Below are 57,671 nucleotides of genomic sequence, written 5' to 3'. Positions count from 1 at the left end.
GTCGATCTGCGCCAGAAAGTTGACAGCTTTTCGTAAGTCTTCTAAATGAGGACGAATCTGATCCGTTAGCGCCAGTAGAATCCGGTAGATTTCACGCCGTTCGGCATATTCCAGTTCGCGGATTTCGTTATTTGCATCGAATACTTCGGCCGGTTCCAGATATACCGTTTGGCCCGTTTGCGACTCATCATGCACGAAGCCTTTGATCTTACGTTTATGTTCTGCCGCAATTGGGATAACCAGTCGGCCACCGCGTACAGTCAGAGACAAGTCGTCGGGAATCCAGCCATTCTGGCGAGCTTGCCGGATAATGCTATCAAGGCGTTTGCGAAGGTTTGCCTGTTCGCCAATAATGCGTCGGCGAATCGCGGCTAACTCGGGTGAGGCCGAATCGCGTACATTGCCTCGATCGTCGATAACCCGCTCCAGAGCGTCCGTAAGTTTTTTATCTATACCTACCGGGCCTGCCAGTTCGCGAAGAAACGGAAAGGTACCACCTTCGTCGCGCCCTTGTCGGGATAAAAAGCGCAGACAATCCTGTACAGTTCGCAGCGCCAACTTAAGGTCAAAGAATTCCGCTTCGGTTAATGCTAGTCCTTCTATACGTGCCCGGCTCAAATGCGGACGAACATCGATATAGTTACTGTTCGGAAAGTCGGGTTCGTACTGAACAATTTGTTTAAATTCAGTAGTTTGTTGAAGCAGTTTGTCAATTAGTTGTACGTTATCCGTAAAGCGAATCTTTTCAACATAATCCTGTCCTAGTGGACTGACGCAGGCTTCTTTGAGTCGTTCACGGATGGTATCGAAACCTAATTTTTGTTCTAAGGTATTGGGGTAAAGCATTTAATTTAGTAGCCGTAGTATCTTGAAGCAGGTTTATATAGCTGCCCTATAAAGATAACATAACGAAGAGGAAGAGGGTTCGTGATTCGCTATTGGTGTTCTAACTGGTAGAATCTTCTTCGTTTAGCTCGAGATTCATAAAAAGAAAATTCCCACTGTTCCATTTCAATAGAAAGAACAGTGGGAATATATAAAACTACTCATAGTCATTTCTATTTCCGACTACCATTTCGGCGTCCACTGTGGCCTAAATGCTCGTGATCTCCACGTGCTTCAGTCAGTTCAACTGCGTTATCGTTAGCAAAAAAGTGTTCGTCTTCAGCGCCTTGCCTGGTTTTATTGGCATTCGTCATTGTTTTCTCTCCATTGGGCCGTTGTCCACCGCTATTCTGGGCATTTTGGTTCCGGCTCCGTTCGCGTCCGGGTTGCAGATCATTGGAACCCGGCTGGTCTGTGGTTTTGTGATTAGCCATAACGTTTGTCTAGTTGTTTTATAGGCTAATAACTACTAAAAAAGGTGATTGTTTTTAAACAGAAGCCCTATCCTGCTCGGCAGGATAGGGCTTCTGTTTAGTAGAATTTTAAACCGGTTGACTAGTAACCAGGATTTTGAGCGAGTACGCTCTTGCCCTGCGAGTCAATCTGAGTCTGCGGAATCGGCATGTACTCATCTTTACCGGCCGTGAATTTACCGCCTGTGTAACCTACTGGCAAAAATTTGCTTTCATAGGCAATGAAGGCGTTCAACACGGTTGAAGCCGTGCCCCAACGGACTAGATCGTAGAACCGGTGGCCTTCGCCCGACAGCTCCAACTTGCGCTCAAACTGAACCGCTGTCCGAGCCGTTGTCTTATCCGCAAAAGCCGTGTACAAACCAATCTGATAGTTAGCGGCATTAGCACCAGCGGCCGTTTTTACATAAGTCGTGCCTTTGGCCCGGCTGCGAATCTGGTTCACATACGACAGAGCCGTTGCCAAGCTACCCACTTCCACTTCACACTCAGCCGCCATCAGCAGTACATCCGAATACCGGATGATGTTGTAGTTAATAGCTGAATAGCCATCTGTCCACGAGCTACCATCGGTCAGGGATTTATCCTGCGATTTGTAGAAGACAAACTTGATGGGCGAGTAAGGGCCAGCAAACGTCTGGTCACGAATCCAGTCCAGACCTGGGTGAACCTGCCAATCCAGGTAAGGAATACCCCGACGACCCAATGACCAGTCCAGACGAGGATCGACAGGACCGGCATCCGGTGTAAAGGCTGCACTTGACGCAATACCCATATCCGTTTTCAACTGATTGGCACCCGTGTTGTACGAACCATCCAATAAGGGCAAGCCATTAGCATCTACCCGGAAGGAGTTGGCTAACTCGAAGCTAGGGGCAAAGAAACCGCAGCAACCAGCAGGACCATTCGACCCCGTGTTATAGGGGAAGTTCAGCACCAGATCAGGGTTGGCATTATCCGAGCTACCGGTGTTGGCAGCTGCCTGGATCGCGAAAACGGACTCTGAGCTGTTGTCTTTAGCGGCATTGAAGTTATCCTGGAAGTTAGCTACCAAAGCATATTTCTTCCCATCGGAGGTCATACCGCTGGCAATCACCTGATCGAACAGGGTTTTGGCGTCAGCATATTTCTTCTGGTAGAGATAAGTCTTGGCCAGATAAGCGGTAGCGGCCCATTTGTTAGCCCGACCCACAGCACCCTGACTTACCGGCAGGTTGTCCACTGCGTATTTGAAATCAGCCTCGATATTAGGCCAGATGTCAGCGCTGTTTGTTACTGCTTCGATACCTGTACCATAATCCTTGGTTTCGTCAACATAAGGCACTTTGTTGAACGCACGCTTCAACTCGAAGTAGTAGTGAGCGCGTAGGAAGCGAGCTTCCCCCGAGATACGAGCTTTGTCGGCTGCTGTCACATCGGCTCCTGCACTCGCCAGCGAGCGCAGGGTAGAGTTACAACGAGCAATACCTTCGTACATGGCATTCCACTTGGCATTCACCTCACCGCTGGAAGGCAGCAACTGGTAGGTTTGGAAAGGAGTCAGGGCGTTAAAGTCCCCTGAGTTGGAGCCTTTGTTGGCATCTCCACCGGAGACACTACCGCGTACCCAGTTGAAAGAACTGGCCGATTGGGAGAAGCCACGGGCGTTCAACTGAGCGTAAGCGCCAATCAGGAGTCCGTCGAGTCCAGCTTTAGAGGTCAGCTGGGCTCCCGAGAGCTGTCCGGTGGCGGGCACGTCAAGGAATTTGTCCTGGCAAGCGAAGGTAACCATGACCATCATGGCAGTGGCTACGGTTCCCTTGGTTATAAATTGTTTCATAGTGCGAGTTGACTAAGAAATGAAATGAGTTTGAATGTTATTAGAATCCGAAGCTTAAGCCTACGTTATAGCCGCGTTGAACAGGGTAGTTACCTACGTCGATCCCAAAGTTCTGGTCAGCTGATCCACCTACGCCTGGGTCAAGACCCGAGTATTTGGTGATGGTAAACAGGTTGGTCGCTGATACTGACACCCGTAAACGGCTCAGGTTCACTTTGTTCAACACAACCGCTGGGAAGGTATAGCCCAGGTTCAGATACTGCATCCGGGCGTACGAACCGTTTTCTACGTAGTACGAGTTCGCCTGGGTGTTGGTGCTGAAGTTCGAAGCACTTTCGAAAATGGGCACCGTCGTGTTGGTGTGCGTTGGTAACCACGAATCCCGTACACGGCCACCCATTGCAGCACCCGTAAAGGATGGGTAGAAGTCGGTAAACCAACGTTGGTTGTTGAAGATTTTGTTACCTAAAGATGCATACACGTTCGTGTTCAGATCGAATCCTTTATACTTCAGCGTCAGGGTAATACTACCCGTGAACTTCGGAATTGGGCTACCCAGGAACTGGCGGTCATCATCATTGATTTTGCCATCACCGTTGGTGTCCTGGAAACGGAAGCGACCTGGAGCCGCACCATCCTGCGTTGGCGCAGCGGCTACTTCTTCTTTGCTGTTAAACAGGCCGATCACGTTATAACCAAAGAACGACGATAGATCATGACCGGGTTGGTTACGAACAACGGGCGTACCTAAACGAGTACCACCGGCGGTGAAGTAAGGAACCGATGGGTCAATTGCAGTGATCTTGTTGTTCAGGAAGCTAGCGATACCCGTTACTTCATAGGTCAGATCACCCGATAGGGTACCCCGGTTGGTTACCAAGATGTCGATTCCTTTGTTGGTCATGCTCGCTACGTTTTTGTACGGAGCACTCGAGCGAACACCAACTACGCCAGGCAGCGACAATGGGTACAGCAAGTCTTTGGTATCTTTCTGCCAGAAATCAACCACAACTTCCAATTTGTTATTGAAGAAATTTCCGTCGATACCAATGTTGGACGTAACGCTAGACTCCCACTTAGCCGCTGCGTTACCAATCTGGCTCCGATAGAAGCCCGCTGAAATCGATCCGTTAGAACCTGTGATGTCATAACCCTGGCCAGCACCACCACCATACAAGTTGTACTGGTTAGTAGCACTCAGGTAGTTGGAGTTACCCATGATACCATAACCACCGCGTACTTTTAGGTCCGATACCCAGGGGAGGTTCTTCATGAATTCTTCCGACGATAAGCGCCATGCTGCCGAGAACGCTGGGAATACCCCGTAACGGTCGGTAGCCGCAAATTGCGATGAACCATCGCGACGAACTACTGCAGTCAGGATGTACTTGTCATTGTAGGTATAACGAGCCTGTGCAAACAATGAGTAAAACTTGTTACCCAGGTTGTAACCACTGTTCACATTACGAGTAGCACCAGGCGTTGTCGTGCTGATGGTTACGTAGTTCGGATCGGTCGAGAAAGGGTTCTGGCCTGAACCATTGATGTTACGTCCAGCTCCTGTGTTTAGGGCTTCCATACCACCCAAAGCGAAGATGTCATGGCGACCGAATTTCTGTTTGAAGGTAGCCGTGTTGGTGAACGTCCAGGCTAAGCCATAGCCTGACCCTTCGCTGTAAGTGTAGGTCGTGTTGTTTTCCGAGTTTTCGTACTGTACCCGACCATAGCTGTTAAAGTAGTTATTGAAATAGTTACCACCAAGGCTACTGCGTAAGGTCAGAGAAGGAAGGACATCATACTCTAAGTAGGCATTACCAAAAGCGTAGATGTTGAAGTTACCGTTGTTAGCGTTAGCAGTCCGGTCAGCAACGGGGTTACGTGGGTTGTTAAAACCAGGAGCAGCGGTACCTGCGTAGCCACCGAACGAGTTATAAATCGGAATGATCGGAGGCATCCGGAAAGCCGATAATACTTCGTTTTCATCCGAGGCAGCACTGGAGTTGTTGTTGGTTGCGTTACCAAACTGGTTACCTACACCACCCAAAATACCTTTGGTAGCAATGTATGAAACCTGGAAGTTTTCGCCGAAACGGAGTTTCTTCGTAACGTCGAACTCTGTGTTAGCGCGCAGATTGTATTTCTTGAAATCGTTGAAAATAACGATACCGGCTTGTTGCTGCATGCCTAAGCTAACATAGAAACGGCTGGATTCGGTGCCGCCCGAGAAGCCAATCTGATGGCGTTGCATAGGGGCAACCCGTGTGATAGCCGCATACCAGTCGGTACCCGCTTTGTTCGATGGAATCACGTTATAGATAGCACCGTTAGCTGGGTTAACGTTGTACTTAGCGGCTTCAGCTGTTAAATCTACAGCAGAGGCAGCTAAACCTGAACGGCTACCTACCAATAGATAATCAGGAAGAACTGGGGTTAAGCCCGTACCGTACTGACCACCCGCGATACCCGCGAAGCTCGTTGCGTCAGGAGTTTTGCCTGCCTGATACAAATCGTTTTTACGTGCCTGCCAGCTCCAGTCAGCTTGTTCCTGCGGAGTCAAGATCGGCAGGCTTTTACCTGGATCGGTAGCACCATACAAACCATCATAGCTAACACTTAACTTCTGGGCCCGGCGCTGACCTTTCTTGGTAGTCAACACGATTACACCCGAAGCAGCCCGCGCTCCATAAATAGAGGCCGAAGCGGCATCTTTCAGAACGGTGGTGCTTTCGATGTCATCAGGAGCGATGTACTGGATGTTCTGAGTAGGTACACCATCAACCACGTACAGCGGCTGGTTACCTCCAAACGAACCGAAACCACGAACCCGCACCTGGCTGGATGTACCTGGTTGCCCGTTGGTGATAACGGTTACCCCGGCTACACGACCTTGGAGCTGTTGCTCAACGTTAGCGGAAGGGACTACTTTTAATTGTGCTGGTTTTACGGTTGATACGGCACCGGTCACATCCCGGCGGTTTTCGGTGGAGTACCCGGTTACAACTACTTCGGATAGGGCCGTTGCATCATCTTCGAGAGAGATATCGATCGATGTGCGATTTCCTATCTGGACTTCCTGCGTCTTAAATCCGATGGCCGAAATAACGAGCACTGGGCTAGCTCCCCGGATGTTCAAAGCGAAACTACCATTTGCATCGGAACTGGTACCAGTTTGGGTACCTTTCAGTACGATGTTGGCACCTGGTACGGGACCATCAGTACCCGTAATTTTACCCGTCAAACGACGGTCCTGGGCGGAAGCTGTTAGGCCCCAGAGCAGTAGAACTGCGCCCAAAAAAGCGGTCTGCAGAAACCTGTAGAGCGTTGCTTTCATGAAGATTAGGTTGGTTTAAAATTGAGTTAAACGCATCAATATTAGGTTAGTTTAGTTATACTTCAAAGTGAAATCGTAATAAATATCTCTTTTATGAATTGATAAAGAAATGTTAACTATTAAAAAAGTTATATTTTAGTTTTATTAAATAATTGATTGTCAGTTTATTGCATGTTTGTAAAATTATATTATGTTAAAAAAGTTATATAAAATTTTAATTTCATTCTATTTTTCTAGCAATTCAAGTAAATGCGACTCTGAGTAATTCTAGCCGTATTTTTGTACTTGTATGCATATAAACTATTACTTTCTGCGGCAACTCGCTCCGTCGTTAGAGCCACATTTACTGGGTAATTTTACTCTACCCAAAGAGGTGTCTGAACCACCATTGAGCGGGTTACGATTTATGGAATGTTTTAGCCAGGATCGTGATGAGGTAGTGCTCGTTTTTGCGCAGGCTAGAGGGAAGATTAATTACTACAAACCCTTTTATATAAAGGTTACTTTACGGCCCGATTTTTCTGGATTGGTGTTCCCTGATACAGTACAGCGGGCTCGTACAAACAGCGTAGACTTGTTCGATACTGTAGTGGGTACGCCCGGCGAAGAACGGGCCGTTATAGGGGTTCGGTCATTCCTGAACGAACGTTGTCTGGCTATTCAGTTAGAAGGAGGCTTCTCGTTGGTATTTAAGTTCTTCGGCAATCGACCTAATTTGCTGGCTTTTCAGGAGGATAAAGTGATCGATTTGTTTAATCGCCAATTAGTGAGTGATGAACAAATTCTGTTTTCTAACATTGATAGGCCTATCGATCAATCGTATGAAGCGTTTGAACGAGCCGATTTTGACTACAGGAAACTATTCCCAACGTTCGGGAAAGTAGTAAATGAGTGGATTCAGGACCAAACAGCAAAGCCTATAGACGATGGTGAGCAACCTGAAAAACGGCAATGGGCTATTGTCCAGGATGCCTTAAGAATGCTTGAGCACCCGCATTATTACTTAACCCGACTTCATCATAAACCTACGCTTAGTCTGCTGCCTGTGGGCGAAATTCAGCGTGAGTTTACCGATCCCATGGAGGCCGCAACTCGTTTTTTTATTGCTTATAACGGACTTAGCACCTTTGAGCATGAGAAAGCAGACCTGGCACGCCTTCTCGAAAAGCGTCAGAAACGGGCCGAAGGTCAAATGGAAGGAGCCATGCAGCGCCTTATCTCGCGTGAAGAGGGCGCTAGCCATGAAGAAATGGGACACATTTTAATGGCAAATCTTCATGACATTGCTCAGGTTCCGGGTGCTAAATCACCGGAACGGTTAACCCTATACGATTTCTATCGGGATCAGCCAATTACCCTTAAGCTCAAACCTGATCTAAGCCCGCAGAAAAACGCGGAAAACTTTTACCGCAAAGCAAAGAATGAAAAAATAGAGGAGCAACATCTGAATGATTTGATCGCTGATCGGGAAGTAGAGTTGGCTAAAATTCGCCAGCAACGAATTGACTTGATTGACATTCAAACCCTAAAAGAACTTAGGCGCTATGTGAAACAACAGAATTTACATACTGACTCGATGGGAGGGAACAGCACTGATACAGGACCCTTATTTAAAGAGGTGACGATGGACTCGTTTCGTATTCTGATTGGTCGGAATGCTAAAAACAACGATTTGCTGACTCTCAAATACGCTTATAAGGACGATCTCTGGCTCCATGCCCGTGATGTATCGGGCTCGCATGTAATCGTGAAATACCAGGCCGGTAAAACCTTCCCACGCCATATTATCGAACGCGCTGCCGAGTTGGCCGCCTGGTACTCAAAACGCCGAACAGACAGTTTATGCCCAGTTATTGTTACGCCGAAGAAGTTTGTTCGTAAACCTAAAGGCCTTGCGCCGGGCCAAGTGCTCGTTGAAAAAGAGAGTGTTGTACTCGTTGTCCCGAAAGGAGAATGATAGGATGTATGATGTAGGATATATGATGTATTTGACTGGTGCAATCAATTCTATACATCATACATCCTACATCATATATCATATATCCTACATCTATCCCTATTTCGCTCGGATAGCAATAACGGGGTCGAGACGGGAGGCTGAAAAGGCGGGTATAATTCCTGACAAAACACCAATAACACTTGATACGCCCAATCCCAAGGCAATGTTTGAGGCTGTTAATACTAAATCAAGACTGCCTAGGCTCATGAATGACAGCAGGTAAACCAGGAAAATACCCGCAAGCCCGCCAACCAAACTTAATAGCACAGCCTCAAACAGAAATTGAAATAGAATAAAATAATTCTTGGCCCCCAGCGATTTCTGAATACCGATAATATTAGTGCGTTCTTTTACGCTGACGAACATAATATTGGCGATGCCGAAGCCGCCAATCAGAATCGAAAAACCGCCAATGACCCAGCCAGCTATTGTTAACACGACGAAAATGCCGCTAATCGCCTGCGCAATAGCTTCTGGTCGATTAATTGCAAAATTGTCATCCTGCAGAGGGCGCAATCCGCGCCGAGTGCGTAACAATCCCCGAATTTCGCTTTCTAGTTCTTGTAGTCCTTCATCACTTTCATACCCTTTAATTGAAATCGTGATATTCGGATTGATAGAGTGAAACATTTTGGCAAAAGCGCCGTAAGGAATAAGGCATTTTGTATCGGGGTTGCCGCCTACGTTCAGAATGCTTTCGCCCTTTTTGCGCTGGACACCAATAACTGTAAAATTCAGACCATTGATTTTGAAGGTTTTGCCAACCGGATCTTGACCTGGGAATAGATTCTCCGCTATGTCGGAACCAATAATGGTTACGTTTCGGGAGATATTAACTTCCTGCTGGGTAAAATAGCGACCTTGTTCGATCGGTACCTCCGAAATCTTGTTATAGTCCAGCGTGGTCCCCTGAATGAGTGCCGACATGCTGTTGTTATTATTTTTAATCGTAACACGGCCTTTAAAAGCCATAGCGACTACTGCCTGCGCATTTTCAAGTTTCTCGCTGAGGAAACGATACTCATTGTAAGTTGGCACGGGGCGTTGGAAGTATTTCCACCATTGATAGTCCTCCCCGAAAGACCAGGGCCATTTCTCCACGTACACCACTTTGTCGCCAATAAACGAAAGACTCTCTTTAATGTTTCTCTCCAGCGAATCGACTAGCGTAAACACGGCAATGATGGCGAAGATACCAATCGTTACGCCCAACAAGGAGAGCATCGTGCGAAGAAGATTCGAGCGCAAAGCCTGCCACGCGAATCGAAAACTTTCAAAAGTCTGACGAATAAATCGCATCGATATAGCTAAAGAGTAACGTGCAAAACCGAACTAGCGAAGTGCCTTGCGTAACAGCTGGCTCTCCAATTTATGAAAGTACAACACTGGCTCATCTTTCCCAAAGCATTTAGGACAAGTGTAAACTTCAGAAGGATAAGTGGTTGATTTGGCTATCAGCAGGATACCGTTATTTTTGTAATTTACGGGATATTACAACCTAGCTTGAGCGTCACCTATGAATCAACGAACTACCTATTATTTACCAGTCCTGCTGTTTACGTTAGGCGTTACAGCCTGCAAGACGCAGTCGTCTACCACAACCTCCGCTACGGCAAAAGTTTCCCAGGGGCAGGGTGTTTACCAATACCGTGATGAAGACCCAACAATAAAGCCGTTTTTCTCCGACCGGGTTGGTGTTATCGGACGAAATGGTATGGTGGCTTCCGCTCACCCCGACGCTTCGCAGGTTGGTCTGAATATCCTGAAAGCGGGCGGAAATGCTGTCGATGCGGCTGTTGCGGTACAATTTGCCCTGGCAGTGGTGTATCCAGGTGCTGGTAACATTGGTGGGGGAGGCTTTATGGTTTACCGGGATAACGCTGGTAAAGCTTATACGCTCGATTATCGGGAGAAAGCGCCCGGTGGTGCCACCCAAAATATGTACCTCGATGAGCAGGGCAATGTTCGGGCTGGTTTAAGCATTAGTGGACATTTGGCGAGTGGCGTACCGGGTTCAGTTGACGGAATGGTCGAAGCCCACAAACGATTTGGGAAGCTAACCTGGGCGCAGGTGTTGCAACCCGCTGTTGACTTGGCTTCAAAAGGGTTTGCGCTCACCGAACGTGATGCGCTGGGTCTAAATCGTATCAAAACAGATCTGAACACGATCAATCCGGGCAAAACCTATTTTTTGAAAAGTTCGGTTCCGACAGATACGATTACCTGGCACAAGGGCGATTTGCTAGTACAAGCCGATCTGGCCAAAACGCTACAACGGATTCAGGCACAAGGCCGGGCGGGGTTTTACGAAGGTGAGACGGCGCGACTTTTGGCTGAAGAAATGGTTCGGGGGAAGGGCTTAATTACCGAAGAAGATCTAAAGAACTACCACTCTGCCTGGCGCGAACCAATTCAGGCGAAGTATAAAGAATACAATGTCATTACGATGCCACCGACCTCGAGTGGGGGCGTTGCGTTACTGCAAATGATGCGCTTAACAGAGCCGTATCCACTTCGGAAATGGGGCTGGAATCGCGATAGCACTGTTCAGGTAATGATTGAAGCTGAACGACGGGTGTATGCCGACCGGGCTAAGTTTTTGGGTGATCCTGATTTTGTAAAAGTGCCCGTGAGCCAACTTATCAGCCCCGACTACCTGCGTACCCGCTGGACCGATTTCTCGTGGGCCAAAGCCACCGACAGCAAGGCGGTTAAGGGCGGAACGATTCCCGGCTACGAAAGCCTGGAAACAACTCACTTTTCGGTCGTTGACAAAGATGGCAATGCGGTAAGTATTACAACCACCCTGAATGGTGGCTATGGCAGCCGGGTTGTGATTGGTGGAGCAGGCTTCTTCATGAACAACGAAATGGATGATTTCAGTGTAAAACCTGGCGTTCCCAACATGTTTGGTTTGATTGGCAACCAGGCCAATGCCATTGCCCCCCATAAGCGGATGTTATCATCTATGACGCCAACGATTCTGGAAAAAGATGGCAAACTCTTTATGGTGGTCGGTACGCCCGGCGGCTCAACCATTATTACATCGGTTTATCAAACCATTCTTAATGTTATTGAGCATGGCATGACGATGCAGCAGGCCGTCAATGCGCTTAAATTTCACCACCAGTGGCTACCCGACAAAACCATTTTTGAAAATGGTGCTTTTTCTGAGCCTACTATTCAGGCCTTACAAGGGCGGGGCTACATTCTGGAAAAACTTACGAACACATTAGGCCGAATGGACTGTGTTTTGATTCGCCCAGATGGATCATACGAAGGCGCGTCTGACCCCAGAGCTGATAATACAGCAAGGGGTTATTAATTGACTCTTGTGGCCTCTAAATCTGGCTATTGTCTTCAGGAATTAGCGTTCAGCTAACTATATAACCATCGGTGTAAAATAGGGATACCCTTCTTACGCCGGTGGTTATATTTCATTGCTCGATACTCATTCTTAGATTCAATCCCGTCAGGTTATGCGCCATGCGAAAACAACGAGTGCTACGAAGGCACTCAAACCAAAAAAATCCCCCATTCGGGAATGGTTCGATTCGGTATTATTTGCCGTCATAGCCGCTACACTCATTCGATTTCTGACGTTTGAAGCGTATGCCATTCCGACTCCTTCTATGGAGAATAGCCTGATGGTGGGCGATTTTTTGTTTGTCAGTAAGCTCCATTACGGTATTCGGACTCCTAAAACTCCACTGCAAGTACCGCTAACTCACCAGAAAATTTGGGGAACTGAGCTGCCATCGTATAGCACCGCCATTCAACTGCCGATTTACCGACTTCCTGGGTTCACGCATGTGAAAAATGGCGATGTGGTTGTCTTTAACTACCCACCTCCTAAAGCGGGCGAACCAGCTTACCCCACCGATCTGAAAACCAATTTTATAAAGCGGTGCATCGGTATTCCGGGCGATGTCATCGAAATTCGTCAGGAGCAGGTGTACATCAATGGAAAAGCCCAGGCTATACCCCGTCGATCTGAAACGACTTATTTTTAGGACTTACGCAAAGGCAACTGAAGGATTCGCCAACTCTTGACGAAGGTAAGCATCTAATAAGCCTTGTTTGAGTTGGTAAACCGTTTTCTTAGTCTGATAAGCCAACTGTTTAAAACGTAACCAAGTCAGAGCCGCTAAGCCAATGTGATTGCGTTGACTACGAGCTAATCGACATTGACAACATTCCAGACCCGTGATCTGCTTATCTTCTCGATGAAACTGCTCAATTGTCCAACGAATACCACTTTTTTCTTCAGCGGCACTCGTCTCATTTTGAGCTAAATCGTTGGTGACGATATAGTCCGTCCGGTGGGTAGACACCAGTACGCGGAACAGTTTAAGATAGGTGTTTTGAGGCATCTTGTGTACTTTAACCAGCTTACCCTGCTGCACCTGTTGAGCTGACCAGCTCAGATAGCTGACAGGTTGATACGATTCTTTGCCACCTGAATCATCGACCTTACGGTTGCTCTTGATAGGACAGTAAAACAGTTTTTCATTGGTAATGAGCCACTTGAAGAGGTCGGTCACAGCATACCAACTGTCCATTAAGACGATTCGATAACTGATCTGGCGGGGTGCTAGTTGGTTAAGCATGTCCAACACATGATCCAACTTGCTTTTTCCATCCTCATCGGGATTAAAAATACGGTAGTCAATGAGCCAGAACTGATTAATTTTAGGATTGAAGTAGACACAATTAACCACACCGATGCCTTTGATGATTCCATGAGCATTTCCACTGTATTGCCGACGAACCAGTTCAATTTTATGACTATGTTCTTTATTGAGCACGGTATCATCAAAGAGGATATAGCCATCGGTATCCAGTTGAATTTGGTGGCGGACATGTTGCCAGACCTGGCGAGGTGCCACTCGGCTAGCTTTGAGAAAGTACTGCACATTGTCATGGGTGATCCCTTCCAGGTGATCAGCCAAGTAGGTAGCCGTATAGTTGATCTGGCTACTCAGTAGAAACTGTCCGTAAAGTTGTGCGGTGACCTTCAAGCTATTTTTTATTTCAATTTACCACTTTTGCGTAAGTCCTAATTTTGTAAAAACAACCGAGGTGCTGGATGAGAAATTTTTCCGAAAGTACGCTATCGTTAATGACTTTAAATCGGCGGAAGGCCCATTCATTAACTGGCAACCGCTTGAATCCTATAACGACTCGACAAAAGCATCAACATTGGTTGGCTATCGGGTTAATATGACACGGGAAGTCAAGGATAAGTTTGCTGGATTTGACTGGGTAAAAGGCATTGAGCCCATGCGAGAGCAGGCTGGGCAGCTAGCGCAAGGCATTTATGGTGGTTCGGCCTATGCCTGGAATCAGGATAATTTTGGCCCCCTCACCGTACCGAAAAAGGGTGTTACGATTCCGGTAAATGAGAAAACGATTGCGTTGTATGGTCCTGTTATTCAGCGGTATGAAGAAAATAACAAAGTAGAGCTAGCGCCAACTTCTATTCAGATTAATGGTCAGCCAATAACGACTTATACCTTCAAGCAGGATTATTACTTCATGATGGGCGATAATCGCCAGAATTCGGAAGATTCCCGTTATTGGGGCTTTGTACCTGAAGATCACATTGTTGGTAAAGCCGTATTTGTCTGGATGTCGATAGACCCGGTTCCAGCAGACATCTGGCACAAAATCCGTTGGGATCGCTTGTTCCGGGTGATTAACTAGAGCGAGGCTGTTCGAAATTTTTAGTTGCCTCTAAAGTCAATCAGAAATAAGCGAATTTTTGTCATCCCGACGCAGGAGGGATCTCTAATTTTCTTTGTAATTGAGATCCCTCCTGCGTCGGGATGACAAAAATTCGCTGTTCTACTAACTCCTAAACAGAGCTACTTAGGTATAGTGCTAAGTGAGCGGCAACTTACTTCTTACTCACAAAACGATTGTCTTTGATGTAATAGCGGTACGGCAAATCGGCTCCTCGTGTCAGGCCGATGCGAGTCGTTGTGACCATATCGAAGTCATGTAGTACGGGACCTCGGATATAAATCGACCCTGTTACCAATGAAGAAGCATTGTCATGCGTGCGGCTGATTCCCATGGCAATTGTGAGCTTGCCCGGACCATTAGCCAGATTACGCTGACCGTCTGCCGTTGTAGCATCAATCGTATTGTTTCGGTATCGTTCGAAGCCAGTTTTAAAGGCGTCGTTTCTGCGAAGTCCCATTAGCTCAATGCCTTCTGTTGGTTCAAGCGCACGAATCAGTATGGCCTCGCCCACACCTTCTGGCCCTGTTACGACATTAATGCAGTTGTAATGGTTATAAATCTGGTAAATATATAAGGTTCCGGCAGGGCCAAACATAGCGGCATTGCGCGGAGTCTTGCTTCGGTAGGCGTGGCAGGCTGGATCGTCATTCAAATAACCTTCCGTTTCAACAATAATGCCCGCTGTTACGCCTTCCTCGTTTTTATGTACAAGCTCACACCCAAGCAGGAGTTGCGCCAGCGTGAGCGTATCATGTTGTTGATAAAAGTCAAATGCGAGCTTAGGCATGGGGCATTAAATCACATTCATCGTCTGTTCTTTAATCTTTTCCAGTTCGTCTTTCATCTGCACAACTAGCCGCTGAATGGCTGCGTCGTTCGCTTTTGAGCCAATCGTGTTGATTTCACGCCCAATTTCCTGCGAAATGAAATTTAGTTTTTTGCCATTGGCCTCTTCTGTTGCGAGTACCTCCAGAAAATAACTAAGGTGATTTTTGAGCCGGACTTTCTCCTCCGAAATGTCAAACTTCTCGACATAATAGACCAGCTCCTGTTCAAAGCGGTTTTGGTCGAAGGTTTCGCTGTCTAGCAATTCTTTTACCGAGTTGCGCATCCGATCCCGAACCGCCGGAATTCGTCGAACGTCCTGTTCCTCAACGGCGGCCAACCGATCCGAGATAATCTGGATATATTCTTGAAATTTACCTTCTAAAACAGCCCCATCCTGTTTGCGAAAGGCGTCGCACCGGCGTATGGCTTCGTGAACGGCGGCCTGTACGGTTGCCCAGTCTGCCGCATCATCGGTTGGATCGGCGGATTCAGTTAAGTAAGCATTTGGTTGTTGCAGAGCCAATTGCAGCACATCGCTGTCAGGAATGCTCATGAGCATCGTATTGGCCGTTTCTTTTAAATCACTTACATATGCCTGAACGAGTGGCCGATTGATTGTAACGCCCGGACGTACCCCACTTGTTCGGCTGAGATTTAATGAGAGTTCAACTTTACCGCGCTCTAGTTGCTGAGTCAGCAAAGCACGCAATTCAATTTCTTTATCTGAGAACTGCCGGGGCATACGGCAATAGATATCTAAAAATTTCGAATTCAGCGTTTTAATTTCCGCTGTTACAGACAAGCCGCCAGCTTCCACTGTTGCATTGCCGAAGCCGGTCATTGATTTTAGCATTAGTCGTAAAGTTGTATGGTTATAAAGTTATAAAGTTGTAGAGTTATAAAGTTGTAGGGTTATATAGTTTGTTATCGCGTCAGCTAACTATATAACCCTACAACTTTACAACTTTATAACTCATTTCAATGCGCCTGCTTCCAGTTCTAAGAACTCCTTTCGGTTGCGGGCAACATCAATGGCAGTGTAAATAGCCTGGAGCATCGAAGTTTCATCGGCAAGATCTTTACCGGCAATATCATAGGCCGTGCCGTGATCGGGCGATGTTCGAACGGCAGGCATGCCCGCTGTAAAATTGACACCTTCCTCAAAAGCAATTGCCTTAAACGGAATTAAGCCCTGATCGTGGTACATGGCCAGTACTGCGTCGAATTTCTTGTACGCCCTTGTGCCGAAGAAACCATCGGCAGGGTAGGGGCCAAATACCAGCTCACCTTTGTTAACGAATTCGGCCACTAGTGGCTTGACAATATCCTGTTCTTCGTTGCCTAAAAGACCCTCTTCGCCTGCGTGCGGATTCAACCCAAGTACGGCAATTTTTGGTCTATCGATCCCGAAATCCTGCTTAAGCGACTGCATCATCATGTGCAGTTTCTGGGCAATTCGCTCGCGGGTTACATTCTGCCGGACACGGCCCAGCGGGATGTGTCCCGTTACAACGCCAATGCGCAAGGTTTCACTCACCATAAACATCAGGTTGTCCTGAACGTCGAATTGCTGAGCCAGGTATTCGGTGTGGCCTGGAAATTTGAACTCTTCCGACTGGATATTGTATTTGTTGATCGGGGCCGTAACAAGGGCGTCTAATTTGCCATTTTTCAGGTCATCGACAGCCCTTTGCAAACAGGCCAGAGCCGCCTGACCGGCTTCGGGCGTTACGTGACCAGGCTGAATCTCATGATTCTGGTCGGGCCAGCAGGTAATGACGTTGGTTAATTTATGGCTAATCTGACCAATTGTCTGGGCACCATTCAGATTCCAGTCTTTCAGGTTCAATAGATTGCGATAGCGGTTTAGAATCCGCATCGAGCCATAAATGACCGGCGTACAAATTTTCTGCAACCGATTGTATTGGAGCGCTTTAAGAATTACTTCAGGGCCAATGCCATTGTAATCGCCCAGCGAAATGCCGATCACCAGTCGATCTTCCCGGCCTACATGCTCGGTTGGCTGAACAGCCGAATTGCCAAAATCGCGTCCGAATGCGTCATTTTGCATCGTTTCGCGAGCTGAAGGGCGGTTATTAGTCGAATTGCGGTCACGATCGGGACGAGGTTCCCGAGGTTCCTCCCGTTGGCGTGCTTCGTTCGGACGTTGCCCGTTTTGTTGCTGCCGATTATCGCGTTGATTCTTTTGCCGTTGATCGTCTTCTCGCTGACGTGCTTCATTAGGGCGCTGGCCATTATTTTGCTGACGGTTGTCTCGCTGATTTTGGTTCGGCATCGCTTTGAATGACCGCTCAGGACGATTGGGCGAAGTATTTCCACCAGCATTCCCTCCGTTTCGATTGTTCTGATAAGGAACATCTTGACGATTCTGACGAGACTGATTACTGGACCGCTGTTCTGTCGCTGGCTGCGCTTGAGCATCGGCTGGTTTAGTATCAGGTTTAGGCCCACCTGCTGGGTTGGTGCGGGGTTGATTCGGTTCGGTAGGTTGGCGTTGTTCCATGTACTTTTCGTAGTTTCGCCAAGAGTTAATGAAAAATGGAGAATGACTAATGGATAATGAGGAAGGGATTTGAGCAAGCCGAAAAGGCATTATTCATTGGCCATTATACATTATTCATTACTTAAGATTGTTGCAAGTTACGAAAACCCCTCGGATGTCCCAGAACCAACCCTCTATTCTCATTGCCGACGAAATGCACCCGTCGCTTTTTGCCATGCTTGATGAGGCTGGCTTTGCCTATGACTATCAGCCAAAAATTAGTCGGGCTGAATTGATACCAGCACTTACGCCCTTTGAGGGGCTTATTATTCGGAGTAAAACCACCGTCGACGATGAATTGTTGAGCCAGGCACCTAATCTTCGGTTTATTGGCCGGGCAGGTGCCGGTTTGGATTTGATTGATCTGGCAACTGTTGAACAACGCGGTATTGCTGTTTTTCACGCGGGCGAGGGCAATCGAGATGCCGTTGCTGAGCACACCGTGGGCATGTTATTAGCCTTGTTGGCCAATATTCTGAAGGCAGATCGGGAAGTACGCCAGGGAATTTGGGATCGGGAAGGTAACCGAGGTTATGAACTTGGCAGCATGACGGTCGGCCTGATCGGTTATGGTAACAACGGTCGGGCTACGGCCCAGCGACTCAGTGGATTTGGTTGTCGGGTACTGGCCTATGACAAATTCCTGACGAACTATGGTGATCAATTTGCCCAGGAAGCTACGCAGGCTCAGATCATGGCCGAAGCGGATATTATTAGCCTACACATTCCGCTGACAGATAAGACGCGCAAGATGGTTAACGATACGTTTATCGATCAGGTGGCCAAACCATTCTACCTGAATAACATTGCACGGGGCGAAATCGTATCACTGGCAGCCGTTGTACGCGGTCTGGAAAATGGCAAACTGCGTGGCGCAACGCTGGATGTGCTGGAGAATGAGAAATTAGCCAAACTCACTCCGGATCAGCAAGCTGCGTTTGATTACCTACGCCAGTCCAATCGGGTTGTATTAACGCCACACGTCGGCGGATGGACGCATGAGAGTTATGTCCGAATTAATGAAGTATTAGTGAGACAGATTAAGGAGATGTAGAGCCGCATCTTTGCGGCTCCTACGCATCGGCAATTTTTTGTCTGATAAAACCATCTAGGGAGGAGGAGCCGCAAAGATGCAACAACGATCAACCAGAATCTATTTTGTTATCGTGATCGTGCCAGTACTACAGATTGTTCCAGCTTCATTTATAAGGCAAATCTGACCGGTAACAGCATCCGCAGGAACGATCGCGATTAGCGAACTGCCCGAAATCCGGAACGTTGCTGGTGTAGAGGTACCTCCATTAAATCGCACAGCTGTTACGCTGGCTAAGTTTTGCCCTGTAATGGTAACCTCGTAGGCGACTTTAGCCGTCTTGGGCACAAAATCAGTAATAGTTGCCAGCCGGACAGGGGCAAAAAACATGGATGTCAGAAGTTCGCCCACTACGTTTACGACGCGTAAGGGACCCGCTTGTGCATCGGATGGCACCAGAATCCATCGTTCAGTGTCCTCATTTTTACCGCCATCAACTGCTGGAGTTGTGGAGCCACTAAAGTAAATCTGTGCGTTTAACAGAAAGTCACCCGTCACAACGATTCGGTCTCCGGTTCGAGCTTTGGCAGGCAGAATACTGGTAACTACAGGAGCCTGAATAACAACTAAAGGTGCTGAAGCTGTACCGGCTCGGCTCGTAACGATAACAGAACCACTGACTGCATTATCAGGCACGCCGATCAGCAAATCAGTACCTTCATTTCGGCTGGTGATCGGTACCGTAATGCCACTAACGCTAACGGTTGTAATCCGATAAAGATTTTTACCCGAAACGGTAAGCGTTCGGCCGCGAAGCTGACGTGCTGGCGTAACTACGAGGTTGGTAGGGGGCAAATAGAAAAAGAACGAATCTGTTCCCGTTGCGGTGCCGCCGATGCTGCTGGCCGAGATCTGTACAGCACCCGAGGCCGTCAGCGCTGGTATAGTCACTTCGACCTGCGTATCGCTGATGATGCGAAATGAAGCCGCAACGTTGCCAACCGTCATGCTGGTGACATCGCGGAGATTGCGACCGTTTACCAACAGTTTATCACCTGCAATACCATCCTGGGCGAGCAAATTGGTAATGAAAGGGGGTTGAATGATCTTCAGCGTATCAGTGCTGGTGGCCACTAGTGTTTCAAAAACTTTAACAGTTACCAAACCCGATGTCGCGGTAGCTGGAATCGAGGTTCGAATCTCTGTGTCTTTAACTGTTGTTAAGGCTTTTTCGGTAGTAAGCCCATTGATGCTGACAATACCATCAGTCAAATTCTGGCCTTGTATAACTAGCTCAGTGCCTGGTTTGGCGCGTAGTGGGCTAATACTGGTAATCTGAGGTGTGCCCGATACAATAAATGAATTTGATGTATTACCTCCCTTTGTTTCAATAGCAAGGGCAAATACTCCCCGAGGCATAGTAGGCGGTACAACAACAGTAAGTTTCTGTGCCGAACTATCTTTAATAATTGCATTTAACGTATCGAAACGAACTCGGGTAATTTGATTCAGGTAATTACCTGTGATAACGACGGTTGTGCCGGGTAACCCATTACTGGGCGTAACTGTAGCTACAGCCGGTGCTGGTTGCTGAACTATAAAAGGGAGCGGATCTGATGTGCCCTGATCGTTACGAACACGAATCTGAGTAGAACCGGGAGCTACTAAGGGAACCATCAGCTGAATCGTATTGTCGTCGTGACTACTGATTGGAGCCGTAACCGCCGATGTGGCAACACCGAATGTAACAGCAGGATCGGAGCCAAATTGATAGCCACTTAGCGTAAGAGGATCGCCAATGTAAGCTTTCTGGGCTGATAACCGGAGCAGTTCTGGTGGGTTATTCTGAACACGGCAGCCCGCTAAGCCGATTAATACAAGAAAGAAAAAAAAGAAAGGTACAGTATATTTCATAACTGGCAACGGGAGACTATACCCGACGCTTACGTGGTAAAATTAGTCAATTTGAGCGTCAAAAAACCATTTCTTCCGAAAGCCTGTTAGACCTAATGATGAATGATGAATTATGAATGATAAACGATGAAGGGTACTTACATCAGTACACTCGTCTTTGTAATTCATTATTTATCATTCATAATTCATCATTACAAAGCAAATGAACTACCGCAGCCTGAAAGCATCAAAATTACTAATGATCTCTACACTTGGCGAACTCAAAGCCGCCGGGTATCAATCTCGCTCCATTAAACAGGAACTACGAGATAATTTGATTGAGCGAATCAAAAACAAAGAAGTTGTTTTTCCGGGTATATGGGGTTACGAAGATACCGTCATTCCTGATGTAGAACGGGCTATTTTATCCATGCACCACATCAACTTGTTGGGATTGCGTGGGCAAGCCAAAACCCGTATTGCACGCCTGATGGTTAATTTGCTGGATGAGTACATTCCAGTAGTGGCCGGGTCTGAACTGAACGATGATCCGATGCTGCCGCTCTCTCGGTTTGCCATCGATTTGATTGCCGAAAAAGGGGATCAAACGCCTATCGCCTGGATGCATCGTAACGACCGTTATACCGAGAAACTCGCTACGCCCGATGTATCGGTGGCCGACCTGATTGGGGATGTAGACCCCATTAAAGCGGCTACGCTAAAGCTGCCTTATTCGGATGAGCGTACGATTCACTTTGGTCTGATTCCCCGATCGCACCGTTGCATTTTTGTGATCAATGAATTGCCTGATTTACAGGCTCGTATTCAGGTGTCCCTGTTTAACATTTTGCAGGAAGGGGACATTCAGATTCGGGGCTTTAAACTTCGACTGCCGCTCGATATTCAGTTTGTCTTTACGGCTAACCCCGAAGATTACACCAACCGGGGCAGCATTGTAACGCCCTTGAAGGACCGGATTGATTCGCAGATTGTGACTCACTATCCGAAATCTATTGAAATCGGTAAAAAGATTACCATGCAGGAAGCGATCGTTAAAACGGAGCAGGCCAGTATGGTGAAAGCCAACGATCTGATTGCGGATTTGATTGAGCAAATAGCTCTGGAAGCCCGTGAAAGCGAGTATGTCGACTCGAAGAGTGGGGTTTCTGCCCGGATGACGATTTCGGCCTACGAGAACCTGCTTTCCTCGGCTGAGCGTCGGGCGTTGCTCAATGGCGAAAAAGAAACGCACGTTCGCATTGCTGATCTATATGGTGTTGTTCCGGCCATTTGTGGTAAGGTTGAGTTGGTGTACGAAGGTGAGGTAGAAGGTCCTGTTATTGTGGCGCAGAACCTGATTGGAAAAGCCATTCGGAATCAATTTTTAGAATACTTCCCGAATCCGGAGAAGGCTAAAAAAGATAAGCGCGGCAATCCTTACAAGAAAATTACAGACTGGTTTGGTGATGGAAATACGATGGATATCCTCAACGACCTTACCAACCGCGACTATGAAGCCCGGCTTCGTACGATTGATGGGTTAGATGATGTGGTCGATCAGTTTCATGCCCGTTTGAGCAAAGCCGAAAAATTGTTCATGATGGAATTTGCCCTGCACGGTCTGGCTGAGCATTCACTTGTCGGTAAAAAAGCTATGGATACGGGCCTATCGTTCAAAGACTTACTCGGCTCTATGTTCAACCCCGGCACTAACTTCGGAGAGGAGGATGAAGAGGAGGACGACGATCGGTATTGATAATTGATACTGTAAAATGGATAATGCCTCATTTGAGCTATATGCCCGAATGAGGCATTATCCATTTTACAGTATCCATGTAGAATTAACGACGCCTTAATGTTATCTCTACTTACAAATTCGTTCTTTGGTTTGCAGAAGTCACTACGTAAGGTGATTGCCTTTATCCATGATTCACTTTAGTCGTCGATTATTTTTACAGGGAACATTAGGCACTATTTCAGCGGCCTTGCTGGCCAGTTGTAAACATACAGATACCGTTACTCCTGCTGCCGGTTTACGTTTTGCGGTAGCCTCTGATGGGCATCTGGGCGAGCCGTCCACAACCTCGGATCAGTTTTATACCGACTTGTTAGCCGCTCTTAAGCAAGAACACAAGACGAAGCCGCTCCAATTTATTGTCATCAATGGCGACTTGGTGCATGAGGGAAATAATGGTTTGCTCCCTAAAGCGAAGGCGTATCTGGACACCCTACCAGTTCCCTATTATGTAACGCGCGGCAATCATGATCGCGTTAGTTTGGATACCTGGCAACAACTTTGGGGGTATGCGACCAACCACGTTGTTGAACTGGATAATGCCACGCTCATTCTTCTGGATACCTCAAATGAAGCGGGCGATACCCTTTGTGGCGATGATGTGTGGCTTCGGCAGGCTGTAACATCGGCTCGTTCTACAGTTCCCATATTTTTATTCATGCACATCCCCTTTATTCACAACATTCAGGCAACCGATGTTTGTACGGGTATTGTGTCGGTCCTGACCGATTTTTCAACGGTGAGGGCCGTTTTTCATGGGCATGACCATACAAAAGATCAGAGTATCTTCTACCTGAAGTCGGCGTTGTTGTTCGATGCCCATTTTGGGAGTAGCTGGGGAACGCCCTACCGAGGGTATCGGATTGTAGAACAGGACGATCAGGCGTTCAATACATACCAGTACGATTTTGTTAATCAGAAACAGATTAACAGCCTGACTTTTTAAGTAATTGTTTATGAATTAGTTTCTGGTCAGGGAAAGAAAAATCGTCTTTGGTTTATGGTATAACACGTAAATCAATAGAAATAGTATCGTCCTCTCCATCGTCGGTACCAGAATTAGGGTGGCTATCAGGATCGGGTTGATTACTGGTCAGGATTTCAGCAGTTAGGTAAGCTGGATTACCTGAATTGACACGTACTTGGGCTGTTAATGGAGTCGATGTATCGGCACTAATTGACCCAACGCTCCCTATAGCTGTCTGCCCATTCACACTAAATCCACTTCCCGATTCGAAAGATGTGCCGACCGGGAGATTGAGTTTTACCGTTACACCTGTTACCGCTAGCCCTCCTGCATTACTAACCTGAAGTGTAATTGTTGTTATATCCCCTGCTTTTAGGGTTCGCTTAGACGCTGACATGCTTAAACTTAAGTCAGCTTTAGTAGGGTCGGCTGGAGGTTGATTTGATATAATAACTGGCAAAGGCACCTGATTAGGATTTGGCGATACGTACACAGTCCCGTTATCAACTATAGTTCGCAGATCTGCCTGAGCGGTATCATCCTGTCCATCGCCTGTACCCGAACCGGGTTGACTGTCAGGGTCAGGCTGATCGCTGGACGTAATCTGAGCCGCATTAACGTATCGACCTGGCTCTTTCGCTTGCACCTGATAACTGAACTGAGTGCTTGCACCTGGTGCCAGTGATGGAATTGTTCCAGAAACCAGATTAGATGAATTGGCGACGTTGGCCCCACTCACAAAGGCCAGATTCGGGGGGAGTTGGTTTTGCCAGCCAACGGCAGTCGCTGGTTCCGGGCCATCGTTAGTTATAGTTAAATTATAGGAAACAGGCTCATTAATGGCAGGTGTTCGTGTGTTAAGTGCTAACGCCATTCGTAGGTCGGCATAAGGAATAAACTCATATGCCCCCATATCAATTCGACCACCAAAAATGCGCGAGCTACCAACCAAATCGGTCGATGATACATTAGCAGTTGTGCTGGCTGGATCGCCTGTATTAATGCATGGGCTGTTTCGGAGCAGTCGATAATTGCCATTTGTTGCGTCTACAAACAACGGATCAGCATTGATGTTGCCTGTTCCGGAAAAGCCTCCCTGAATGTCGGAGTAGGATATGTTATATACTGGAGCTTTGTTGCCGGAACTGTTATTGTAAGCAAAGCTATTGTTCCAGATAATGTTATTAGTCAAGCGAATTCGTATATCCGAATCCGTATAACAACTACCATAAATACCTGCTCCTGTTGTTCCTGCTGAATTATCAGTAATGATGCAGTTAGTGAGTACAGGATCGGCAGAGCAGCCAATTACTGCTGTCATCAAAATTGCCCCGCCGTTTTCACTGGCTTGGTTATGGTCTAGTAAGCAATTTTTTAAAGATGGATTAAGAAAGGCGTAAAATGAACTTCCAAAGTGAATTGCCCCTCCTGAAACAGCAGAATTGTTTCTGAAGAGACAATTTATAAAGGTCGGATTATTATAACCTGCATTAAAGATTGCCGCACTACCCAAACCACCCCCTGAGTTAGCAGTATTACTAGTAAATATGCAGTCAGTAAGTTTTGGACTGCAGAGTCCCCTATAAGCATAATTATAAACTCCTCCTCCCACAACAGAAGCCTTATTTGATTTGAAAAGGCAGTTTTGAAAAGTTGGGGAGCTTTCTCCTCCGTATTGCGCTTCATTGTAAAGGCCTCCTCCAGAATAAGTTGCCGTATTATCAATAACTTGGCAGTTGGATATTGTAGGGTTGCTTTTGATACTATTACCGTTGCTATTATTGTAAATTCCACCACCACAGTTATCTGGGGATGTACTGGCATTTGCATTACCGCGTGTAACGACCACACCATTTAATTGAGTATTGATTGAGACATTTGTAAATGTGATAACGTGGTAAACGTTATCCCCAATTGTGTTTGGGTCACCAATTTCGCCAGTAAGGGTTGTGCTGGAGGGCGTGCTTAGTGCACGGTTGTTTAGGAAAATTTCGGTTCCATTGAAACCACCATATACCTGCACACCTGATGGAATCTGAAATGTATTGGTTCGTGTTGTTCCAGGATTGTATGAACCCCCTGCTAACCAGAATTGCATTCCTGATGTAGCTAACGCTAACTGATTTCGAAGCTGATTGCCTGACAGAGCATTGGTCCAGGATGAACCCGATAAATTACCTGAACCAGTTGGAGTTACATAAACAATGGGTTGGCTATGAAGCGAGAAATATAGACCAAACAGAAGAATGGTAAGAACGAATTTCATTAAGGTGAGGATCAATAGAAAGAACCATAAACGCAGCTTAATGAAAAATAAGAACCAGAGCGTCTACAATTATTTCCTTACTGGAAACGAATCAAATGTGGGTCAAAAATTAAGCGTAAGGTTTAATCGACAATGACGGCTGTACCATTGGCACTGACCATGAGCATGGCGCCATTACTGCCGATCGTTTGGTAATCTAAATCAATGCCAATAATTGCATTTGCACCCAGGCGAGTGGCCTGATCAATCATTTCCTTGAGCGCAATACTTTTAGCTTCGCGAAGTGCCTGCACATAAGCACCTGAGTGCCCTCCAACTACATCGCGAATAGTAGTAAAGAAATCTTTTACGAGGTTGGCCCCAATAATGGCCTCTCCATTCACCAGACCTACGTATTTTATGATATGCTTGCCTTCAATATTAGGAGTAGTTGTTATGAGCATGAAGCGAATATATAAGGTTGTAAAAGTAATAGCGACGTAAAGTTATAACGTTGGTTGGCTCCAAAAGCAGTTCGCTGCTTTACTTTATAATTTCCATTTCTATAATTGTGTCAACGGTATTGCTTGGAGAGTGGGATAAATATCGGAATCAGAAAGAAAACCCTCGAAAATAAGTGTGTGAGTGAAAAAATAGCGTTTTTCTGAAAAATAGACCTGTTTTTCCTTTTACTTCGTTGTGTAATTCATTTGCTGGTAGTCAACAGGCTTGCATCGCAGCTGCACAATTTCATATTTAGTTACCTATGTTTGACATTAAACCTAATTAATCACCTCTTACAGCCAAAAGTCAATGCGAAAACTCAACACATCTAAGTTATTAATCTGGGCATTACTGCTAACAATGTTCCTCGGGTTCGACAGTTGCAAGAAAGACGATGATAACCCAACTGTTGCTACGACAACCATAGAAGGAAGTTATAAAGTCACTTCACTTACTATAGACCCGAAGGCATTAGGCTTGTATAGTGATCTGATTGCAGCCTCGAAACTGCTTTTTAATAATACGACCTGCCTGACTGATATTACACTAACTTTCAAAACCGGTGGAGATGCCACAACGGATAGTCCAACGACCTGCGAAGCGATTGGGGTGCCCATTAGCACGTTTACCGGCGTCGATGCGACGAGCAAATGGACATTGGTCGATAAAAAGCTGACAGTTACGAAAGGAGACGGCACCAAAACAGAGTATACAGTTGTGTCAAATACGGGAGGTATTCTCAAATTGCAATGGCAGGGAACCTTAAACTACCCTGCGCCAAGTACGACTGTGTACACCTATACAATGGAGTTAAAGAAGCAGTAAGCGCTTTAGTGATTAAGAAAAACGGGCCCTGATGAGGGCCCGTTTTTTTTTGCCTTTTTCGCAATGTTACCGTTCGCTAAGCATTGTTTACCGTTGGCTCAACACTTTTTAAGGCGCGTTAAGAGAGATAATAGTTTCGAATCGGTAAATAAGTCTTAACGTTTTTAACAGAGTATGAAAAAAGCCAATGCATGTCGTTTGATGGCCTGGGCACTTGTTGTTGCCATGCCACTATGGTTCGGTAGTTGTAAAAAAGGCGGTGATGATACTGTAACACCGACAACATCGTCCGTTGAAGGAAGCTGGAAAATATCAGGTTATAAAATCGATCCCGGCGTCGACTTTTTAGGAACGGGCCAAAAAAGTACAGACCTTCTGGCCTATTTCAAATCGTTGCCTAATGGTGCTGGTAATGATTTAGTTGATTGTTTGACTGGCACAACCATCATATTTAACTCGGGCGGAAAGGTAACCGGAACACCGGGAGCTAAATGTTCGGCCTCAACGGATATTAACCCCGTTGAAGATAACTCGACCTGGAAACTGGATGGAACTAAGCTGACCCTGACGAGTGGTGCCGATGTAACGACCTACGATACTGCTATCAGCGGTAATGTCCTGAAGCTATCAGGGAAAGAGCAAGAAGATTTTGATGGTGATGGCAAAGATGAGACCTACACAGTCACTTTAGAGTTGACGAAAATATAACGCTCACTTCTCCAATCTAGAATTCACCGATTCTAGTGAAGAAAAGCACTGGCAAAACCAACCCATTGTAGAATGAGCTAATCCCTTACAATTCGGGATAGCTCATATTTCTAAAAAATAAAGTCCACCAGCCTATCTGGTGGACTTTATTTTTAGAACGAAGCAATTAACTATCTGGAATCGCCAATTCGTTTTGGCCGTTTGGATTGCTTAATGACTAGCGGTACGCACACGTCTGGCGGACAGCCGCAGATTGTTGGGGGGAGCAGTACAGTCATCTCTGTATAGCAACCTGCTGCATTGTAAACACGCACGCTGTAGGCTTGGGTTATCGTGGGATTCACCAGATTATTGACAATTATGCCATTGGCAGGAATTACTTTCGCTGGACCCGACAAAGGAGCTGTTTCGTTGAAGTCGGTACCTAATGAATATTGATAGGTGTAGCCAGAAGTAAACCGGCTTAGCGTGATTTTGCCATTGGCTTGAGTTTGATTACTTACGCAAGTGGCAGGTGTGGCTGTGACCCGGAAAGTCGGGAGGGTGTCTTCTTCAATTACGAAGGGGCAACAGCTAAAGTCGGGACATTTGCCAGAAACATTATCTGTTGCTAAGCTATAGGTTCCAGGGGCAGTTACAGTTAATGTATTCGTAGTCTGGCCAGTAATAGCCACATTATTTTTGAACCACTGGTACGATGAACGACCGGGGGCGGCCGTCAGCTGGAACGCATACTTATCTCCCGTGCAGACGATGATCGGGACAGAAGTGCAGGCCGTAGCGGTATTGCCGAGTAGAGTTGCCTGCGTATACAATATGCCGGAGCTGTCGACAACGGCTTGAAAAGTCATACTTAAACTCTGACCTGCCGATAAAGAAGCCGCAGTCCAGGTGCTAATCGGACTGCCTTGGGTAAAGGTAGTTCCCGCTGGTGCGGTAGATGAACCGGTTACATAGCGCAAACCAGTGCTACTGGAGTCCCGAACAATTACATTGGTGGCGTTGGTGGTACCCGTATTGCTCACCACAACAGTATAAGTCAGCACATCACCAAGTTTGGCGTTTGACTTATTGACGGACTTATTCAGTGAAAGGCTGGCGGATAATGAAACAACGTTTGCCTCTACAATCAGATTTTGCTGATCTGCATTAGCCACCTTATTCATCGTAAATTCTGGCAAGACATTATCGCTTAATTGGGCGTAGCTGGCAGAGCCATAAAACAGTAAAATCAGGGAGAGCAGTAACGTTGATAATAATCTGTAGCTGGTTGTATATCGCCATGATTCCTCTCTAAAAGATAACGTTGGTTTAGGAGGGAAAAAGAGCGAGAATATGGGCTTCATGAATACTAGAGTGATAATTGTACCAGTTGGATATAAGCTGAAATCGTATAACGTATTAGGAAAAATATAGGAACGGATAGGTAAGGATATGCTTGTTTATCGGTATAGTTCTTTATTTATAATTCTTTGACGACTAAAGTGTTGGGAGAGTCACACGATTTTTTGATTATAGTTTTAGAAGGCTGGGTAGCTGGTCGTAAATGAGCGATTTAGCTGTTGCTGGATAGATAGGTGAGTGCTGATTGCAAACTCCTTAAAATGACAAGAGCCCGGCACATGCCGGGCTCTTGTCATTTTAAGCGCTCTATCTCCGTTTATCTAGGATCTCCAATTCGTTTAGCTCTCTTGGATTGGGTGATCACATAGGGCACACACACATCGGCCGGACAACCACAAACCGTTGGCATCAACATCACCGTTACATCCGTGTAACAGCCCGATGCGTTGTAGACCCGAACCGTGTAGGCCTGGGCCACCGCTGGATTCACCAGATTGCTCACAATCACCCCACCTGCTGGAATCGCTTTGGCTGCACCCGATAAGGAAGCTGCCTGATTGAAGGTGCGGCCCAGCGAGTATTGATAGGTGTAAGCGGCCTTGAAACCCGACAGGGTGATCTGACCATTGGCCTGTGGGGTGTTGGCCACACAGGTGACAGGCGTAGCCAGTGCCTGGAAGGTAGGCAGGGAGTCCTCCTCGACAATGAAGGGACAACAACTGAAGTCAGGACATTTTCCGGTCACATTGTCAACGGCCAGGCTATAGGTACCGGGGGCGGTTACTTCGAGCACATTGGTGGTCTGGCCCACGATCTCCACATTATCCTTGTACCACTTATACGATGAGCGTCCTGCTGGCGCTGTGAGGGTGAAGGCATAAGAATCACCAGCGCACATCACATAGGGAATGGAGCTACAAACGGTGGCGGTATCGCCTGGGATATAGGCCTTGTTGTAGAGGATACCGGCGCTATCGACTCTAGCTTGAATGATTAAGGAGAGGCTCTGTCCTGGGCTGAGGCTGGGAATGGTCCAGGTGCTGTTGGGTGTTCCCAGGGAGAAGGTAGTGCCGGTAGGTGCGGAGACCGAGGTTGGGTTGTAGGTCAATCCCGTGGTTGAGGAATCGGTGACAACCACATTGGTCGCGGTCGTGCTACCAGTGTTGGTGATGACCACTGAGTAGGTGAGAATATCACCGAGTTTGGCTTTGGACTTATCGACGAATTTATCGAGTTCGAGGGTGGTTGGTGGGAGGATGAAGCCCGCGTCCAACGTTGGATTGTACTCGTTTGGAGCCAGTGTTACTGACTGAGTACGGCCTGTTATCGGATCAGCATCGGAATCTTTAGTATCGTCAGTTCCCTGGTTGGCCAGCGTAGCGGTGTAGCTAGCCGGAGCCGTGAAGCCGACGGAGTACGATAAACTGCTCCCAGAGGTTAGTCCGGTGAAAGAGTAGAACCCAGATGCATTGGTCACGGTCGTAGCCGAAGCGACCCCATTGGTGTACAGGACTACGGTCACGCCCTGGATTGGGGTGTCGCCTGTATTCTGAATACCGTCTTTGTTGGCATCTAGGAACACGTAATCACCCAGGCCAGCCGAAGGGATGTAGTAGCCTGCATCGAGGGTTGGGTTAAACTCGCCCGGAGCTAGCGTTACTGAGGCTGTTCGACTCGTAATGAGATCGGCATCAGAATCTTTGGTGTCATCGGTTCCCTGATTAGCTAACGTAGCAGTATAGCCAGCTGGTGCGGTGAAGCCAACCGAGTACGATAAGCTACTACCTGGTGTTAATCCGGTGAAAGAGTAGAATCCGCTGGCGTTAGTAACGGTGGTTGCCGAGGCTACTCCGTTGGTGTACAAGATTACCGTCACACCCTGGAGTGGTGTATCGCCTGTGTTCTGGATGCCGTCCTTGTTGACATCTAAGAATACATAGTCACCTAATCCAGCCGAAGGAATGTAATAACCTGCATCGAGCGTTGGGTTAAACTCAGCTGGAGCCAGTGTTACCGACTGAGTTTTGCCGGTAATGGGGTCCGCATCCGAATCTTTGGTATCATCACTTCCCTGGTTGGCTAGCGTAGCGGTATAGCCTGCGGGAGTAGTGAAACCTACTGAATAGGACAAGCTGCTACCAGGAGTTAGCCCAGTAAAGGAATAGAACCCACTCGCATTGGTGACCGCGGTAGTCGAGCCAACACCATTAGTATAGAGTGTAACAGTTACGCCCTGGAGTGGAGTGTCTCCCGTATTCTGAATACCATCTTTATTGGCATCAAGGAACACATAGTCGCCCAATCCGGCTGTTGGGATATAATAACCCGCATCGAGGGTTGGGTTAAACTCACCCGGAGCTAGCGTTACTGACTGAGTTCTTCCTGTGATGGGGTCCGCATCCGAATCTTTAGTATCATCGGTCCCCTGATTAGCCAACGTAGCGGTGTAGCCTGCCGGAGCCGTGAAGCCAACGGAATACGATAAGCTGCTACCGGGAGTCAGCCCCGTGAAGGAATAGAGCCCGCTGGCATTGGTCACGGTAGTTGCTGAGGCTACTCCGTTGGTATAGAGAACTACCGTTACTCCGGCAATTGGGGTATCCCCCGTGTTCTGGATACCATCTTTGTTTGCATCTAAGAAGACATAATCACCTAGTCCAGCCGAAGGGATGTAGTAACCCGCATCCAGCGTTGGGTTGAATTCACCCGGAGCTAGCGTTACTGAGGCTGTTCGACCCGTAATGAGATCGGCATCAGAATCTTTAGTCCTATCGGTACCGCTGAGTGGGGTAGTAGCGGTATAACCTGTTGGGGTAGTGAAGCCCACCGAGTACGATAAGCTACTGCCAGGAGTTAGTCCGGTAAAGGAATAGAGCCCAGATGCATTGGTCACTGTAGTTGCCGAGGCCACTCCGTTCGTGTACAAGACTACCGTCACACCCTGGAGTGGAGTGTCTCCTGTATTCTGAATGCCATCTTTATTGGCGTCTAAGAAGACGTAATCACCTAAACCAGCAGGTATTAGATAATAACCAGCATCGAGATTTGGGTTGTACTCGCCTGGAGCTAGGGTTACCGATGCCGTTCTTCCTGTGATTAGATCAGCATCGGAGTCTTTAGTCCTATCGGTACCGCTGAGTGGGGTAGTAGCGGTATAACCTGTTGGCGTGGTAAAGCCAACCGAGTAGGATAGGCTGCTTCCTGGTGTTAGTCCAGTGAAGGAGTAGAGCCCACTGGCGTTCGTAACGGTGGTTGCCGAGGCAACACCATTCGTGTACAGGATAACGGTTACGCCCTGAATTGGCGTATCACCTGTGTTCTGAATACCATCTTTATTGGCATCGAGGAATACATAGTCGCCCAGGCTAGCAGGGGGAATAACATAACCGGCATCATACGAATAATTGTTTTGACCAGATTGACCTAGTGTGAAGATAATTAGGCCAGCTGCATTAGGGTCCGTATCAATATTGCTGGCGTTGGCTCCAGTTGCCGTGTTTGGCTTGGTACTGAGCACCACTGTACTGAAGGTAGTTGGAAAGCTAAGCGAATAAGAGCTGCCGCTGGTCAAACCTGTTAAGCTATATGCGAAACCAGTTGCAGCGGTCCCCGTTGTATTCGAGAAATAATATTCACCTGCCGAGTTGGTTGTTACACTGATACCAGCTGTAACACCCGGTCCTGTTAAAGTGACCTTTACGCCAGCCAGAGGAGCTTCGCCCGGATCTTGAATACCATTGTTATTATTATCGATCCAGACACGGTTACCAATTTGAATAGGAGCCGGATTACAGAGTGCTTTGATAACCCCTAATCCGTTAGCCTTACCAAATGTGATACCATCGGAAGTAGAATTGAAGATTTGGGCACGTCTGTCATCACTACCTGTTATATTATTGAACCAGCTAAATCCACCAGAAAAGACACTAAGGGGGTCCATAACAGTAGTAACTGTCTGGTTTAACCCAGGAATAGATAGCGCACTGCCTGTTATGGTTTCCTGATGAATTTCTTCGGGAGGCTGACCCGTGGTAAGAATTCCGATGAAGTTTTCTGTATAGTAAAATTCGCCCGAGGTTGTAGTACTACTCGTGTAGCCCGTGGAAGTCGGTGTACTTGGTCCCTGACCGTTACCAGCGCCTGCACTAGTTAATGAGCCCACAGTAGCGTTGTTTTCTAATACCCAGGCTGTACCGTTGTAATGGGCCCGTAACAGATCGCCACCGATGTACCCATTTAATAAGTTAGGGGAAGCGCTTACATCAGTGGTACTACGTTGTTTGTAACCCAATTGGTGGCCACCACGGTCCATAAAGGCGAGCAGCATATCCCCGTTATCGGTGAAGCTAATGTCTGATAGCATAGGTTGAGCTCGAGCTGCTCGCACCCCCACTGTAGATGAACTACCCTGATGTATTTGGTTAAATGTCGATGCCCAGGGCTCCCAAGCTGATCCTAACGCTGCGTCACCTTTGTGGATTCGTCCTTTGTTGTAGTTTAGGCGGAAGGTGAATATCTCCGTTGTTGGTATCGACGTTGCTCCTTCTGGCATAGCATACACATAGGCAGATAAGTCAGTGCCAGCCGTAACCCCTGATGCCGAGGTTTCGCCTGTACATACAACACCTATATAGACTTTACCGTTATTGATTGCCACCGCAAATGGTCGGCCAACACCATTGGTACAACCTGGATCGGGAATGGCAATTTTCGTCAGATCAGATGCCACAAAACTCGATTTGGCAGGATTGCCAATAGCCAGCGCCAGCAGTTGTCGATTTTTAAGATCAATGGCATATAAGGTTTTTCCATCAGAAGACATAGCCAGACCACCCAACCCAATTTTACCAACTGCATCAAAGGCTAATGGGTCAGTACTCGACGTAATAGCGTTACCTGGTAGTACACGTCCTGCTATGGTCGATTGGCCCAGATCAAGACTAAAGGGGGCGTTTTCTAAATCGACATAGAGCGCATTTGTAGCTGTGCTTGATGTGATGTTGCTCGTTACATAGATACCACCCAAACCGCCAGATCCGAGACCTACGTGCCGTTTTAAAAAGGCGGCTGTAAATAGTTTTTTAGTTTCTCGTTGGTAGGCAGCTCCAAACACGCTACCTAGTTCAACGGCAGTAGCTAAGTGGGTAATAGCCGCTGATGCCCCTGACGAATTATAGGGTACATTGACTAAAACATCTGCGCTTTTGAGAGCATTATTTGCTGTAGTTGATTGAGGATCACCACTTACATAGCAAGGGACAGCTAGCGGAGGTGTGTCCTGGCAATAGTCAGTAGGGGTGCTTACGCCAAAATTAATGCTTGTAGCACCACCATTAACAAACTGAACGGATGTGCCTGATCCACTGGCTGTATGAAAGCCATCATTAAAATAGTTTAAGGCCGTGGGTGTGCTGAATTCCACACGATAAGCATTGGTGTTGCCCACCGTCAGCGTATACGTACCCAGGGAGGTCGCCACCGTGCTACTTGTTGTTGTGGCAACTGCCGTTCCTGCAGCATTATACGCAGTAACAGTTATTCCTCCAACACCAGGTTCGCCATAAGCATAGGTTCCGGAGGCTGGGATGCTCATATAAACACCATCACTATTGAAGTCCCGGAAAACAGTACCTGTAATCGTCTGTCCATAGCTTGTTAGCGTTCCTAAGACTGTTACGAAAGGTATGAAGAAGAGGACTTGTAAAAACTTCTTTGTAGATGTTAACATAGTCAAACAATCTATCGGATATCATGAATAGAATTTCGCTATGTAAACAGTCAAAGGAAATGCCGAATTGATGTGTCATTAATAAAATAGTATCTATTATTGGATATGTGCAGGTTTATTCTGCTTATAGTTTCTTACAATTTAATTGTGGTTACTTATGGGCCGGATATCAAAAGATATGCCAACAGATTGGTTAGTGAGTATACTATTTTGTGTCTTTAGAGATGTAAATATGATATTTCGTGTTTAACTGTTTCTTGATTTAGTATATTAGACTTCTTTTTCCCCTACATAATAAAGACTCCTGAAGTACTACCTCAGGAGTCTTTATTATGTAGGGGAAAGCTATTTATCTAGGATCGCCAATACGTTTGGCTCTCTTGGATTGAGTGATCACATAGGGCACACACACATCGGCCGGACAACCACAAACCGTCGGCATCAACATCACCGTTACATCCGTGTAACAGCCCGATGCGTTGTAGACCCGAACCGTGTAAGCCTGGGCCACCGCGGGATTCACCAGATTGCTCACAATCACCCCACCCGCTGGAATCGCTTTAGCTGCACCCGATAAGGAGGCTGCCTGATTGAAGGTGCTGCCCAGCGAGTATTGATAGGTGTAAGCGGCCTTGAAACCCGACAGGGTGATCTGGCCATTGGCCTGTGGGGTGTTGGCCACACAGGTGACAGGCGTAGCCAGTGCCTGGAAGGTAGGCAGGGAGTCCTCCTCGACAATGAAGGGACAGCAGCTGAAGTCAGGACATTTTCCGGTCACATTGTCAACGGCCAGGCTATAGGTACCGGGGGCGGTTACTTCGAGCACATTGGTGGTCTGTCCCACAATCTCCACATTATCCTTGTACCACTTGTAGGAAGACCGTCCGGTTGGAGCCGTCAGGGTGAAGGCATAGGAATCGCCAGCGCACATCACAAAGGGAATGGAGCTGCAAACGGTAGCGGTGTCGCCTGGGATATAGGCCTTGTTGTAGAGGATACCGGCGCTATCGACTCTAGCTTGAATGATTAAAGATAGGCTCTGTCCTGGGCTGAGGCTGGGAATGGTCCAGGTGCTGTTGGGTGTTCCCAGGGAGAAGGTAGTGCCGGTAGGTGCGGTGACCGAGGTTGGGTTGTAAGTCAATCCCGTGGTTGAGGAATCGGTGACAACCACATTGGTCGCGGTCGTGCTACCAGTGTTGGTGATGACCACAGCATAGGTGAGGATATCACCGAGTTTGGCTTTGGACTTATCGACGAATTTATCGAGCTCGAGGGTAGTCTGCAGGATATAATAACCCGCATCTAGTGTTGGGTTAAACTCACCCGGAGCCAGCGTTACCGAAGCCGTTCTTCCCGTGACGAGATCAGCATCTGAGTCGGTCGCTTTGTTTGTGCCACTCAACGGTGTAGTGGCCGTGTAGCCTGCTGGCGTCGTGAAACCGACTGAATAGGATAAACTGCTACCAGGCGTCAGCCCCGTAAAGGAATAGAGTCCGCTGGCGTTGGTTACCGTAGTGGCCGAAGCGACTCCATTTGTGTACAGAATTACCGTCACGCCCTGGATTGGCGTATCGCCTGTATTCTGAATACCATCTTTATTGGCATCGAGGAACACGTAGTCACCCAGACCTGCTGTTGGGATATAGTAGCCTGCATCGAGTGTTGGGTTAAACTCACCGGGAGCCAGTGTTACCGATTGAGTTCTGCCAGTGATTGGGTCCGCATCCGAATCCAGTTCATCATCGGTTCCAGCGTTAGCCAGCGTAGCGGTGTAGCCTGCTGGAGCCGTGAAGCCTACCGAGTAGGAGAAACTGTTACCGGGTGTTAGGCCCGTGAACGAATAGAGCCCGTCAACATTGGTCACGGTAGTTGCCGAGGCTACTCCGTTGATATAGAGTGTTACCGTTACGCCCTGAATTGGGGAGTCGTCTGCGTCCTGGATACCATCCTTGTTGACATCTAAGAAGACATAATCGCCTAGCTCCGCCGATGGTATGGCGAAACCCGCATCGAGCGTTGGGTTAAACTCACTAGGTGCCAGGGTTACTGACTGAGTACGACCTGTAATTGGGTCAGCATCAGAGTCAAGAGTGTCATCATTACCCGCATTGGCCAGCGTTGGTGTGTAACCACTTGGGGTGGTAAAACCGACCGAATAGGATAAGCTGCTGCCTGGCGTTAATCCGGTGAAAGAGTAGAATCCGCTGGCGTTAGTGACGGTGGTTGCCGAGGCTACCCCATTGGTATAGAGTGTAACGGTGACACCCTGGATTGGTGTATCGCCCGTATTCTGAATACCATCATTGTTGGCATCTAAGAATACATAATCGCCTAATCCCGCTGTTGGGATATAATAGCCTGCATCCAGCGTTGGGTTAAACTCAGCTGGGGATAGTGTTACCGACTGAGTTATTCCAGTGATTGGGTCCGCATCCGAATCTTTAGTATCGTCAGTTCCCTGATTAGCTAGTGTAGCCGTGTAGCCTGCCGGAGCCGTGAAGCCAACGGAGTACGATAAGCTGCTACCAGGAGTCAGCCCCGTGAAGGAGTAGAAGCCAGATGCATTGGTCACCGTAGTTGCCGAAGCAACCCCGTTAATATAAAGGATAGCAGTCACCCCTTGAATTGGGGTATCGCCTGTATTCTGGATACCGTCTTTGTTGGCATCTAGGAACACATAATCGCCCAGTCTGGCAGGAATCAGATAGAAGCCTGCATCCAGTGTGATATTGTTTTCACCAGCAGTCAGGTTAACAGGAGCCGTAATACCGTTTACTGGGTCGGAATCCTTCGATTTATCTGTACCCGATAAAGGCGTCGTTGCGGTATAGCCAGTTGGCGTATCGAAACCTACAGCATAACTTATGCTGGTAGAAGGCGTCAGGCCCGTGAAGCTATAGAGCCCACTCGCATTGGTAACAGTCGTGGCAGAGGCTACCCCATTCGTGTACAATGTTACTTTCACGCCCTGAATTGGGGTATCGCCTGTATCCTGAATACCATTCTTATTGGCATCAACAAAAACGTAATCGCCAAGGCTGGCAGGAGGAACGTAGCCCGCATCGTAAGAGAAGTTATTTTGACCGGCTTGTCCCAGCGTGAAACTGACTACGCCTGCCGTATTGGGGTCGGTGTCAATATGGTCAGAATTAGTGCCTGTTGCAGAATCTGGCTTGCCGCTCAAGGTCAATGCGCCTGCACTAGCACTTGTTGGGAATGTCAGAGAGTAAGAACTACCTGCCGTCAAACCCGTCAGGTTATAGGCGAAACCCGTTGCTGCGGTGCTGCTAATAGCACTCGAAAAGTAGTATTCACCAGCTGCGTTCGTTGTTACACTAACACTTCCTGTTATGCCTGGTCCGGTTAAGGTAACTTGTATGCCCGCTAAAGGAGCTTCACCCGGATCTTGTATCCCATTGTTATTACTATCGATCCAGACACGGTTACCGATTTGAATAGGGGGCTCATCGCAGTTTAGTTCAACATCACCCAGACCATTTGCTTTTCCGTACGTGGCTACATCACCACTATAATAGATTTGTACACTGGTAGAAGGGCTACCCGAACCATCCGAGTTTTTGAACCGCCGGATGCCCCCTGAATCAACATTGCTGGTTGGGTCGAGAACAATAGACGCAACTTCATCGCGACCTGGAAATAACGCCAAGCCACCCTCACTCATTTCAGCGTGATATGGGTTTGCAATAGATGGTATCGCAATACCATCACTGTAATAATATTCACCTCCACCAGGTCCTTGGTTTGTATTTGCACCAAGGGTTGCTGTACCCGAACAAATACGGGCATTATTCTCTATTGTCCATTGATTCACGCCTGGTGTACATTGTCCAGCCCGTAAAATATCACCTGGTGAAATAGCTCTGAACAACGAGCTATTATCTGAAACATTGGTACCCAGGTTATTATTTCCATACTGATCACCAAAACGGTCGCGGATGCTGAGAATCATTGATCCATCTACATCAAACTCAATTCCAGTTAGCATAGGTTGCGGGTAACTAAAGCTGCCTGAATTTCGTGCGTAGCGATTAGGAATCAGTCCGGTAGCCGCCTGAACATCCGTCCAGGGATACCAGCGATCTGCACGACTCACTCCCGTTTGGTCATTATCCGAAGCTCCTTTGGTATAGCTAAGTGGAAATGAGAGTACGGTTGTAAAGCTGGAATTGACCGGATTAAACTCAAAGACATAGGCTACCATACTCGATGGGTCTCGGGTAATCATCGGCGTAGAGCCCCCAGTTGACCCTGTGCCTGCGCTTACAGTTGTTGATACAGCTTCATTAGTCGTAACAGCCCCTACGTAAACACGCCCTCTGTATACTTTCAACGCGAATGGACGCAACACACTACCAGTGGCCTGTGTGACGGCGGGTAAGGAAAAGCTCGTTGGGGTGCCAGCCGATGGGCTAAGGCTGGTTGGATTAATAATCGGGATTTGGTATAAGCGACGATCACCTAAATTAACGGCATATAACTGCGTACCATCCTCCGAAATTTCAATATCGCCCAAACCTGCTTTCCCCACCTGATCAAATGCAGATGGATCATGGTTTAGTGTCGTTGTGGCAGCAGGCAATCCTCTGGCTACATTAGAGCCAACGGTGGTAGAAACAGTAACGGTGCTTCCCCCTGTTGTCGCGCTGAGAGCAACAGCCGTTGTGGCGGTTGGCAGGGTTGTAAACAGAGCACTGCTATAGGTAGTGCCTGAACCCGGCTTTGTGATATAAATAGCGCCAGCACCGCCCGTTCCAAGACCAGAGTGTCGTTTAACAAAGGCTGACGTAAATAGTACTTTGGATGTTCGCTGGTAGGCAACGCCAAATACGGTGCCTATCTGGGCATTGGTTGCAATGGCAAATTCTGCCGGAGAGTCGCCTGTACTGTTATAGGGTAAGGTAACGAGTACCCCTTGCGTCCCTGAACTTCCGCCACCTAATGGATCTCCATTTACATAGCAGGGTACAAGAAAGTTTGGAGCCGCCTGACAGTAATCGGTTGGGTAATTGATCCCTAAATTGACATTGCTAGCGGGTGAGCTTGCCACAAACTGAACCGAAGTCCCGCTTCCTGTGCCACGTGGACCATCGAAATAGCCCGTTGGGAGGTTGACAAACTCAACCCGATACGGGCCTGTATTACCCACTGTAAGTGTATAAGTTCCCAACGATGCAGCAACCGTACTACTGGTGGTGGTAGCTATAGCTGCCCCAGCTGCATTATAGGCGGTAATAGTTACTCCACCTACACCGGGTTCGCCGTAGGAATAAGTACCTGAGGCTGGTATGCTGGCGTAAACACCATCACTATTAAAGTCCCTATAGACTGTTCCTGTAATTGTCTGTCCCAAGCCTGGTAACGAACTTGTTAGCAAGCCTATAAATAGCAGTAACAGCCAATGAATCCTTTTGGCAGTAAAAGTGGGCATATGCATTTGATTTCTAGATACAACAACATGTATCAATAGGCAAAAAATATGCCGATAGGCAAGTGGAGATAATAATAGTGATATTAAATCGTGATTTCGTAAATTAAAGGTAATTATGTTCTATGTTTTATATTAAAAGTTCAATTTTAGTTTTTGTCGCAATTTGTATACCATGAATTACTAATGACCTAAATAAAGCTGAATTTGACTTTTATATGTATGCGAAAAATAGATCTGAGGGCGTATTTACTGTAATGATTTCTGAAAAATGGCTGTTTTCCTGGCTGATTTATTTCATAAACTAGGGATAAACTGGTTTCATTTTTTTTCCACGCTCAATCCTTTACCTTGCACTTCCCGAACTTATTTTCGGACTTACCTATGAGAAGCGAACAGAAATCGACTGATTCAGGACAAGCTGCAACGGCTACCGTTACCAATTCAGCTATACATTATATTAATGTTTCTTCTGAAATAGGCACACTAAAGCGTTTGCTGATTCATAGCCCAGATCGGGGTTTGGGTAAGGTTGTGCCTTCAAAAGCGCAGGACTGGCTTTTCGAAGACATTGTACATCTGGACATGATGCGTCGGGATGAGTATGATTATTATGTCAAGATTCTGCTCTATTTTCTGGACCCAGAGAAAGTGCGGGGTAAAATAGCTACCATTGGTCCTGATTCTGATCGCTCATTTTTTAAACCCGATCACGCCGATTATTTTAAATCCGATAAAGTAATTGATATTCAGCTGCTACTGGCCGATATTCTGGCTGATGAAACCATTCGTATTCGCCTGATTGCAGCCATTTGTGGAATTGAACGGACATCATTTTATACCCAGCAACAATTGGGTCAGTATGAGCCTGCCGAACTGGCGAAAATTATGATTTCAGGCTCGTTACCCGATCTGACAATGCTCTTTGCGCCCTTACCAAATTTTATTTTTACGCGCGACATTGGCATTGTCATCAACGATCATATCCTGCTCAATAAACCGGCTAAACCAGCCCGCACCCGAGAAGCGCTACTAGCACAATATATATTCTTTCACCACCCACTTTTTGCGGGTTATCAGGATAAAATCATTGAGATTCCTGATAACGAACACGCCTTTCTGCTACCAGATATTGACGTAAATCGCGACGTAACCCGCTCTACCTTAGAAGGGGGCGATGTCATGATGATTGCCAAGCGGCATTTGATTATTGGCGTTAGCGAACGTACTACGCTGTATGCCGCTCAGCAGGTCATGCGCTTGGTTTTCAACAAGAATCTGGTTGATAAAGTAACGATCATTAAAATTCCCAAGAAGCGGGATTACATGCACATCGATACGGTGTTCACTCAGGTAAAACGTAATGTATGGGTGTTGCTCGGAGCGCTGGCGCGTACGGGCGATGAAGCCAGGAAACGGGACGTTATTCACTTTTTTGCCCCTAAAGACGTTTCAGAGGATTTAAAAATTCTCCAGTTTATTAAGGGTATAGAGCACAAACCGATCGAAATCGAAAACCTGGAGGATTTGCTGACTGATATTAGCAAAAACGATCTTGGCGCCACTGAACCTGTACAATTCATTTATTCGGGAAATAATGAGTTTCCGTTTGGCGCTCGCGAGCAATGGACCGATTCCTGTAATTTATTAGCGCTCAAAGATGGCGTAGTGGTGGGGTATGATCGAAACGAAAAAACGGCCGATGCGTTCCGGGCGGCTGGTTTTGAGGTGATTGGCGTGGCCAAGTTGCTGGCGCGTTTCGAAAAAGGACAGTCATCGCCCGAAACCATTGAAAATACATTCATTATGCTTCCTTCGGCCGAGTTAAGCCGAGCGCGGGGAGGGTCACATTGCATGAGTTTACCGCTGCTTAGAGCAGATATATAGGTTCGTCTAGTGTAAATGTTACGTGAACAATATAGGACTCTTTGCATGAATCGTTGAACAATTGATGTATCGGTGCTAATTTGCTGACGGATTCGGCATCATGCACTAACCGATTTTCCAGCTAACTGACTCACAGATTATTATGCAATCTCAGGCTACTTCCCATATCTTAATGATTCGCCCTGTTCGTTTTGGATTTAACGAACAGACGGCAGAGTCCAACGCCTTTCAGGATAGTCAACTGGCTGCGCAAACGAAGGGTACAGCGCAGGAAGACGCCCAGCAAGAATTTGATGAGATGACTCGGCAATTGCAGGCCATGGGTATCGATGTAATGGTGTATGAAGACACGGTTGAGCCGCATACACCTGACTCGATTTTCCCAAACAACTGGGTTTCCTTCCATGCGAGCGGTCGGGTGGTGTTGTATCCAATGCAGGCTGAAAACCGCCGACTCGAACGTCGGCAGGATATTATTGATGATCTCAGCGAGCGGTTTCACGTTGATACTATCATTGACTTAACCTACTTTGAGCAGGAGGGTAAGTTTCTGGAAGGGACCGGAAGTCTGGTGCTTGATCGGATGAACCGGGTTGCCTTTGCCAGTCTTTCGCCCCGAACGCATCCAGATGTAGTGGCCGAATTTAGCCGCCAGACGGGCTATCGTACGGTGGTATTTCATTCGGCAGATGCCAATGGCCAGGCAATTTACCACACAAATGTGCTGATGTGTATCGCCGAGTCGTGTGCTATTGTCTGCCTTGCGGCCATCAGCGACCCCGACGAACGCCTTATGGTTCGCCAGGAACTGGAAGGCCTGAACAAACGTGTGATTGAGATTTCGTTGGAGCAAATGGCCGCTTTTGCGGGCAATATGCTCATGATTACCAACGGCAAAGGTCAGAAACTCCTCGTCATGTCGACTCGCGCGTTTGAGTCGCTAACGCCCAAGCAAATCGATCAGCTAGATGATTATGCCACGCTCGTTCATTTCAATCTATCGGTAATTGAGGCAAATGGAGGAGGGTCAGCCCGGTGTATGATGACTGAGGTACATCTTCCCAGGAAGTAATAGGAGCGAGGAGTTAGGACCGGGCCGCCGAAGCGGTGAGAATGGCTGGCGCAAACAGATTATTGCCGGATGAATTCTCACCGCTTCGGCGGCCCGGTCCTAACTCCTCGCTCCTATTACTTTTTTTTTAAATATTGTTTGCACATACAAATATCGCTTCCTACCTTTGTTTCAACAATTGGGGAATGAATTATGAACAACCAGGAAGCTGCCGTAGCTGAAGAAAATAAACTAGCCTCACGTTATAGTGCCTGTCTACTGTTTTCGGCAAATGCATTGGCTCGAGCCATTACAGCTATTGGTGATGAAGAATTTGGTCGCTTTGGGATGTGCTATTCACATGCATACATGTTATGTGAAGTGGTAGCTCAACCGGGTATTACCCCATCAGAATTGAGCGAAACGCTCTGTCTGACGCCGTCAACGATTACTCGATTGGTGGAAAAACTGGAGCAGAAACGGTTTGTTCGGCGGGAATCAGAAGGAAAACGAACATTAATCTACCCAACGCTGGAAGGGGAAGCCATTCAGCCTGAGATTTCTGAGGCTTGGGATCGGGTAGGAGCTCGTTACTCGCAGGTAATTGGCGAAACAGATGTTTGCCAATTGACGAAACAGATCGTGAAAGCGACGAAAGCGCTGGGGGAACCCATTTAAAAAATTTATTTAAAAAGTTGTTTGCACATACAATAAACTAGAAGGCCATGAAAACCAACGAAACCACAGTAGGACTAGTAGCAGGTAACGTAACTGAAACCACTAAAAATATTTGCCGGTCGTTGGCTGAAAAAGGTATTTCGGCCATTGTCGTGCAAAAAGATGGGCGTAAGCTCGAGGTAGTCGAGACCGCTACAGAAGAGCAGCATAATTGGTCTGGCCAGCCCGGGAAAGATCTTTTCTTTAACGGTTGGAAATTACTGTTTTGATGTATGATATAGGGTGTATGTTATATACATAGGTGAGGGCGAGAATGTGTGGGCTTAGCTGCCACTCATTCTCGCCCATTTTTTATAAAGCGCTCCTGTTTATTCCGATTTGTTTAACGAGAGTTATAATCAATTAGCACTCGTTAACGATGCCGTTAGGTATCGAATGTTTATAGGACATAGAACGAACAATTTTGGCTCGCATGCCGTAGGTATGCAATCATTCGCTGTTGTTGCATACCTACGGCATGCGGCTGATCATTAAGATACATATCTACAAACATACGATCCCTATAGGATCAGCTCTGTATAACATGATTTGTCCAGAGGCCAATCTATTGATAGGAGTAGGCGCTGGAAATGACATAACAAAAATGGCGACACCCAAGTGGTTGTCGCCATTCTAAAAACCCACTCTATGAGAAAGTTTTTTGTTATCGTCCGAGAGGGAATATGTACCCTAGTGTTCCCTGCCCGAAGATTGTTTTAGAATCTGTATTGAACCCGTTGTCTGTATCCCCTAATGAGTACAGGCCACGAACTTCAATCGTAACATGTCCAGGTCCAGCTTTTATCGCAGCGCCAACGCCTGCCCCTGCCCCAAAGCCAAAGCGTCCTTTGGCGCCATCAAGCGATTGTTTCTTTCCATCCTGACTCGCACTTAGTGCATAGTTTGCATAAGGGCCTACGTTCAGGAAAAAGCGATTCCCGGCATACGTTCCTGTGGAGAATTTCAGAAATAAAGGCACCTCAAGGTAATCTATGGCATTCTTGTAGGTGATAAAATTGGTTACTTTATTGGCGTAACGAGCGTAGTTGATTTCAGGTTGGAACGAGACGTTCCCTGACCCGAAATTGAAGGTCAACCCACCAATAAAGCCAATTTCTGGATCAACACCAGCTACTGTTTCCGTAAAAACTGGATACGTAACTCCGCCCCGAATACCAATCCGAACGCCAGATGGCGTATTAGTGTCTGCTATTTTTTTTGATCGATTTAGGGATGCCGTCTCCGTTGGTTGAGTTAGTGTCGTTACAACGGCTGGTTTCGTCTTTGTCGGCGCCTGTTCTCTCTGCTTGGCGCGATCCATTGTGGTAGGAGCTGTATTGTTAGTAGTTGTTTTCTTATTAATGCCGTGGTATTGGTCATAGAGCTCCTGCTGGCGATTAGGAGATGCCGTCGTGTTGCCCGAACCCGTTTGCCCCATGGTTGAACTAGCGGCTAGAAATGTAAGGACCAGTATTGAAGAAAATAATTTCATTGGTAAGCGGTTGCTAAAATCACTAAGTAAGTTTAGCTGCTAAACTACTAAATTTCGTGAGAGCACTTAGGAAACGGTCAATCACTTGAGCTTACGGTTGATTTCCGTAAACATTTTTGGACTGTAGAGATTTAGTTTAGTAGGTGGATTCGAAAATTACGGGTTAGGTATTGTAGCATTCACGTATTCACCTTATTCAGTACCCCACTACCCTTACTTCACAAATTACACAGATAATTGCTCATGAAAACTCACCCTCAACGTACGGCTCTGATTACGGGGGCCAATAAAGGAATTGGAAAAGAAATTGCCCGGCAACTCGCTCAACGTGGGTTTACGGTATTCATAGGTGCCCGAGACATGGCTAAAGGGCGAGAAGCGTCGGAAGAGCTTTGTCAAGAAGGATATGATGCTACGTGCATACATCTCGATGTAACTGATCCCGTTAGTATTCGAACGGCTTGTGGTACATTTTCGCAACAGGCCGACCATTTAGATGTGCTCGTTAATAATGCTGGTGTCCTCGAAGATCATGGCGGAGATATTCTGACTCTGAATGCCGAAATGCTTGATCGAACGTTGAAAGCCAATGTGACCGGGCCTATTTTAGTCATTCAGGATTTTCTGGAGCATCTGCAAAAAAGTAAATCTGGTGCACGTATCATTAACGTATCGAGCGGAGCAGGTGCCCTTAACGATATGACAACCTATGCCCCAGCGTATAGCATCTCAAAAACGGCGCTTAATGCCGTAACGAGGCAATTTGCAGGCGCACTCCGAGGGGAGAATATAGCGGTCAATTGCGTTGATCCAGGCTGGGTGCGTACCGACATGGGTGGTTCAAATGCAAGCCGACCCGTTGGGAAAGGGGCCGAAACCATCGTCTGGTTAGCCACCGAAGCCCCTCAGTCCGAAACCGGCAAGTTCTGGCACGATAAGAAAGAGGTTGATTGGTAGTTGAAGTGATTCTGAACCGGGATTTTTGTGATTATACTGATTTTTATGATTTGTCTAGTAAAAGGAAATCATGCTAATCAGTGTAATCATAAAAATCCCGGTTCAGATCAATGTAATCCCGGTTCAGACAGAATCATCTTCACGGCTTCGTACGCATTAAGCAATCCACCCGAACGACTCAGGCTTTTGAAAGGCACTTGCTGGTTGGACCGACCTGGTTTGCGCACGGTTACATCGGGTTGGTAGCTACTTTTTAGCAAAATGTCCCTGACCTGAACGGCTGTTAGTTTCGGGAAGTAGGAACGGATTAAGGCTGCCACACCGGCTGTCATGGGCGATGCCATACTGGTGCCAGAGAAACTGGCGTATCGATTATGGGGCAATGTCGACAGAATAGCGGTGCCGGGAGCAAAGATGTCTACCGTTTGCACGCCATAATTTGATGACCGACTCGGTAGATTGTTGCCAACCCGCCAGGTACTATTGCCAACAACCAACACGTTTTTTGCGATTTGCCCATTCTCGTATCGTGCAGACGGGTAGGCGGGCAGCGAATCGTAGTTTTCGCCGTTGTTGCCAGCCGCATGGACGATCAGAACATCGTGCTCTTCCGCAAATCGAATGGCGGCATCAACCTGCTCTTTGAACGGAGATAGTCGTTTGCCAAAGCTCATATTAATTACTTTGGCACCATTCTCAACGGCATAGCGAATGCCATTGGCCACGTCTTTATCGCGTTCATCGCCATTGGAAGGGACAACCGAAACCGGCATGATCCGAACATTATCGGCAACACCATCTATCCCTAATCCATTCCCTTGCTCAGCGCCAATAATGCCCGCTACATGGGTTCCGTGCATAGCCAACTGCTGCGATTGACCAATTAGCATTTTAGGACTTCCGTAATATCGTTCAGTTGGATCGGCTGGGTTATCACCCACAGATTTACGTGGATTGTAATCGGGGTTGTAAGCGATATCGGCCTCTCCGCCCATAGCCTGCCGGAACCGTGTCCAGTTTTTGCAAACAAGTCCGAGATATGACTTAAACGATCCGTACTGTGGTAAATAGGCATCGGCTAAAATACTTTTGACGGCAATTGCCACCGAATCTGTTCTAAAATTGATCGCACTGATTGAAAGCGATGACGTAATTGTATCCGGTAATTGAGTTTGAATTTGTTGGGCAACCCGCCAGAATTGCGCTGTATCAGCGAAGGCTATGTATTTAGGATAGCTGACTTTGTACCGTTGCAAAAACTGCTTTTTAGCGCTCAGAAAGGTATTGTATTGTCGCTTATCGGCAGGCTTAATTGTGGCCGGATCCACATTGTCATATTTATTTCTGAGTACGAGATATGTTTGGGTAATCTCGGGCTGATCGTATTCGTAGGTAGTGCCATCTTTTGCTCCCATGAAGTTCCAGCCATTAATATCGTCGGTATACCCATTTTTATCATCGTCAACACTGTTTCCTGGAGTCTCTTTCGGATTGACCCAGATAACATCCCGCAGGTCTTCATGCGTTATATCGACTCCAGAGTCAAGCACCCCCACAATCACCGGAACCGACTTTCGATCTTTCAATAACTCATAAGCCTTATATAAACTGATGCCCGCTACTGAATCGCGTTTAGGATCAAGATAGGGCCAGTTTTGAGGAGGTTGATTTAGGTCAGGGCGTATTCGGATAAAGGGCGTTTTTGACGAAAACGCTTGTTGGCGCTCCGGACATTTATCATTAATGGGCGTTAACAGAAAGCTCTCACCATTGTTAGTATAAGCCAGTTTATACAGAGCCAGCGCATTGTTCTCGCAGGAACTTTGGCCGGTAATTTTTTGAATAAAGAGGGTATCGCCATCCTGTTCATAGCGCATCGTTTCCAGAACCCGATTATCACTTTCGGTTTTGATCGATAACGTATCATTGCCAAAGCTTACCACTACCTGTATTGCATTGGGAGCCATGATGAGCCCTTTCCAGCGAGTCGTGTGAATAGGCAACTGGGCTTGAGAAGCAGTAAGAAGGGAGAAAAAAAACAGTATGAATAGCAGAGTACTTTTTCGTGTATTCATCATAGGTTCTGGTAACATTTCTCTAAAATATACATTTGCTAAGATAATATCGCAAAAAACCACAAAGTCCGCCAAACGTTCGGCGGGCTTTGTGGCAAAAAATCAAGTTCACGAAACTTAGTTGACAATGCGCACCCGAACCGGCTCAGGTACGATTTGGGTACCATCGTCCAGGGTTACCAGAAATAAGAACTGAATCTCTGTATAGTTCGGCAACGCAACTGGCGTCGTAGCCACACTTGGATATTTTGCCTTAAAGGCTGCAATCGTTGTGGTAAACACGGCTGTTGTACCATTACCTGCTATAGGGGCTGCGTTATACGCTGTTGTGGCTGTGGCTGCATTCAACGTAGCTACGTTGATGCCCGTAGCACCACCCACAACTTTGGTGATCTCTTTAATCGTACGACCACTCGATGCCGGTATCGACATGGTGAACTGAATAGGACCACCAGCCGCCAGAGAACTGATAATGAACGGATTGAAGCCGTAGGTAGTAGCATCGGTAAACGTTACCGGAATGGCCGGACGATTATCCCGAACCAGATCACTATAGATGTAATCATCTTTGCAGGAGAAGCTTCCGCCAGCCAGTAAAGCCAGTATTAAGCCTTTTATTAGATATGTTTTCATTCAATTACGTGTTTGAAGTCGTTAGCAACTAGTCAATATCCCACCAAATACGCACGTTCGACTGTGGTGATGGATTGGGGAAATTTGGATTACGCTGAATTTCGTTACTGATGTAAACTGCCCGAACTGGACGGGTGCCATCAATACCAGCTGCATTCTGGGACGGTTGCAGAACAGGATAACCGGTCCGACGGTAGTCGTTCCAAGCCTCCAGACCGTTACCCGTAAAGGCGATATATTTCTGAGTTATAATCTGAGCGATCTTCTCTTCAGTAGTGCCTGTCAGCGTTGCCACGGTTGGGTTAGCCGTTAGGTAGGCCGTAATTTGAGCGGCAGTTAAACCCGCCAGCGTCATTGAGGCTGTAATGCCTTCTGTGTACAGCGCCTGCGGATCGCCCGGTGTGCCCAGACGCAAGGCAGCTTCAGCAAGAATAAATGCTCGTTGGAAATTAGTAACTAACCGAACAGGGCCTTCACCAGCATTACCAACAACGTATTTATTGTAGCGAGACCAGTTGGCTACGGGTGTTGGCAGGGTACCCCGAAACCCATTGTCAATCGTTACATAATTGGCTCCTGGTTTGGTAAAGAAGATTGGCAACCGTGGATCATTCAGCGCTGTCAGCAAGTTCAGATAACGAGTGCTTAATAGCTCGTCATTCTGGAACGAACTAACGAATGTATAGGTATAGCGTGGATCCTGACTGCCTACACTTGATCCAAAGGCGAAATTCATATCGCCACTATTGTTGGTAATGTAGTTGCTGCCTGTCAGTACTTCGTTGATAACCGTAGCGGCCAGAGCGGGTTCTTTTCGGCTAATGGTTGCTGCAAACTTCAGGAGTAACGTGTTGCCCGCCTGTTTCCATTTGGTCAGGTTGCCGCCATAGATAATATCATCACCCGCAGGCTTAAGGGTTGAGGTTGCGTCGAGATCCTTGATGCCCTCACGAACAAGATCGAAAAGGCTCTGGATGCCCAGGGTTGAATTGCCTTTGTAGATATCCTCCTGTTTGTCCAGACGGGGCGTTGTATTTGCTTCACCTAATAATGCCTGCGAATAAGGTACATCGCCCCAAACGTCAGTGGCAATACTGAACGTATAGGCCTTCATAATCTTGGCAATACCCGAGTAAGCCTTTGAATTGGTGGCATCGCCTAACTCAATCAGTTTCTGATAGTTAATCAGAGGTCCATTATAAAGTTCACCCGTCCATTGGTTGCCAAAGTCAGCACTGTTCGTTTGGAAAATGTCGTACGTTGCGGGGCTGTTGGCGGCTCCTGCCAGTTGGTTCACCAGAACAGATGCAAACCGATTTAATTCATTGGCGTTTGCAAATGCGCTACCACCTTCGGCCCCAGCCAATAGTACCGCTGGCGTAACAGTGGTCGGGTTATTGGGGCTTACGTTAACATCTAAATAGTTACCACATGCTCCCAGCCCCAGAAAGAAAGGAAGCAGCAGATAGCTTTTGGGAATTATAAATTTCATAAGTAAGTCGAATGAATAGAGTGATTAGAACGTAAGCCGAATATTACCACCGAAGTTGCGGGTGTTCGGAGGTCCGTTCAGGTCAAGTCCCTGAATGTTGCCAGCTCCCTGCGTATTGGTTTCAGGGTCAGCAGGGAAGTTAGGCGCATAGAATAACAGATTGCGACCACTTACACCCACCGAAATAGATCCAAATGGAGTTTTGCCCAATAAACCCTTCGGAAAAGTGTAGTTCAGCGCTACTTCACGCAGACGATAAACAGTAGCATCATAGACCGCTCCTTCTGATGCCAGACCGCCTAAAGCTCCCCAGTACGTTTGTGCTGGTAACTGAATGTTGTTAGGGCGGAAGGTACCGTCAGTATTCTGGATTACACCAGGCAAAATCCGGGGTTGATCGCGATCAATACCTGTTACATACAGCGATCCGTTTGACCGGGCATCGACAGCATTGAATGAGAAAAGCTGACCGCCCTGACGGGTATCAACCAATACGGACAACGCTATTCCTTTGTAGGAAAATGTATTTGTCAAACCTGCTGTGTAATTAGGCTGCGGGTTGGAAATAACCGAGTTGGCAATACCCGGCGCAAACTGACCAGTCGATCCGTTTACTAAGTACTGGCCCGCATATTGGCCAGTTGGATCATAATACAAACCGTTAGGATCTGAACTTTGAACGCGCGAATTTGCCGTGCTGACAATTACACCATATGGATACCCTTCATAAATAGATGGAGCGATACCAATAAAGGAATTACCGGCAATGTTGGAGGATTTAACGCCTGGGGCAATAGAAACTACTTTATTACGAATAAGGGTGTAGTTCAGTGTAGCATCCCATTTGAAACCACCCACCCGAATAGGTGTGGCGTTCAGGACCAGTTCAATACCTCGGTTTTGCAATTCGCCAACGTTGGTTGTACGTGTATCAAAGCCCGAAGAGTTCGATACCGCTACGTTGAAAATCTGCTGCGTGCTTTTAGAATCGAAATAGGTAGCGTCAATGCTCAACCGGTTTTTGAAAAAACCAAGGTTGATACCAACTTCGTAAGAGGTTACGAACTCAGGCTTAAGCGTGCTGCTACCAATCCGGGTTCCAATACTGAAACCTGGCGTATTATTGGGTGCTAGTGGGTATGTAATACTGGCCACATTGTTACCGTATGAGGTTGTAGCATAAGTGGTGCTCAATTGATAGGGGTCAGCATCGCGTCCTACTTTGGCTATACTAGCCCGAACTTTCGCGTACGAAAGCACATCCGAATTGATCTTAAAGGCATCTGTTGGCACGAAACTGACCGATGCTGCCGGATAGAAATAGGTATTGTTCGCTTTCGGTAATGTCGACGATTGGTCGGCACGTCCAGACAGTTCCAAGAACACATAGTTATTATAGTTCAGGGATAACTGGCCATAATAACCTACCAGACGACGCATCGTAGAGCTCTCGAACGTACCGGTGAACACTGTGCCACTATTGATGTTATAAAAGCCTGGCAACGTCAGCGAAGCCGCATCGGCAGCAGATTCCTGCGTTTTGCGCTGGTTGATGTTGTTGCCTAACAATAAATTGGCATTCAAACCCTCCAGAAACAAATTGTCTTTACGAGCCGTAATTAACAGGTCACCGTTTAACTCATTACGGAAAAAGTTGTCCTGTTGTACTTCGCCCAGTGGGGCACGACCCGATCCAATCGGTAGTATTAACTTACGGCGATCGGTATAGGTATCACCCGTAACGCGGTAGGCTACCGTTAACCATTTAGCGAAATCGTAGCTAATCTGGAAGTTGCCAAAGAAACGGTCTACCTGGCTATCGAGCCGCTCATTGTTCACGCTCCATTCCGGGTTATTCGTTGATGGGGTGAAGTAGACGCTTTTCCCATTCGCATCCTGATATACCTCGTTAGGCAGGTCATAGCTTCGGGGAATACGGGTAATCTGCCCAAAAGCACTGGCTCCGTTACCACCTGGAACACCTCTCGATACCGTCTGGACGTACGTGCCTGTACCACTGACTTTTATGCCATTCTGTAAACGGGATTCACCGCCTAATTGCACGTTGGTTCGGTTGAACTTCGAATTTTGAACAATCCCGTTCTGAAGCGTATTGCCAATAGCGATAATGTAGTTGCGCGTAGCATCGCCCGAGGCAATATTTACTGAGTTCTGGATAATACTGCCTTGCTTGTAGAAATCCCGCACGTTGTTCGGATAGGCCTGGTAAGGCACTACATTTCCCTGTGTATTGGTTACCGACGTTACACCCGAAAAAGCTGGGCCCCAGGAGTTGTTCGACGTTGGGGTAAACAGGTTGTTGGCTCCCTGACCATAGTCGTTCTGGTATTTCGGTAAACCATATACGTTCTGAACGTTGTAGGATGAATTGACCGTTACCTCCGTTTTGTTATTCTGGTTACGTCCCGATTTTGTGGTGATTACAATAGCACCCGCCGATGCCCGTGAACCATACAGAACAGCAGCTGCGGGGCCTTTCAATACGTTGACCGATTCAATACTTTCGGGGTTTATATCGGCCAGACGGTTGGATGGCTGTGTCCCGAAGAGCGTGTTTTGCGTGTTGTTAACATCGTTACTAAAGATGATACCATCAACTACGATCAGTGGCTGGTTGCTCCCGTTGAACGACGTAATACCGCGAATGTTGATGTTCGTTGATGCGCCTGGTGCGCCACTGGAGCCCGTAATGCTAACCCCGGCAAGTTTACCCTGAAGGGCGTTGAGCAGGTTGGGCTCTGAGCGTTGAGCCAGAATGTTGCCGCCTACTTCCTGCGTTGCGTAGCCCAGCGAACGTTTGTCGCGTTCAATGCCCTGGGCAGTTACCACAATCTCATCGAGACTTTGCGAGCCAGCAACAAGAACCACGTTAACGGTCGTTTTGTTACCAACGGCAATCTCCTGACCTGTGTAGCCAATGAAGCTAAATACGAGTCGTGCATTAGCTGGTACATTGATCGTGTAAGTCCCGTTGGCATCCGTTATTGCACCACGGGTTGTTCCTTTTACCTGTACGCTCACACCCGGTAGAGTGGAGCCGTCGTCTGATGAAGTGACGTGGCCGCTAACCGCTATATCCTGCGCCAGGACTGGCAAACAGAATAGTAGAGAAAGCAGCCAGCTTCCAAATAAAATTTTTCTCATTTGTGAGTAGAGATTTAATTAATACTTTAAAATTTAGCAATAAGGGACAAATATACAGTTTGTGAATTTGATGTTTCTTAAAAGTAAGGTGCTTTTTTTAGAGTATTTGCAAAAAAAGGCGACTACCCCATCAGGGTAGTCGCCTTTTAGCAATAGAGACTTTTTATGACTAGTTGTCCGTAGCCAGATTATTCAGAGCTAACTCCGAAGCCGAAATTGGCCAGATGTAGTTTGGTTCGGTTGGTGCTTTAGCTGGCACCGTTCCTTTGGCCGGGATCGTTTGAAGCAGACGCATCAGGTCATTGTTACGCAAACCTTCTCCTAAGAATTCAATTCTACGCTCTAACAGAATGGCGTTGGCCAAATCAGCCGAGGTAGCGAAGTTAGCCGCCGTAAATGTTGTGGCTGCATCAGACCGGCTACGAACCGCACTTAGCAGGGCAACTGCCTGTGCATCTACCGTATTGGTGCTGCGAACTTTGGCTTCGGCCAGATTCAACAACACTTCCGAATAGCGGATAACAGGTACCCAATCCGTATAAGGGCTGGGTGCTTTGTATTTAATCAGCCAGTTTTTTACGGCTGTGCCTGTACCAGACTGCTTGATGAACGACCGTCGTTTATCAGTTGCTGTCCAGGTTGGTTCTGCAATGATGCCTTTTGGATTCAGCGAATACTCACCATTGCCAATGCCGCCGTTTGCGGTGTTAGGCGAATAGTAATAAGCCAACTGGTTCTGCGTGCCTGGGAAGTCTCCGGTTGTGGAGGTCATCGGCATCGAGAAGATGGATTCTGTATTGGCATAGGTCGTGAATACAGTTGTAATATCCGGTTGTAACTGGTTCGCTACACCAGTAGATGCTTTAAACGGCGCTGTTGCGCTCACAATTTTGTTCGCTTCCGTAATTACGCTGGCATAATTCTGCATGGTTAAATACACCCGCGTTTTTAGCGCAATGGCTGTATTCTTATGCGCCCGGGTTGTATTGTCTGAAGCAGCTGTATAAGTGGATGGCAGACCGGTTTCGGCATCGTTCAAATCTTTCAGGATTTGCGCATACACCTCAGAAACGGTGCTACGCGCCAGATTCGACTGGCCAACACCCTTGATTCCGTTCAGACGAAGAGGAACGCCTGGTTTGTTCCCGTTGCCATCCGCATAAGGACGAGCATAATACTGGAGTAAGCTGTAATAGCTCAATGCCCGGATCAGTTTGGCTTCAGCAATGTACTTGGCAGAAGCATCGGCACCAACAACTGTAGTACCACCAGCAGCCATACCATCGATGAAGATATTGCATTTGTTGATCGTCAGATAGGCATAGTACCACAGGTTCACAACAGCCGTTGCACTGTTGGTTGCGTTTAGGCCCCATACGTCGGAGCCGGTAACCAGGTTGGAGGTTTCGTTAATGAACTCCTCGCCCCGGATATCGCCATAAATGACATAACGACCACCGTAGAAGTTACCATCTTTCAGGGCTCCATACAACGACAGAAGCTGCGTTTGAACGCGAGTTGTGGTACTAAATGCCGACGCATCGGATACTGCCGTCTGCGGAAGTGGAGTAAGTAAGTCTCTATTGCAGGAACTAGCCCCCAGCAGAGTCATACCGACGACAAGTGAATATTTTAGAGTATTTTTCATGTGTTTCTTTTTCTTGATTAGAAGCCAGCTCTTAGACCAACGGTGATCGTACGGGCATTGCCGATCGTATTCCGATCAACACCTTGTCCACTAGTACTGGATGATCCATTCGACGATACCTCTGGATCTGGCCCTGGGTATTTCGTGAGTACACCTAAGTTTTGACCGCTTACGTACAGACGCAGGTTGGTCATCCGAACTTTCGACAGCAATGAGGCTGGAAGTGTGTAGCCGAAGGTAACCGAACGCACTTTCAGGAAATCACCTTTGAATACGTTGATATCCAATGGGAAGGCCGAACCATTAGACGTGTTATCGTTGAATATAGGCTTCGCGTATTTTTTGCCGGTATCCCCTTCTTTCTGCCAGGCATCGGTCAGAACATCGGTTGCATTATTCCAGAAACGTTGGTCATGTAAACCAGCGTTGGTACCATAATAAACCGAGAAACCTAATTGATAAGTTAACAGAACGCCCAGGTCGAAGTTTTTGAATTTGAAATTGTTATCAAAACCACCATATACCTTTGGGTTCACGTTTGCGTACATAACCGCATCGCTTGCCTGCGTAATAGATGTACCACCAGTTGGACTTACATATCGGGTTAAACCATCGGGGGTAGTCGAGTAATTGAACTGGCCCGAAGGAGCATAATACTGATAGTATACGTTCTGCCCAGCCGAGTTAACGAAAATCCGTTTGCCCGTTGCTGGATCAACACCGTTTGTACGAACAACCCACAACTGACCTAACGAATAACCTGGTTGAGTCTGGTTTACAGTTTCCAGACTTGACGTGGTTGTTTGAAGTACATTCAGGCCGGGAGCCAGTGCTGTTACTTCGTTTTTGTTGAAGGTTATGTTGAAGTTTGAACTCCATTGGAAATCTTTTGAGTTGATAACTCGGGCATTGAGCGAAATCTCAAGACCTTTGTTATACATCTTCCCAACGTTTTGTGGAGGATAAGCAACACCCGACAATGTACCTGGAATACCCGTAGATGGCGACTGGGCTACGTTCAGGATCAGGTTATCGATGTCATTTTTATAGTAAGCAACTTCTCCCGAAATACGGTTATTTAGCAGGCCAAACGTGAAGCCAACATCTGTTTTGGTACTGGTTTCCCATTTAAGTGATGGGTTACCCACAACCGAAAAATACAACGTTGACGCGCCACCATATAAACCGGAACTATAGAGCGAGTAAGGCGAATAGTCGTTAATGCTACCAATGTTACCCACTTTACCATAGCTACCACGAATCTTGAAGCTACTGAAGATGTTATCCAGTGAAGCAGATTTCCAGAAACCTTCCTGAGCAATTTCCCAGCCAGCAGATACACCATAGAACGTCCCTTTTTTCTGACCCAAGGCAGAAAATTCATCCTGCCGCAGGTTACCACTCAGAAAATACTTCTCCTTGTAATTATAGTTCAGACGGCCAAATCCTGATAATAAATAGTTCTCACTATAGGCAAGGCTCGAAGGGTTGTTCGTAACAAAACCAGCTTGGATAACCGTATAGTTAGGATCTGACAACGTTTGACGGTTCAAGCCGTAGCCGAGTGTAGTCGTTCGCTGCTGCTCCTGACCCACCAGTAAGTTAAAGTTATGAACACCACCAAATGACTTCTCAAACTGAGCGGTGTTTGTCCACAACCAGGTTTTTAATTTACGGAAGCTGCTGGTAGCATTACCACCCGAACTGTAACCATCACTTGAGATCGGCGACTGGAACAGGTCGTTGTCGGCTAGCAAGTAATCGATACCATACGTGCTACGCAACGTGATCCAGGGAAGAGGCTTGAACTGGATATAGGCATTCGACTGAATGTGGTTGTTCTCCGTATTTGACCGGTTCTGGTCAAGCATAGGTAACGGGTTCGGATACGAGACCGATGTACCTACAATACTATTGCCCAAACCGATGGCCGAACCGTTCAGGTTGTAACTACCGTCATTATTGTAAGGGGAGAGGATTGGAGGCAATACTAAGCCTACACGACCCAAACCACTTGTATTGTAGGCTTCACCATTCAATGAGCCCGATGTACCGGCAGACAGGTTTTGTTCATTCGAGATAGCAATCTTACCACCAATGGTAAATAGCTTGCTGAGCTTGCTATCGACATTGAACAAGGCATTCATCCGATTAAAATCATTTTTCTGGAGAACACCCTTTTGGTTTGTGTAGCCAACCGAGAAGTAATAGTTTGTATTCTCGCTACCTCCCGAAATGTTCAGGTTATGGCTATGCGAAACACCCTGCCGGTATATATAATCATACCATTTGGTATTGATCGGATTTCCGTTGGCATCAGTACCCTGCGTAAACTTTACCGCCGAAGCAGTTGGGTTATTTGCCACAGCCATCGACTTAAAGTTGATGTACTGGCTGGCGTTCAGCATCTCAGGCAGGCG

34 protein-coding genes and 2 pseudogenes (2 of these 36 only partly in view) are annotated in these 57,671 nt (G+C 47.1%); 14 read left to right on the top strand and 22 right to left on the bottom strand.

Annotated elements, in window-relative coordinates:
- The 4 genes from H3H32_RS24620 to H3H32_RS24605 form a co-directional block, all read right to left on the bottom strand.
- Positions 1-846 carry the 5' end (the start) of an endonuclease MutS2 gene (locus tag H3H32_RS24620; protein ID WP_182458316.1) on the bottom strand. Its footprint begins 1,578 nt before the window's first position, so 846 of the gene's 2,424 nt are visible here — the first part of the coding sequence; its start codon is at positions 844-846; its stop codon lies off the left edge, out of view.
- A gap of 212 nt (positions 847-1,058) precedes the next feature.
- The gene (locus H3H32_RS24615; protein ID WP_182458314.1) at positions 1,059-1,319 is read right to left on the bottom strand and encodes a hypothetical protein; all 261 of its coding nucleotides are present in this window, start codon (positions 1,317-1,319) and stop codon (positions 1,059-1,061) included.
- Positions 1,320-1,440: 121 nt separating this feature from the next.
- Positions 1,441-3,177 carry a RagB/SusD family nutrient uptake outer membrane protein gene (locus H3H32_RS24610; RefSeq protein ID WP_182458312.1) on the bottom strand — a complete coding sequence of 579 codons (1,737 nt, stop codon included), beginning with the start codon at positions 3,175-3,177 and terminating at the stop codon, positions 1,441-1,443.
- A 40-nt stretch (positions 3,178-3,217) separates the two neighbouring features.
- The gene (locus H3H32_RS24605) at positions 3,218-6,508 is read right to left on the bottom strand and encodes a SusC/RagA family TonB-linked outer membrane protein (RefSeq protein ID WP_182458311.1); all 3,291 of its coding nucleotides are present in this window, start codon (positions 6,506-6,508) and stop codon (positions 3,218-3,220) included.
- A 289-nt stretch (positions 6,509-6,797) separates the two neighbouring features.
- Between H3H32_RS24605 and H3H32_RS24600 the strand changes: the two genes are divergently transcribed.
- The gene (locus H3H32_RS24600) at positions 6,798-8,465 is read left to right on the top strand and encodes an NFACT RNA binding domain-containing protein (RefSeq protein WP_182458309.1); all 1,668 of its coding nucleotides are present in this window, start codon (positions 6,798-6,800) and stop codon (positions 8,463-8,465) included.
- Positions 8,466-8,564: 99 nt separating this feature from the next.
- Here the strand turns inward: H3H32_RS24600 and H3H32_RS24595 are convergent, their stop codons facing one another.
- Complete coding sequence (locus H3H32_RS24595) at positions 8,565-9,806, bottom strand: ABC transporter permease (RefSeq protein ID WP_182458308.1); 1,242 nt, start codon at positions 9,804-9,806, stop codon at positions 8,565-8,567.
- 217 nt (positions 9,807-10,023) lie between these two features.
- Here H3H32_RS24595 and ggt point away from each other — a divergent pair, with 217 nt between their 5' ends.
- Positions 10,024-11,832: a gamma-glutamyltransferase gene (gene ggt / locus H3H32_RS24590; protein WP_182458306.1), complete on the top strand. Its 1,809-nt coding sequence runs from the start codon at positions 10,024-10,026 to the stop codon at positions 11,830-11,832.
- 154 nt (positions 11,833-11,986) lie between these two features.
- Positions 11,987-12,517: pseudogene (gene lepB / locus H3H32_RS24585) on the top strand (signal peptidase I); the annotation flags it as partial.
- A gap of 6 nt (positions 12,518-12,523) precedes the next feature.
- On the opposite strand, the gene H3H32_RS24580 reads toward lepB (H3H32_RS24585), so the two are convergent.
- Positions 12,524-13,528: an IS701 family transposase gene (locus tag H3H32_RS24580; RefSeq protein WP_182458304.1), complete on the bottom strand. Its 1,005-nt coding sequence runs from the start codon at positions 13,526-13,528 to the stop codon at positions 12,524-12,526.
- A 43-nt stretch (positions 13,529-13,571) separates the two neighbouring features.
- Here H3H32_RS24580 and lepB (H3H32_RS24575) point away from each other — a divergent pair.
- Positions 13,572-14,213 (top strand): annotated as a pseudogene (lepB, locus tag H3H32_RS24575) (signal peptidase I); the annotation flags it as partial.
- A 193-nt stretch (positions 14,214-14,406) separates the two neighbouring features.
- Here lepB (H3H32_RS24575) and H3H32_RS24570 read toward each other — a convergent pair.
- From H3H32_RS24570 to pdxA, 3 genes are all read right to left on the bottom strand, one after another.
- Positions 14,407-15,042 (bottom strand): DNA-3-methyladenine glycosylase, encoded by a 636-nt coding sequence (locus H3H32_RS24570; RefSeq protein ID WP_182458303.1) that lies wholly within the window; start codon positions 15,040-15,042, stop codon positions 14,407-14,409.
- A 6-nt stretch (positions 15,043-15,048) separates the two neighbouring features.
- Positions 15,049-15,936: a YicC/YloC family endoribonuclease gene (locus H3H32_RS24565; RefSeq protein ID WP_182458302.1), complete on the bottom strand. Its 888-nt coding sequence runs from the start codon at positions 15,934-15,936 to the stop codon at positions 15,049-15,051.
- Between the two features lie 120 nt (positions 15,937-16,056).
- Positions 16,057-17,607, bottom strand: coding sequence for a 4-hydroxythreonine-4-phosphate dehydrogenase PdxA (gene pdxA, locus H3H32_RS24560; protein ID WP_182458301.1), 1,551 nt, complete (start codon positions 17,605-17,607; stop codon positions 16,057-16,059).
- A 154-nt stretch (positions 17,608-17,761) separates the two neighbouring features.
- On the opposite strand from pdxA, the gene H3H32_RS24555 reads away from it, so the two are divergent.
- Positions 17,762-18,700 (top strand): 2-hydroxyacid dehydrogenase, encoded by a 939-nt coding sequence (locus tag H3H32_RS24555; RefSeq protein ID WP_182458300.1) that lies wholly within the window; start codon positions 17,762-17,764, stop codon positions 18,698-18,700.
- 99 nt (positions 18,701-18,799) lie between these two features.
- On the opposite strand, the gene H3H32_RS24550 is transcribed toward H3H32_RS24555, so the two are convergent.
- Positions 18,800-20,593, bottom strand: coding sequence for an IPT/TIG domain-containing protein (locus tag H3H32_RS24550; protein WP_182458299.1), 1,794 nt, complete (start codon positions 20,591-20,593; stop codon positions 18,800-18,802).
- A 202-nt stretch (positions 20,594-20,795) separates the two neighbouring features.
- Here H3H32_RS24550 and H3H32_RS24545 point away from each other — a divergent pair, with 202 nt between their 5' ends.
- Entirely contained in the window at positions 20,796-22,328 is a 1,533-nt protein-coding gene (locus H3H32_RS24545; protein ID WP_182458298.1) for a P-loop NTPase family protein, read from the top strand.
- 169 nt (positions 22,329-22,497) lie between these two features.
- On the top strand, positions 22,498-23,313 hold the full coding sequence (locus H3H32_RS24540; protein WP_182458296.1) for a metallophosphoesterase family protein: 816 nt from the start codon (positions 22,498-22,500) through the stop codon (positions 23,311-23,313).
- Positions 23,314-23,365: 52 nt separating this feature from the next.
- On the opposite strand, the gene H3H32_RS24535 is transcribed toward H3H32_RS24540, so the two are convergent.
- Complete coding sequence (locus H3H32_RS24535; protein WP_182458294.1) at positions 23,366-25,600, bottom strand: choice-of-anchor Q domain-containing protein; 2,235 nt, start codon at positions 25,598-25,600, stop codon at positions 23,366-23,368.
- 122 nt (positions 25,601-25,722) lie between these two features.
- Positions 25,723-26,043, bottom strand: coding sequence for a heavy metal-binding domain-containing protein (locus H3H32_RS24530; RefSeq protein WP_182458292.1), 321 nt, complete (start codon positions 26,041-26,043; stop codon positions 25,723-25,725).
- 349 nt (positions 26,044-26,392) lie between these two features.
- Between H3H32_RS24530 and H3H32_RS24525 the strand changes: the two genes are divergently transcribed.
- Together H3H32_RS24525 and H3H32_RS24520 are read left to right on the top strand one after the other, a co-directional pair.
- On the top strand, positions 26,393-26,908 hold the full coding sequence (locus H3H32_RS24525) for a lipocalin family protein (protein WP_182458290.1): 516 nt from the start codon (positions 26,393-26,395) through the stop codon (positions 26,906-26,908).
- 174 nt (positions 26,909-27,082) lie between these two features.
- Entirely contained in the window at positions 27,083-27,616 is a 534-nt protein-coding gene (locus H3H32_RS24520; protein ID WP_182458288.1) for a lipocalin-like domain-containing protein, read from the top strand.
- A gap of 170 nt (positions 27,617-27,786) precedes the next feature.
- On the opposite strand, the gene H3H32_RS24515 is transcribed toward H3H32_RS24520, so the two are convergent.
- From H3H32_RS24515 to H3H32_RS24505, 3 genes are all read right to left on the bottom strand, one after another.
- On the bottom strand, positions 27,787-28,962 hold the full coding sequence (locus tag H3H32_RS24515; protein WP_182458286.1) for a DUF11 domain-containing protein: 1,176 nt from the start codon (positions 28,960-28,962) through the stop codon (positions 27,787-27,789).
- A gap of 314 nt (positions 28,963-29,276) precedes the next feature.
- A complete protein-coding gene (locus H3H32_RS24510; protein ID WP_182458284.1) occupies positions 29,277-34,688 on the bottom strand; it encodes an SdrD B-like domain-containing protein in 5,412 nt (1,803 codons plus the stop codon).
- Positions 34,689-35,037: 349 nt separating this feature from the next.
- Positions 35,038-40,137: an SdrD B-like domain-containing protein gene (locus H3H32_RS24505; RefSeq protein WP_220472561.1), complete on the bottom strand. Its 5,100-nt coding sequence runs from the start codon at positions 40,135-40,137 to the stop codon at positions 35,038-35,040.
- 381 nt (positions 40,138-40,518) lie between these two features.
- Here H3H32_RS24505 and H3H32_RS24500 point away from each other — a divergent pair, with 381 nt between their 5' ends.
- The 4 genes from H3H32_RS24500 to H3H32_RS24485 all read left to right on the top strand — a co-directional run bounded on the left by H3H32_RS24500 (position 40,519) and on the right by H3H32_RS24485 (position 44,019).
- Positions 40,519-42,021, top strand: a complete 1,503-nt coding sequence (locus H3H32_RS24500) for an arginine deiminase family protein (protein ID WP_240543478.1) — start codon at positions 40,519-40,521, stop codon at positions 42,019-42,021.
- 142 nt (positions 42,022-42,163) lie between these two features.
- The gene (gene ctlX, locus H3H32_RS24495; RefSeq protein WP_182458272.1) at positions 42,164-43,093 is read left to right on the top strand and encodes a citrulline utilization hydrolase CtlX; all 930 of its coding nucleotides are present in this window, start codon (positions 42,164-42,166) and stop codon (positions 43,091-43,093) included.
- A 192-nt stretch (positions 43,094-43,285) separates the two neighbouring features.
- The gene (locus H3H32_RS24490) at positions 43,286-43,750 is read left to right on the top strand and encodes a MarR family winged helix-turn-helix transcriptional regulator (RefSeq protein WP_182458270.1); all 465 of its coding nucleotides are present in this window, start codon (positions 43,286-43,288) and stop codon (positions 43,748-43,750) included.
- Between the two features lie 47 nt (positions 43,751-43,797).
- Entirely contained in the window at positions 43,798-44,019 is a 222-nt protein-coding gene (locus tag H3H32_RS24485) for a hypothetical protein (protein ID WP_182458268.1), read from the top strand.
- A gap of 434 nt (positions 44,020-44,453) precedes the next feature.
- Here H3H32_RS24485 and H3H32_RS24480 read toward each other — a convergent pair whose 3' ends face one another.
- The gene (locus H3H32_RS24480) at positions 44,454-45,281 is read right to left on the bottom strand and encodes a porin family protein (RefSeq protein WP_182458266.1); all 828 of its coding nucleotides are present in this window, start codon (positions 45,279-45,281) and stop codon (positions 44,454-44,456) included.
- 243 nt (positions 45,282-45,524) lie between these two features.
- On the opposite strand from H3H32_RS24480, the gene H3H32_RS24475 reads away from it, so the two are divergent.
- Positions 45,525-46,238: an SDR family oxidoreductase gene (locus H3H32_RS24475; protein ID WP_182458264.1), complete on the top strand. Its 714-nt coding sequence runs from the start codon at positions 45,525-45,527 to the stop codon at positions 46,236-46,238.
- Positions 46,239-46,345: 107 nt separating this feature from the next.
- Here H3H32_RS24475 and H3H32_RS24470 read toward each other — a convergent pair whose 3' ends face one another.
- From H3H32_RS24470 to H3H32_RS24445, 6 genes are all read right to left on the bottom strand, one after another.
- On the bottom strand, positions 46,346-48,313 hold the full coding sequence (locus H3H32_RS24470) for a S8 family peptidase (protein WP_182464467.1): 1,968 nt from the start codon (positions 48,311-48,313) through the stop codon (positions 46,346-46,348).
- Between the two features lie 117 nt (positions 48,314-48,430).
- Positions 48,431-48,946, bottom strand: coding sequence for a hypothetical protein (locus H3H32_RS24465; RefSeq protein ID WP_182458262.1), 516 nt, complete (start codon positions 48,944-48,946; stop codon positions 48,431-48,433).
- A 28-nt stretch (positions 48,947-48,974) separates the two neighbouring features.
- A complete protein-coding gene (locus H3H32_RS24460; RefSeq protein ID WP_182458260.1) occupies positions 48,975-50,438 on the bottom strand; it encodes a SusD/RagB family nutrient-binding outer membrane lipoprotein in 1,464 nt (487 codons plus the stop codon).
- A gap of 24 nt (positions 50,439-50,462) precedes the next feature.
- Complete coding sequence (locus tag H3H32_RS24455; RefSeq protein WP_182458258.1) at positions 50,463-53,603, bottom strand: SusC/RagA family TonB-linked outer membrane protein; 3,141 nt, start codon at positions 53,601-53,603, stop codon at positions 50,463-50,465.
- A gap of 169 nt (positions 53,604-53,772) precedes the next feature.
- Entirely contained in the window at positions 53,773-55,251 is a 1,479-nt protein-coding gene (locus tag H3H32_RS24450; RefSeq protein ID WP_182458243.1) for a RagB/SusD family nutrient uptake outer membrane protein, read from the bottom strand.
- A gap of 17 nt (positions 55,252-55,268) precedes the next feature.
- Positions 55,269-57,671, bottom strand: partial view of a SusC/RagA family TonB-linked outer membrane protein gene (locus tag H3H32_RS24445; protein ID WP_182458241.1) — the 3' portion only. Its footprint extends 780 nt past the window's final position; only the last 2,403 of its 3,183 coding nucleotides appear in the window; its start codon lies beyond the right edge, outside the window; it ends in the stop codon at positions 55,269-55,271.

The sequence above is a fragment of the Spirosoma foliorum genome (assembly GCF_014117325.1).
In the GTDB taxonomy this organism is placed as follows: Bacteria; Bacteroidota; Bacteroidia; order Cytophagales; family Spirosomataceae; genus Spirosoma; species Spirosoma foliorum.
The sequence above is the reverse complement of the archived record's forward strand: the minus strand, read 5'-3'. Positions and strand labels throughout refer to the sequence as shown.

Coding starts and splice junctions, on each gene's coding strand:
- H3H32_RS24615 (WP_182458314.1), bottom strand. CDS start 1,319: ATGGCTAATCACAAAACCACAGACCAGCCGGGTTCCAATGATCTGCAA.
- H3H32_RS24610 (WP_182458312.1), bottom strand. CDS start 3,177: ATGAAACAATTTATAACCAAGGGAACCGTAGCCACTGCCATGATGGTC.
- H3H32_RS24605 (WP_182458311.1), bottom strand. CDS start 6,508: ATGAAAGCAACGCTCTACAGGTTTCTGCAGACCGCTTTTTTGGGCGCA.
- H3H32_RS24600 (WP_182458309.1), top strand. CDS start 6,798: ATGCATATAAACTATTACTTTCTGCGGCAACTCGCTCCGTCGTTAGAG.
- H3H32_RS24595 (WP_182458308.1), bottom strand. CDS start 9,806: ATGCGATTTATTCGTCAGACTTTTGAAAGTTTTCGATTCGCGTGGCAG.
- ggt (WP_182458306.1), top strand. CDS start 10,024: ATGAATCAACGAACTACCTATTATTTACCAGTCCTGCTGTTTACGTTA.
- H3H32_RS24570 (WP_182458303.1), bottom strand. CDS start 15,042: ATGCCTAAGCTCGCATTTGACTTTTATCAACAACATGATACGCTCACG.
- H3H32_RS24565 (WP_182458302.1), bottom strand. CDS start 15,936: ATGCTAAAATCAATGACCGGCTTCGGCAATGCAACAGTGGAAGCTGGC.
- pdxA (WP_182458301.1), bottom strand. CDS start 17,607: ATGGAACAACGCCAACCTACCGAACCGAATCAACCCCGCACCAACCCA.
- H3H32_RS24555 (WP_182458300.1), top strand. CDS start 17,762: ATGTCCCAGAACCAACCCTCTATTCTCATTGCCGACGAAATGCACCCG.
- H3H32_RS24550 (WP_182458299.1), bottom strand. CDS start 20,593: ATGAAATATACTGTACCTTTCTTTTTTTTCTTTCTTGTATTAATCGGC.
- H3H32_RS24545 (WP_182458298.1), top strand. CDS start 20,796: ATGAACTACCGCAGCCTGAAAGCATCAAAATTACTAATGATCTCTACA.
- H3H32_RS24540 (WP_182458296.1), top strand. CDS start 22,498: ATGATTCACTTTAGTCGTCGATTATTTTTACAGGGAACATTAGGCACT.
- H3H32_RS24535 (WP_182458294.1), bottom strand. CDS start 25,600: ATGAAATTCGTTCTTACCATTCTTCTGTTTGGTCTATATTTCTCGCTT.
- H3H32_RS24530 (WP_182458292.1), bottom strand. CDS start 26,043: ATGCTCATAACAACTACTCCTAATATTGAAGGCAAGCATATCATAAAA.
- H3H32_RS24525 (WP_182458290.1), top strand. CDS start 26,393: ATGCGAAAACTCAACACATCTAAGTTATTAATCTGGGCATTACTGCTA.
- H3H32_RS24520 (WP_182458288.1), top strand. CDS start 27,083: ATGAAAAAAGCCAATGCATGTCGTTTGATGGCCTGGGCACTTGTTGTT.
- H3H32_RS24515 (WP_182458286.1), bottom strand. CDS start 28,962: ATGAAGCCCATATTCTCGCTCTTTTTCCCTCCTAAACCAACGTTATCT.
- H3H32_RS24510 (WP_182458284.1), bottom strand. CDS start 34,688: ATGTTAACATCTACAAAGAAGTTTTTACAAGTCCTCTTCTTCATACCT.
- H3H32_RS24505 (WP_220472561.1), bottom strand. CDS start 40,137: ATGCCCACTTTTACTGCCAAAAGGATTCATTGGCTGTTACTGCTATTT.
- H3H32_RS24500 (WP_240543478.1), top strand. CDS start 40,519: ATGAGAAGCGAACAGAAATCGACTGATTCAGGACAAGCTGCAACGGCT.
- ctlX (WP_182458272.1), top strand. CDS start 42,164: ATGCAATCTCAGGCTACTTCCCATATCTTAATGATTCGCCCTGTTCGT.
- H3H32_RS24490 (WP_182458270.1), top strand. CDS start 43,286: ATGAACAACCAGGAAGCTGCCGTAGCTGAAGAAAATAAACTAGCCTCA.
- H3H32_RS24485 (WP_182458268.1), top strand. CDS start 43,798: ATGAAAACCAACGAAACCACAGTAGGACTAGTAGCAGGTAACGTAACT.
- H3H32_RS24480 (WP_182458266.1), bottom strand. CDS start 45,281: ATGAAATTATTTTCTTCAATACTGGTCCTTACATTTCTAGCCGCTAGT.
- H3H32_RS24475 (WP_182458264.1), top strand. CDS start 45,525: ATGAAAACTCACCCTCAACGTACGGCTCTGATTACGGGGGCCAATAAA.
- H3H32_RS24470 (WP_182464467.1), bottom strand. CDS start 48,313: ATGAATACACGAAAAAGTACTCTGCTATTCATACTGTTTTTTTTCTCC.
- H3H32_RS24465 (WP_182458262.1), bottom strand. CDS start 48,946: ATGAAAACATATCTAATAAAAGGCTTAATACTGGCTTTACTGGCTGGC.
- H3H32_RS24460 (WP_182458260.1), bottom strand. CDS start 50,438: ATGAAATTTATAATTCCCAAAAGCTATCTGCTGCTTCCTTTCTTTCTG.
- H3H32_RS24455 (WP_182458258.1), bottom strand. CDS start 53,603: ATGAGAAAAATTTTATTTGGAAGCTGGCTGCTTTCTCTACTATTCTGT.
- H3H32_RS24450 (WP_182458243.1), bottom strand. CDS start 55,251: ATGAAAAATACTCTAAAATATTCACTTGTCGTCGGTATGACTCTGCTG.